Source organism: Modestobacter marinus, assembly GCF_019799945.1.
In the GTDB taxonomy this organism is placed as follows: domain Bacteria; phylum Actinomycetota; class Actinomycetes; order Mycobacteriales; family Geodermatophilaceae; genus Modestobacter; species Modestobacter marinus_B.
The window spans coordinates 1-56,975 of record NZ_JABGCH010000011.1; the positions used below are offsets into that span (position 1 = coordinate 1).

General features: G+C 74.6%; 56 protein-coding genes and 1 riboswitch (1 of these 57 running past the window's edge). Of the genes, 19 read left to right on the top strand and 37 right to left on the bottom strand.

Going from position 1 to position 56,975, the window contains the following annotated elements:
• Positions 1-85: 85 nt before the first annotated feature.
• The 5 genes from HK417_RS11665 to HK417_RS11685 form a co-directional block, all read right to left on the bottom strand.
• A complete protein-coding gene (locus tag HK417_RS11665; RefSeq protein WP_222266571.1) occupies positions 86-1,732 on the bottom strand; it encodes a methyl-accepting chemotaxis protein in 1,647 nt (548 codons plus the stop codon).
• A 210-nt stretch (positions 1,733-1,942) separates the two neighbouring features.
• Positions 1,943-2,686, bottom strand: coding sequence for a trehalose-phosphatase (gene otsB / locus HK417_RS11670; protein ID WP_222266573.1), 744 nt, complete (start codon positions 2,684-2,686; stop codon positions 1,943-1,945).
• A complete protein-coding gene (locus HK417_RS11675) occupies positions 2,686-4,077 on the bottom strand; it encodes an alpha,alpha-trehalose-phosphate synthase (UDP-forming) (protein ID WP_308123525.1) in 1,392 nt (463 codons plus the stop codon). The genes otsB and HK417_RS11675 overlap by 1 nt, the downstream gene beginning before the upstream one ends.
• 130 nt (positions 4,078-4,207) lie before the next feature.
• A complete protein-coding gene (locus tag HK417_RS11680; protein ID WP_222266577.1) occupies positions 4,208-4,963 on the bottom strand; it encodes an iron ABC transporter ATP-binding protein in 756 nt (251 codons plus the stop codon).
• Complete coding sequence (locus HK417_RS11685) at positions 4,960-5,517, bottom strand: iron chelate uptake ABC transporter family permease subunit (protein ID WP_222266579.1); 558 nt, start codon at positions 5,515-5,517, stop codon at positions 4,960-4,962. Before HK417_RS11685 ends, HK417_RS11680 begins: the two co-directional genes overlap by 4 nt.
• On the opposite strand from HK417_RS11685, the gene HK417_RS11690 reads away from it, so the two are divergent.
• From HK417_RS11690 to HK417_RS11700, 3 genes are all read left to right on the top strand, one after another.
• Complete coding sequence (locus HK417_RS11690; RefSeq protein ID WP_222266581.1) at positions 5,502-6,494, top strand: aldo/keto reductase; 993 nt, start codon at positions 5,502-5,504, stop codon at positions 6,492-6,494. The two genes, HK417_RS11685 and HK417_RS11690, sit on opposite strands and share 16 nt — an antisense overlap.
• A gap of 61 nt (positions 6,495-6,555) precedes the next feature.
• On the top strand, positions 6,556-6,921 hold the full coding sequence (locus HK417_RS11695; RefSeq protein WP_222266583.1) for a hypothetical protein: 366 nt from the start codon (positions 6,556-6,558) through the stop codon (positions 6,919-6,921).
• Positions 6,914-7,375 carry a hypothetical protein gene (locus tag HK417_RS11700; protein ID WP_308123526.1) on the top strand — a complete coding sequence of 154 codons (462 nt, stop codon included), beginning with the start codon at positions 6,914-6,916 and terminating at the stop codon, positions 7,373-7,375. The genes HK417_RS11695 and HK417_RS11700 overlap by 8 nt, the downstream gene beginning before the upstream one ends.
• Before the next feature lie 45 nt (positions 7,376-7,420).
• Here the strand turns inward: HK417_RS11700 and HK417_RS11705 are convergent, their stop codons facing one another.
• Positions 7,421-8,161, bottom strand: a complete 741-nt coding sequence (locus HK417_RS11705; RefSeq protein ID WP_222266585.1) for a hypothetical protein — start codon at positions 8,159-8,161, stop codon at positions 7,421-7,423.
• Between the two features lie 158 nt (positions 8,162-8,319).
• Between HK417_RS11705 and HK417_RS11710 the strand changes: the two genes are divergently transcribed.
• Entirely contained in the window at positions 8,320-10,650 is a 2,331-nt protein-coding gene (locus HK417_RS11710) for a SpoIIE family protein phosphatase (RefSeq protein WP_308123527.1), read from the top strand.
• Between the two features lie 11 nt (positions 10,651-10,661).
• On the opposite strand, the gene HK417_RS11715 is transcribed toward HK417_RS11710, so the two are convergent.
• The 9 genes from HK417_RS11715 to HK417_RS11755 form a co-directional block, all read right to left on the bottom strand.
• Positions 10,662-11,192, bottom strand: a complete 531-nt coding sequence (locus tag HK417_RS11715; RefSeq protein WP_308123528.1) for a flavin reductase family protein — start codon at positions 11,190-11,192, stop codon at positions 10,662-10,664.
• Positions 11,193-11,237: 45 nt separating this feature from the next.
• A complete protein-coding gene (locus tag HK417_RS11720; protein WP_222266587.1) occupies positions 11,238-12,176 on the bottom strand; it encodes a hydroxymethylglutaryl-CoA lyase in 939 nt (312 codons plus the stop codon).
• 120 nt (positions 12,177-12,296) lie between these two features.
• Positions 12,297-12,926 carry a TenA family protein gene (locus HK417_RS11725; protein WP_222266589.1) on the bottom strand — a complete coding sequence of 210 codons (630 nt, stop codon included), beginning with the start codon at positions 12,924-12,926 and terminating at the stop codon, positions 12,297-12,299.
• Positions 12,923-13,672 (bottom strand): glutamine amidotransferase, encoded by a 750-nt coding sequence (locus tag HK417_RS11730; RefSeq protein ID WP_222266591.1) that lies wholly within the window; start codon positions 13,670-13,672, stop codon positions 12,923-12,925. Before HK417_RS11730 ends, HK417_RS11725 begins: the two co-directional genes overlap by 4 nt.
• Positions 13,673-13,737: 65 nt before the next feature.
• Positions 13,738-14,775 (bottom strand): ABC transporter permease, encoded by a 1,038-nt coding sequence (locus HK417_RS11735; protein WP_222266593.1) that lies wholly within the window; start codon positions 14,773-14,775, stop codon positions 13,738-13,740.
• A complete protein-coding gene (locus HK417_RS11740) occupies positions 14,772-15,554 on the bottom strand; it encodes an ATP-binding cassette domain-containing protein (RefSeq protein ID WP_222266594.1) in 783 nt (260 codons plus the stop codon). Before HK417_RS11740 ends, HK417_RS11735 begins: the two co-directional genes overlap by 4 nt.
• 4 nt (positions 15,555-15,558) lie before the next feature.
• The gene (locus HK417_RS11745; RefSeq protein ID WP_222266596.1) at positions 15,559-16,584 is read right to left on the bottom strand and encodes a substrate-binding domain-containing protein; all 1,026 of its coding nucleotides are present in this window, start codon (positions 16,582-16,584) and stop codon (positions 15,559-15,561) included.
• A gap of 74 nt (positions 16,585-16,658) precedes the next feature.
• On the bottom strand, positions 16,659-17,603 hold the full coding sequence (locus tag HK417_RS11750) for a carbohydrate kinase family protein (protein ID WP_222266598.1): 945 nt from the start codon (positions 17,601-17,603) through the stop codon (positions 16,659-16,661).
• Positions 17,546-18,385, bottom strand: a complete 840-nt coding sequence (locus HK417_RS11755) for a BtpA/SgcQ family protein (protein WP_308123529.1) — start codon at positions 18,383-18,385, stop codon at positions 17,546-17,548. Before HK417_RS11755 ends, HK417_RS11750 begins: the two co-directional genes overlap by 58 nt.
• 198 nt (positions 18,386-18,583) lie before the next feature.
• Between HK417_RS11755 and HK417_RS11760 the strand changes: the two genes are divergently transcribed.
• Positions 18,584-19,588, top strand: coding sequence for a LacI family DNA-binding transcriptional regulator (locus HK417_RS11760; RefSeq protein WP_222266600.1), 1,005 nt, complete (start codon positions 18,584-18,586; stop codon positions 19,586-19,588).
• Positions 19,589-19,611: 23 nt separating this feature from the next.
• On the opposite strand, the gene HK417_RS11765 is transcribed toward HK417_RS11760, so the two are convergent.
• The 3 genes from HK417_RS11765 to HK417_RS11775 form a co-directional block, all read right to left on the bottom strand.
• Entirely contained in the window at positions 19,612-20,697 is a 1,086-nt protein-coding gene (locus tag HK417_RS11765) for a M20 family metallopeptidase (protein ID WP_308123530.1), read from the bottom strand.
• Entirely contained in the window at positions 20,694-20,927 is a 234-nt protein-coding gene (locus HK417_RS11770) for a hypothetical protein (protein ID WP_222266602.1), read from the bottom strand. Before HK417_RS11770 ends, HK417_RS11765 begins: the two co-directional genes overlap by 4 nt.
• Positions 20,928-21,068: 141 nt before the next feature.
• Complete coding sequence (locus HK417_RS11775) at positions 21,069-22,796, bottom strand: glycerol-3-phosphate dehydrogenase/oxidase (protein ID WP_222266604.1); 1,728 nt, start codon at positions 22,794-22,796, stop codon at positions 21,069-21,071.
• Positions 22,797-22,907: 111 nt separating this feature from the next.
• Between HK417_RS11775 and HK417_RS11780 the strand changes: the two genes are divergently transcribed.
• The 6 genes from HK417_RS11780 to HK417_RS11805 all read left to right on the top strand — a co-directional run bounded on the left by HK417_RS11780 (position 22,908) and on the right by HK417_RS11805 (position 28,709).
• Positions 22,908-23,669, top strand: coding sequence for an IclR family transcriptional regulator (locus tag HK417_RS11780; protein WP_222266605.1), 762 nt, complete (start codon positions 22,908-22,910; stop codon positions 23,667-23,669).
• The gene (gene glpK, locus HK417_RS11785; protein ID WP_222266607.1) at positions 23,666-25,180 is read left to right on the top strand and encodes a glycerol kinase GlpK; all 1,515 of its coding nucleotides are present in this window, start codon (positions 23,666-23,668) and stop codon (positions 25,178-25,180) included. Before HK417_RS11780 ends, glpK (HK417_RS11785) begins: the two co-directional genes overlap by 4 nt.
• A gap of 146 nt (positions 25,181-25,326) precedes the next feature.
• A complete protein-coding gene (locus HK417_RS11790) occupies positions 25,327-26,064 on the top strand; it encodes an MIP/aquaporin family protein (RefSeq protein WP_222266609.1) in 738 nt (245 codons plus the stop codon).
• 101 nt (positions 26,065-26,165) lie between these two features.
• Entirely contained in the window at positions 26,166-27,683 is a 1,518-nt protein-coding gene (gene glpK / locus HK417_RS11795) for a glycerol kinase GlpK (RefSeq protein WP_222266612.1), read from the top strand.
• Positions 27,684-27,781: 98 nt separating this feature from the next.
• Positions 27,782-28,126 carry a PadR family transcriptional regulator gene (locus HK417_RS11800; RefSeq protein ID WP_222266614.1) on the top strand — a complete coding sequence of 115 codons (345 nt, stop codon included), beginning with the start codon at positions 27,782-27,784 and terminating at the stop codon, positions 28,124-28,126.
• Positions 28,127-28,136: 10 nt separating this feature from the next.
• Entirely contained in the window at positions 28,137-28,709 is a 573-nt protein-coding gene (locus HK417_RS11805) for an HAAS signaling domain-containing protein (protein WP_222266616.1), read from the top strand.
• A gap of 248 nt (positions 28,710-28,957) precedes the next feature.
• On the opposite strand, the gene pgm is transcribed toward HK417_RS11805, so the two are convergent.
• Positions 28,958-30,592, bottom strand: a complete 1,635-nt coding sequence (gene pgm, locus HK417_RS11810; RefSeq protein WP_222266618.1) for a phosphoglucomutase (alpha-D-glucose-1,6-bisphosphate-dependent) — start codon at positions 30,590-30,592, stop codon at positions 28,958-28,960.
• Between the two features lie 114 nt (positions 30,593-30,706).
• Here pgm and HK417_RS11815 point away from each other — a divergent pair, with 114 nt between their 5' ends.
• A complete protein-coding gene (locus tag HK417_RS11815; RefSeq protein ID WP_222266620.1) occupies positions 30,707-33,994 on the top strand; it encodes a DEAD/DEAH box helicase in 3,288 nt (1,095 codons plus the stop codon).
• A gap of 19 nt (positions 33,995-34,013) precedes the next feature.
• Here HK417_RS11815 and HK417_RS11820 read toward each other — a convergent pair whose 3' ends face one another.
• The 5 genes from HK417_RS11820 to HK417_RS11840 form a co-directional block, all read right to left on the bottom strand.
• Positions 34,014-34,433 (bottom strand): VOC family protein, encoded by a 420-nt coding sequence (locus HK417_RS11820; RefSeq protein WP_222266622.1) that lies wholly within the window; start codon positions 34,431-34,433, stop codon positions 34,014-34,016.
• The gene (locus tag HK417_RS11825) at positions 34,430-35,284 is read right to left on the bottom strand and encodes an AraC family transcriptional regulator (protein WP_222266623.1); all 855 of its coding nucleotides are present in this window, start codon (positions 35,282-35,284) and stop codon (positions 34,430-34,432) included. The genes HK417_RS11820 and HK417_RS11825 overlap by 4 nt, the downstream gene beginning before the upstream one ends.
• Positions 35,285-35,348: 64 nt before the next feature.
• A complete protein-coding gene (locus tag HK417_RS11830; protein WP_222266625.1) occupies positions 35,349-35,825 on the bottom strand; it encodes a DUF4190 domain-containing protein in 477 nt (158 codons plus the stop codon).
• A gap of 15 nt (positions 35,826-35,840) precedes the next feature.
• On the bottom strand, positions 35,841-37,577 hold the full coding sequence (gene bluB, locus HK417_RS11835) for a 5,6-dimethylbenzimidazole synthase (RefSeq protein WP_222266627.1): 1,737 nt from the start codon (positions 37,575-37,577) through the stop codon (positions 35,841-35,843).
• Between the two features lie 13 nt (positions 37,578-37,590).
• Positions 37,591-38,433 carry an alpha/beta fold hydrolase gene (locus HK417_RS11840; protein ID WP_222266629.1) on the bottom strand — a complete coding sequence of 281 codons (843 nt, stop codon included), beginning with the start codon at positions 38,431-38,433 and terminating at the stop codon, positions 37,591-37,593.
• A 260-nt stretch (positions 38,434-38,693) separates the two neighbouring features.
• Here HK417_RS11840 and HK417_RS11845 point away from each other — a divergent pair, with 260 nt between their 5' ends.
• Positions 38,694-40,379: a helicase gene (locus HK417_RS11845; protein WP_308123531.1), complete on the top strand. Its 1,686-nt coding sequence runs from the start codon at positions 38,694-38,696 to the stop codon at positions 40,377-40,379.
• A gap of 55 nt (positions 40,380-40,434) precedes the next feature.
• Here the strand turns inward: HK417_RS11845 and HK417_RS11850 are convergent, their stop codons facing one another.
• The 3 genes from HK417_RS11850 to HK417_RS11860 all read right to left on the bottom strand — a co-directional run bounded on the left by HK417_RS11850 (position 40,435) and on the right by HK417_RS11860 (position 43,377).
• Positions 40,435-42,000: an HNH endonuclease signature motif containing protein gene (locus tag HK417_RS11850; RefSeq protein WP_222266633.1), complete on the bottom strand. Its 1,566-nt coding sequence runs from the start codon at positions 41,998-42,000 to the stop codon at positions 40,435-40,437.
• A 78-nt stretch (positions 42,001-42,078) separates the two neighbouring features.
• Positions 42,079-42,771 (bottom strand): GNAT family N-acetyltransferase, encoded by a 693-nt coding sequence (locus tag HK417_RS11855; protein ID WP_261326431.1) that lies wholly within the window; start codon positions 42,769-42,771, stop codon positions 42,079-42,081.
• 51 nt (positions 42,772-42,822) lie between these two features.
• A complete protein-coding gene (locus HK417_RS11860) occupies positions 42,823-43,377 on the bottom strand; it encodes a hypothetical protein (protein ID WP_222266635.1) in 555 nt (184 codons plus the stop codon).
• A gap of 173 nt (positions 43,378-43,550) precedes the next feature.
• Positions 43,551-43,644, top strand: a riboswitch (TPP riboswitch).
• Here HK417_RS11860 and thiM point away from each other — a divergent pair.
• The 3 genes from thiM (at position 43,637) to thiD (ending at position 45,970) form a co-directional block, all read left to right on the top strand.
• A complete protein-coding gene (gene thiM / locus HK417_RS11865; protein WP_222266637.1) occupies positions 43,637-44,434 on the top strand; it encodes a hydroxyethylthiazole kinase in 798 nt (265 codons plus the stop codon). It overlaps the preceding riboswitch by 8 nt.
• Positions 44,435-44,444: 10 nt before the next feature.
• Positions 44,445-45,110, top strand: coding sequence for a thiamine phosphate synthase (thiE, locus tag HK417_RS11870; protein WP_222266639.1), 666 nt, complete (start codon positions 44,445-44,447; stop codon positions 45,108-45,110).
• A complete protein-coding gene (thiD, locus tag HK417_RS11875) occupies positions 45,107-45,970 on the top strand; it encodes a bifunctional hydroxymethylpyrimidine kinase/phosphomethylpyrimidine kinase (RefSeq protein WP_222266641.1) in 864 nt (287 codons plus the stop codon). The genes thiE and thiD overlap by 4 nt, the downstream gene beginning before the upstream one ends.
• A 4-nt stretch (positions 45,971-45,974) precedes the next feature.
• On the opposite strand, the gene HK417_RS11880 is transcribed toward thiD, so the two are convergent.
• Both HK417_RS11880 and HK417_RS11885 read right to left on the bottom strand, forming a co-directional pair.
• Positions 45,975-46,913, bottom strand: a complete 939-nt coding sequence (locus HK417_RS11880; protein WP_222266643.1) for a tetratricopeptide repeat protein — start codon at positions 46,911-46,913, stop codon at positions 45,975-45,977.
• The gene (locus tag HK417_RS11885; protein WP_222266645.1) at positions 46,910-48,286 is read right to left on the bottom strand and encodes a DNA polymerase IV; all 1,377 of its coding nucleotides are present in this window, start codon (positions 48,284-48,286) and stop codon (positions 46,910-46,912) included. The genes HK417_RS11880 and HK417_RS11885 overlap by 4 nt, the downstream gene beginning before the upstream one ends.
• A gap of 68 nt (positions 48,287-48,354) precedes the next feature.
• Between HK417_RS11885 and HK417_RS11890 the strand changes: the two genes are divergently transcribed.
• Together HK417_RS11890 and HK417_RS11895 are read left to right on the top strand one after the other, a co-directional pair.
• Entirely contained in the window at positions 48,355-48,813 is a 459-nt protein-coding gene (locus HK417_RS11890; protein WP_222266647.1) for a cupin domain-containing protein, read from the top strand.
• Between the two features lie 7 nt (positions 48,814-48,820).
• Positions 48,821-49,348 carry a DUF488 domain-containing protein gene (locus HK417_RS11895; RefSeq protein WP_222266649.1) on the top strand — a complete coding sequence of 176 codons (528 nt, stop codon included), beginning with the start codon at positions 48,821-48,823 and terminating at the stop codon, positions 49,346-49,348.
• 7 nt (positions 49,349-49,355) lie between these two features.
• On the opposite strand, the gene HK417_RS11900 is transcribed toward HK417_RS11895, so the two are convergent.
• From HK417_RS11900 to rpsF, 8 genes are all read right to left on the bottom strand, one after another.
• Positions 49,356-50,231, bottom strand: a complete 876-nt coding sequence (locus HK417_RS11900) for a GmrSD restriction endonuclease domain-containing protein (RefSeq protein ID WP_308123532.1) — start codon at positions 50,229-50,231, stop codon at positions 49,356-49,358.
• 97 nt (positions 50,232-50,328) lie between these two features.
• Positions 50,329-50,994: a hypothetical protein gene (locus HK417_RS11905; protein ID WP_222266651.1), complete on the bottom strand. Its 666-nt coding sequence runs from the start codon at positions 50,992-50,994 to the stop codon at positions 50,329-50,331.
• A 176-nt stretch (positions 50,995-51,170) separates the two neighbouring features.
• Positions 51,171-51,578 carry a DUF7715 family protein gene (locus HK417_RS11910; protein WP_222266653.1) on the bottom strand — a complete coding sequence of 136 codons (408 nt, stop codon included), beginning with the start codon at positions 51,576-51,578 and terminating at the stop codon, positions 51,171-51,173.
• Positions 51,579-51,609: 31 nt separating this feature from the next.
• On the bottom strand, positions 51,610-54,156 hold the full coding sequence (gene dnaB, locus HK417_RS11915) for a replicative DNA helicase (RefSeq protein ID WP_222266655.1): 2,547 nt from the start codon (positions 54,154-54,156) through the stop codon (positions 51,610-51,612).
• 528 nt (positions 54,157-54,684) lie between these two features.
• Positions 54,685-55,128, bottom strand: coding sequence for a 50S ribosomal protein L9 (gene rplI / locus HK417_RS11920; protein ID WP_222266657.1), 444 nt, complete (start codon positions 55,126-55,128; stop codon positions 54,685-54,687).
• Between the two features lie 11 nt (positions 55,129-55,139).
• Positions 55,140-55,376, bottom strand: a complete 237-nt coding sequence (rpsR, locus tag HK417_RS11925; RefSeq protein ID WP_089305905.1) for a 30S ribosomal protein S18 — start codon at positions 55,374-55,376, stop codon at positions 55,140-55,142.
• Between the two features lie 29 nt (positions 55,377-55,405).
• Positions 55,406-55,897: a single-stranded DNA-binding protein gene (locus tag HK417_RS11930; protein WP_222266659.1), complete on the bottom strand. Its 492-nt coding sequence runs from the start codon at positions 55,895-55,897 to the stop codon at positions 55,406-55,408.
• Positions 55,898-55,899: 2 nt separating this feature from the next.
• On the bottom strand, positions 55,900-56,187 hold the full coding sequence (gene rpsF / locus HK417_RS11935; protein ID WP_222266661.1) for a 30S ribosomal protein S6: 288 nt from the start codon (positions 56,185-56,187) through the stop codon (positions 55,900-55,902).
• A 170-nt stretch (positions 56,188-56,357) separates the two neighbouring features.
• On the opposite strand from rpsF, the gene HK417_RS11940 reads away from it, so the two are divergent.
• Positions 56,358-56,975, top strand: partial view of a deoxyribonuclease IV gene (locus tag HK417_RS11940; protein WP_222266663.1) — the 5' portion only. Its footprint extends 213 nt past the window's final position; 618 of the gene's 831 nt are visible here — the first part of the coding sequence; its start codon is at positions 56,358-56,360; its stop codon lies beyond the right edge, outside the window.

Consider the following 56,975-nt stretch of genomic DNA (forward strand, 5'->3'; position numbering starts at 1 on the left):
GCGAGCCTGCGAGTGGCGGGGGCAGGTGGCCCCCTTGCAGGGTCCCGCCGCGAGCCTGCGAGTGGCGGGGGGCAAGGGGGTCCTTCTAGTAGCTGAAGCGGCCCACCGTGGTGCGCAGGTCCGAGGCCATCTTCGACAGCTCGTCCACCGCGGCCCGGGTCTGCCCCAGCGCCTGCGTCGTGGAGCTCGCCGCGCCGGAGACGCCGGTGATGGTGCGGGCGATCTCGGTCGACCCGCCGGCGGCCTCCTGCACCGACCGGGACATCTCGTTCGTCGTCGCGGTCTGCTCCTCCACCGCCGAGGCGATGGTCAGCTGGAAGTCGTTGATCGAGGAGATCGTCTCGCTGATCCCGGTGATCGCCGCCGCCACGCTCCCCGCATCCCCCTGGATCGCCTCCACCCGCCGGGCGATGTCCTCGGTCGCCTTCGCCGTCTCCTGGGCCAGCTCCTTCACCTCGTTCGCGACCACCGCGAAACCCTTGCCCGCCTCACCGGCGCGGGCCGCCTCGATGGTGGCGTTGAGCGCCAGCAGGTTGGTCTGCTCGGCGATGCTGGTGATCACCTTCACCACGTTGCCGATCTCCTGCGAGGACATCCCCAGCTTGGTGATCGTCTCCGTCGTCGCCTGCGCCTCGGCCACCGCCTGCGCCGCCACCCGCGCCGCCTCGTTCGCGTTCTGGCTGATCTCCCGGATCGAGGCGCCCATCTGCTCCGCACCCGCCGCCACCGTGCCCACGTTCCGGGACACCTCCTCCGCCGCCGACGTCACCACCCCGGACTGCGCGGAGGTCTCCTCCGCCGACGCCGAGATCTGCGCCGACGACGCCGACAACTCCTCCGAGCTCGCCGCCACCGCGTCCGCGGAGCCGGCGACGGTGGTCATCAGACCGCGCAGGTTGTGCACGGCGGTGTCCAGCGAGGCGCCCATCAGGCCCAGCTCGTCGCGGGTGCGCAGCCCGCTGGACCGGGTCAGGTCGCCCTCGGCCAGCGCGTCGGTGACCGCCCGGACCCGTCCCAGACCACGGGCGATGCCCCGCGCGACGAGCACGCCGACGCCCAGCGCGACGGCGAGGCCGGCGATCAGCACGGTGAGCGAGAGGGTCAGCTGCGACCGGTACCGGTCCTGCGCGGCCGCGGCGGCCGCGCTCGCGTCCGCGTCCTCCAGGTCGGCGACCTGGTGGAGCAGGTCCTCCACCTCCTGCGCCAGCGGCGAGGCCTGGGCCGCGTTGGCCTCCATGAAGGCCGGGTGCTGCTTCGCCACCGCGAGCGGACCCACCACCGTCTGCGCCACCGTCACGTACTGGTCGAACGTCGTCGCGGCCTGGTCCACCAGTTCCCGCTCCTCGGCGTCCGGGTCCGCCGCGAGGTAGGCGTCCATGGACTCGTGGAACGGCTCCTGGAGCTGGGACATGCCGTCGAGCAGCTGCTGGGCCTGGACCGGGTCCGTGGTCAGGGCGACGTCCCGGATCTGCTTCCGGGCCTCGGCGACGACGACGACGATGTCGGCGGCCGCGCTGATCCTGGCGATGCTGCCCGAGTACAGGTCCTGGGTCGCCTCGGCGGAGCTGCTCAGCGCGGTGAGGCTCGACACCCCGATGCCCGCGGCGACCACGCCGGCCAGGCCGACCGCCGTGACGATCTTCGTGCTCACCCGGCGGTCGCCCCACCAGGAGGCCTTCCCTCCGGGACCGCGGTCGTCGGGGGAGAGGGCGGCGCGCGGACGGTCGGCCATGGGAGGCTCCTGGAGGTCGGGCGGGTAGAGGTGGCAGGTGCTGCCGGCGCGCGTTCGACGTCGAGCCGCTGGCTCCCCTACGGGTGCCTGCCCCAGCGCAGCACCGGGTTCATCGGCACGCCCGCGCACCACTACAGCCGGCCCGCGGCCCCTGCCCGCGAAAGCCCGGCGGGGCGCCCGGGAAGGCGCTTCGGAGCCGTGTCGACAGGCTCAGCCGGCGAGCGCGGCCACCAGACGCTCGAGCACCGCGCGGACGCCGGCGAGGTCGGGCACCCGGTGCGCGGCGTCCGTCGGCCCCGCGCCGACCTTGACGCCCAGCCCGTCGGCGTCCAGCGCGCGGAACGCGTCCTCGTCGGTCACGTCGTCGCCGAGGTACAGCACGCCGCGGGCGCCGAGCTCGCGGGCGAGCCGGGTGAGCGCCGTCCCCTTGTCGGCGTCGGTGACGGCGAGCTCGAGGACGTCCTTCCCCGGCTTGGCCGTGTGGTGCGGCCCGCCGGCGGCGGCGGCGCGTTCCAGCAGCGCCCGGCCGGCGGCCGGGTCGGCGACGGTGCGGACGTGCACGGCGACGGCGGCCGGCTTGACCTCCAGCCGGGCGCCGGGCACCGCGTCGACCAGCGGGGACAGGACCGCGACGAGCTCGTCGCGGGCGGCCTGCAGCTCGCCGGTCAGCGGCCCGTCGAACTCCGCCCCGTGGCTGCCGATCCACCGGAAGGGCCCGGTGAAGCCGCTGGTCTGCTGCAGGTCGGCGACGCCCCGCCCGCTGACCACCGCCACGGTGACGCCGTCGACCACGGCCAGCCGGGCGAGCAGCTCGGGAACGCCGGACTCGGGGACGGCGGCCGCCGGGTCGTCGACCAGCCGGGCGAGGACGCCGTCGTAGTCGCTGGCCAGCAGCAGCGGACGCCGGGTCGCCAGGTCGTCCAGGGCGCGGGTGAGCCCGGGGTCCAGGGTCATCAGGCCTGAGCCCGCAGCGAGTCGAAGAAGGAGTTGGCCCAGTGGTCCAGGTCGTGCCGGGCCACGTGCCGCCGCATCGCGCGCATCCGCTTGGTCGCCTCGGCCGGGTCCATCCGGAGGGCCCGGAGGAGCTGGTTCTTCACCCCGGCGATGTCGTGCGGGTTGACCAGCAGCGCCTGCTTGAGCTCCGCCGCGGCACCGGCGAACTCACTGAGCACCAGCACCCCGCCCAGGTCCCCGCGCGCGGCGACGTACTCCTTGGCGACCAGGTTCATCCCGTCCCGGTAGGGCGTCACGAGCATGACGTCGGCCGCCCGGTACATGGCGGCGAGCTCCTCGCGGGGCATCGACTGGTTGAAATAGCGGACGGCGGACCCGGCGATCGAGCCGTACAGCCCGTTGATGTGCCCGACCTGCTGCTCGATGGTCTCCCGCATCGTCACGTAGTGCTCGACCCGCTCCCGGCTGGGCGTGGCCACCTGCACGAAGGTCGTCTTCGGCGCCTCGATCGCGCCGTCCTCCAGCAGCTCCTGGAACGCCGCCAGCCGGACGGCGATCCCCTTGGTGTAGTCCAGCCGGTCGACGCCGAGCACGATCTTCTCCGGGCTGCCCAGCTCGGCCCGGATCTCCTTCGCCCGGGCGAGGACCTCCGGGGAGCTGGCCAGCTCGTCGAAGGACCGCACGTCGATGGAGATCGGGAAGGCCTTGGCCACCACCGTGCGGCCCTCGTAGGAGATGGTGTTGCCCTTGGTCGGCAGGTCGTGCAGGCGGCGGGCCAGGGTGACGAAGTTGCTGGCCGCGGTGGGCAGCTGGAATCCGATGAGGTCGGCGCCGAGCAGGCCCTCCACGATCGCCGAGCGCCACGGGAGCTGGGTGAACAGCTCGAAGGGCGGGAAGGGGATGTGCAGGAAGAACCCGATGGTGAGGTCGGGACGGCGCTGGCGGAGCAGCGCCGGCACCAGCTGCAGCTGGTAGTCGTGCACCCAGACGATCGCGCCCTCGCCGGCCACCTCGGCGGCCCGCTCGGCGAACCGTCGGTTGACCTGCACGTAGGAGTCCCACCAGGCCCGGTGGTACTCGGGCTTCTCGACGACGTCGTGGTACAGCGGCCACAGCGAGGCGTTAGAGAACCCCTCGTAGTAGCGGTCGACCTCGTCCTCGGACAGCGGGACGGGGACCAGGTGCATGCCGCCGGAGTCGAAGGGCGCGGGGGCCTCACCGGCCGAGCCGGACCAGCCGACCCACGCCCCGCCCTGGCCGGCCACGAACGGCTCGAGCGCGGTGACCAGCCCGCCCGGGCTGCGCTGCCACCGCGTCGTCCCGTCGGGGTCGGTGACCTGGTCGACCGGCAGCCGGTTGGCCACTACCACGACGGGGCTCTCGGCTGCCACTCGTTGCTCCCCGCGCTCGGCTGGCATTCCGTCGCCGACCCTACGCAACCCGGCGCCCGGGTGGCTCGTCCACCGCCCTCCGCCGGACCCCGCCTCAGCGCCGGCGGTTCCACGTGGAACGAGGTGCCGGTCAGTAGTAGACGGCGAGGCGGCCGCGTGGTCCGTCCACGACCTCGACCTCGGAGTCGAAGACCCTGGTGAGGACGTCGTCCGTCATCATCTCGTCCGACGTGCCGACCGCCACGACCTGACCGTCCTTCAGGGCGCAGATCCGGTCCGCGTAGTGCCCGGCGAAGTTGATGTCGTGCAGGACGATCACGATGGTCCTGCCCAGCTCGGTCGCGGCCCGGGCGAGGTGCTGCATCATCTGCACCGAGTGCCGCATGTCCAGGTTGTTCAGCGGCTCGTCGAGGAGGACGTAGGCCGTGTCCTGGGCGGGGACCATCGCGACGTAGGCCCGCTGGCGCTGTCCCCCGGAGAGCTGGTCGAGGTAGCGGTCCTCGAGGTCCCGGAGGTCCAGGAAGTCGATCGCCCGGCTGATGAGCTCCTCGTCCGCCGTGGTGAGCCGGCCCCTGGAGTAGGGGAACCGGCCGAAGCCCACGAGCTGGCGCACGGTGAGGCGCGTGACGAAGTGGTTCTCCTGGCGGAGGATCGAGACGATCTTCGCGAGGTCCTTGGAGTCGGTGCGCGCGACGTCGTAGCCGGCGACCTCGATCGTCCCTTCGTCCATCCCGAGCAGCCGCCCGATCATGGTGAGGAGCGTGGACTTCCCGGCCCCGTTGGGACCGACGAGGGCGGTGATCCCACCGACGGGGATGGTGAGGTCGAGCGGTCCGATCGCGACCTCGTCGCTGTACTTCTTGACCACCCCGGTGGCTGTGATCACAGGCGTCCCTTTCGGAGGATGTGGATCAGGAAGAACCCGCCCCCGCCGACCTCGATGATGATCCCGACCGATCCCTCCGCGTAGAACAGGTGGCGGAGGACGAAGTAGGCGCCGGAGAGCACCACGAACCCGGTCAGCCAGGCGACCGGGAAGACGTACCGGTGGTCGTGGGTGTCGGCGAGCTGGTAGGAGAGCATCGCCACGAGGAAGCCGAGGAAGGTCAGCGGGCCGACCAGTGCGGTGGAGACGGCCATGAGCACCGAGACCAGCAGCAGGACCTTCATCGTCTCGCGACGGTGGTCGAGTCCGAGGTTCACCGCCGCCTCACGGCCGAGGGCGAGGACGTCGAGCCGCCGGGCGTCCAGCCACAGACACCCACCGGCCAGCGCGACCAGCGGGACCGCGAGGGGCAGGTGGCCGGCGTCCGCGTTGGAGACGTTGCCCAGGAGGCGGGCGTGTGATCCGGCCCACCGCCCGCGCCGGCGCGGTTCCGGCCGCGATCCGGTTGCGCGCCGCCGGTCGGGGGCACGGGCAGGCCATGCAGACCCGCACACTCCGCGACCTGACCGTCTCCGCCCAGGGCCTGGGCTGCATGGGGATGAGCGAGTTCTACGGCACCGGCGACCAGGCGGAGGCCGAGCGCACCGTCCAGCGGGCGCTCGACCTGGGCGTCACGTTCCTCGACACCGCCGACATGTACGGCCCGTTCACCAACGAGCGGCTGGTCGGCCAGGCCCTCGCCGGCCGCCGGGACGAGGTCGTGCTCGCCACCAAGTTCGGCAACGAGCGCGGCGAGGACGGGTCCTTCCGTGGCATCAACGGTCGACCCGAGTACGTCCACCGGGCCTGCGACGCCTCGCTGCAGCGGCTCGGCGTCGACGTCATCGACCTCTACTACCAGCACCGGGTCGACACCGCGGTGCCGATCGAGGACACCTGGGGCGCGCTCCGGGAGCTGGTCGAGGCCGGCAAGATCCGGCACGCCGGCATCTCCGAGGCGGCGCCGGAGACGATCCGCCGGGCGGACGCCGTCCAGCCGGTGACCGCCGTGCAGACCGAGTACTCGCTGTGGAGCCGCGACCCCGAGGACGACGGCGTGCTGGCGACCTGCGCCGAGCTCGGGATCGGGTTCGTCGCCTACTCGCCGATCGGCCGCGGATTCCTGTCCGGGCGGATCCGCAGCGTCGACGACCTGGCCCCCGACGACTTCCGGCGGCACAACCCGCGCTTCCAGGGCGAGGCCCTCGTGCGCAACCTGGAGTTGGTCGACCGGGTGCGTGCGCTCGCCGAGGCCAAGGGCGTCACCGCCACGCAGCTGGCGCTGGCCTGGGTGATGGCCAGGTCCGGCGCGGACGGTGGCCCGACGATCGTGCCCATCCCGGGGACCAAGCGGGTGCGGTACCTGGAGGAGAACGCCGCGGCCGCGGACGTCGAGCTGACCGCCGAGGACCTGCGTGCCCTGGACGAGGCGGTCCCTTCCGGCGCCGCCGCCGGGGACCGCTACCCCGACATGTCCACCGTCCACCGCTGAGCCGCCCCACCCCCGGCAGGCAGGATGGGCGGGTGCACTCCCGTTCCTCCTGCCGCCTCCGGTGAGCACCCCCCTGGTGGTGGCGGCGACCGTCGTCGCCCTCGTCCTCGCCGCGCTGGGCGGGGTGAGCACCGGCCTGCGCCGGCGCATCGGCGCCGCGCACGTGGCCGGGGCGGCGCTGCTCGAGGCGCTGCTGCTCGTCCAGGCCGCCGTCGTCGTGGTGGGCATGGCCGGCGGCCATCGGCCGGCCGAGCTGGCCACCTTCCTGTCCTACCTGGTCAGCGTGGTGCTGCTCCCGGTGGCCGGGCTGCTGTGGGCGCGCAGCGAGCCGACCCGGTGGGCGGGGACGGTGCTCGGGGTCGCCGCGCTCGCCGTCACCGTCATGCTGTGGCGGCTGCTGGACCTGTGGGCGGTGACCCGTGGCTGAGCGACCGGGCCAGGAGCCGGCCGGCGCGCTGGGCGGTCCGGCCGCCGAGCCGGCGGGCGGGACGGTGGACACCTCCCGCGGCCCGGGCCGCGTGCTGGTGGCCGTGTACGGGGTGTTCGCGCTGGCCGCGGGCGCGCGGGCCGCGGTGCAGCTGGCCACGCAGTTCGACGAGGCCCCGCTGGCCTACCTGCTGTCCGCGCTGGCCGCCGCGGTGTACCTGGTGGCGACCGTGGCGTTGTCCCGCAGCGGGCGGCGTACTGCGCTGGTCGCCTGCACGGTGGAGCTGGTCGGCGTCCTCGTCGTCGGCACGCTCTCGCTGCTCGACCCGGCCGCCTTCCCGGACGAGACGGTCTGGTCGAACTACGGCCAGGGGTACGTCTTCATCCCGCTCGGGCTGCCGGTGCTCGGGCTGCTGTGGCTGCGCCACCAGGCGGAGGCCGACCGGCCCCGCTGACCCCCGGGGCCGGGGATCAGCGGGGCCGGGGATTAGCGGGGCGGGTCAGAACTCGCCGCCGAAGTCCCCACCGCCGAAGTCCCCGCCGCCGAAGTCGCCCCCGCCGTCGTCGTAACCGCCGCCGTCGCCGCCGTCCCCGGCGCCGTCCTGGTAGCCCTCGGCGTAGGCCTCCTCGTCGCCGCCGCCGAACAGGCCGCCGTCCCCGAGGCCGGTGTCGAACAGCGCGTCGGCCACAGCGGTGCCGACAACGACACCGGCGACCGTGCCGAGCAGGCTGCCGCCGATCATGCTGCCCATCCCCATGCCGCCGCCCATGCCGTAGCCGCCCCGGCCGTAGCCACCGGGGCCGTAGCCGCCGCCCTGGCCGTGACCGCCGCCGTACCCCGGGCCGCTGAAGGTGCGCTCCAGGAAGCCCGGCTGGCGGAACTCGGCCCGGGTCGCGGCGCGCGCCAGGGTCTGCGGGTCGTCGCCGCGGGGGCGCTCACCCGGCGGGACCGCCGAGGAGAGCTGCTCGAGGACCTGCCGGCGCTGATCGGGGGTGAGCTTGGCGAAGGCCTCGGCGTGCGCCGCCTCGACCTGGTCCGGGGGAGCGGTGCGCAGCAGGTAGCGGTAGCGCTCGATCGCCTGCTCGTCCGCCGAGCGGGCCGGCTGCCGTCCGTACCCCTGCTCCGGGTACTGCTGCCCGTACCCCTGCTGGGGGTACTGCTGCGCGTACTGGCCGCCGTGTCCGGGGCCGTACGGGGAACGACGCTCACCGCGACCGAACAGCCTGTCCAGGAGTCCCATGGCACGTCCTCTCCCGGGAGCCCGTGCTCCCGTCTCCGCCGCCCAGCACGACGAGTGGCACCGGCCGGGCGTTCCCGGCCTACCCCGGGTCGCCCGGCCGGAACCCGGGCGTCACCCTGTCGGTGGTGGGCAACCGAGTGCCTCGCTAATGTCCTGGCGTGCGGCAGGATCTCGGGACCTCGGCGGCCTCCGGCACCACCACGGTGCCACTGGGGGCCGCCGCGATGGTGGCCGCGGTCGGCGCACCCGTGACCGCGGAGGACAGCGACCAGCAGGCGTCGATCGTCGGGGCGGCCGAGGCGGCCGTCTCGGCGACCAGCACGCAGCGCGCAGCGCAGGCCGCGCTGCCCGCGGTGCTCGCCGACGTGCCGGTCGCCGTCCTGGTCATCGACTGGTCCTCGGGCACCGTCACCTACGCCAACACGGCGGCGATCGAGCTGGCGGGCAACGTCGGGCTGCCCGTGCCGGTCGACACCTGGGGAGCGGCGGCCGGGCTCACCGACCTGACCGGCGCCCCGCTCGCCAGCACCGGCAACCCGCTGTCCCACCTGGGCCAGGGGCGCCCGGTGACGGGCGAGGTCGTGCGCCTGTCCGCCCGGCGCAGCTCCGACGGCGCCCGCGCGACGGCGGCGGCGGACGACGCCGACCGGCTGTTGTGGGTCACCGGCTTCCCGCTGTCCGACACCACCAGCGAGCAGCAGCTGGCGCTGGTGGTCTTCCTCCAGCTGGAGGAGGGCGACGCGCTCGCCGACCCCGAGGCGCAGCTCCAGGCGCTGCGCGAGCGCGCGGTCGTGGCCACCGACATCGCCTTCACGATCACCGACCCCCGGCAGCCCGACGACCCGCTGGTCTGGGTCAACCCGTCCTTCAGCCGGATGACCGGCTACTCCTACGAGGAGAGCGTCGGGCGGAACTGCCGCTTCCTGCAGGGGCCGGCGACCGTCCAGGAGACCGTGGCGCAGCTGCGCGAGTCGCTGCAGGCCCGGCAGCCGGTCACCACCACGCTGCTCAACTACCGCAAGGACGGCACGGCGTTCTGGAACCACCTGTCGGTCACGCCGGTGTTCGACGGCGCGGGGGAGCTGGTCGGTTTCGTCGGCGTGCAGACCGACGTCACCGAGCGGGTGCGCGTCGAGGACGACCGGGCGACGGCGTTCGCCGCGGAGCGGGCGGCCCGCCGGGAGGCCGAGGCCGCGCACGCCGCCGCTGACCGGGCCCGGGTGGCCGCCGAGCGGGCGCAGAGCCGGCTCGCGCTGATGGCGGAGGCGACCGGCACCCTCATCGCCACCCTGGACCCCGACGACCTCATCCACCGGCTGGCGTCGCTGTGCGTGCCCCTGCTCGCCGACTGGGTGTTCCTGCTCCTCGTGGACGACCACGGCGGCGTCCTGCACACCGCCGCCCGCCACCGGGACGGGTTCGAGGTCGAGCTGACCGAGCTGGCCGCGCTGCACGCGACCAACCTGCCGCCGGAGTCACCGAGCCGGCGCACCCTGGCCACCGGCGAGCCGGTGCTGGTCGAGGAGATCACACCCGAGTGGGTGGACCGGGTGCTCGTGACACCCGAGACCCGCCGCCTCTTCCACCGGCTCGGCGGGACGTCGGCGATCGTCGTGCCGCTGGTCGCGCGGCGGCGGACGCTCGGGGTGATGTCGCTGATCGCCAGCAGCGCGGACCGGCGGTTCGGGCCCGAGGACGTCGACCTGGCCCGCGACCTCTCCCGGCGGGCGGCCCTGGCGATGGACAACGTGCGGCTGTACCAGCAGGAGCACTCCGTCGCCGAGACGCTGCAGCGGTCGCTGCTGCCGGTGCTGCCGGAGATCCCCGGTCTCAGCGTCGCCGGGCACTACGTCAGCGCGTCCAGCGCCGCGGACGTCGGGGGCGACTTCTACGACCTGCTGCAGCTGCCCGACGGGTCGGTGGGCATCGCGATCGGCGACGTCGTCGGCCACGACGTGGCCGCGGCCGCCGCCATGGGTCACCTGCGCGGCCTGCTGCGCGCCGTGGTCTGGGACGCCGGGGACGCCGACCCCGGCGAGCTGCTCGGCCGGGTGGACCGGCTGGTGCAGGGCCTCCACGTGGCCCCGCTGGCGACGATGGCCTACGCGCGGGCCGTCCGACCGGTGGCCGAAGGCGACCCGTGGCGGCTGACCCTGGCCAACGCCGGCCACCCGCCGCTGGCCCTGCGCTCACCGGACGGAACGGTCCGGCTGCTCGACGGGATCACCGGGATGTTGCTGGGCGTCGACGAGACCGCGCACCGGGCCTCGACGACGGTGGACGTCGTCCCCGGGTCGACGCTCGTGGCCTTCACCGACGGGCTGATCGAGCGGCCCGGCCTGGACCTCGACGCCGGGATCGCCGAGCTCGTCGACCGGCTGGCCGCGGCGCCGGCCGACGCGTCCCCGGCCGAGCTGTGCCTGTACGCCGTCGGCCCGGCCCCGGACCGCCGGGACGACGTCGCCGTGCTCGCCGTACGGTTCTGCTAGACACCCGCCGTTCAGGCCAGGGGGTCGCCCTCCAGCAGGGCCGACTGCAGGCCGTAGTTGCCGCGGTGGAACAGCAGCGGGGTGCGCCGGGCGTCCGCGCCGAGGTCCAGCACCCGGGCCACCACGATGGTGTGGTCACCCCCGTCGTACTCGGCCCACAGCTCGCTGTCGATCCAGGCGACCACCCCGTCGAGCATGGGGGAGCCGTGCGGGCTCGGCGCCCACGCGACGCCGGCGAACTTGTCGGTGCCGGAGCGGGCGAACTGCGCGGAGAGGTCGCTCTGCTCCTCGGCCAGGACGTTGACGCAGAAGCGCCCGGCGTCCCGCAGCTGCGGCCAGGTCCGGGAGCTGCGCGCCGGAGCGAACGCGACCAGGGGAGGGTCCAGGGACAGCGAGCTGAACGACTGGCAGGTGAAGCCGATCGGCCCGGCCGGCCCCGTCGCGGTCACCACGGTCACCCCGGAGACGAAGTTGCCCAGCACGCTGCGCATGACCTCCGGGTCCACCACGGGAGGGGGGACGTGCGCCTCGTCTGCCGTCACGACCCCGATCCCATCACGGACCGGCCGGACCGGCCGCGGCCGCCCTCAGGCCGGGACGACGGCACCGCGGGGCACGTTAGGCCCCCCGGCCCGGTACAGCGAGCTGGGCAGCGGGTGGCCGACGGCCCGCTCGGTGACCGCCGCCGCGCCCAGCAGCGCATCCAGGTCGATGCCGGTCGCGACCTCCGCGTCGGCCAGCCAGTAGACGAGCTCCTCGGTGGCGATGTTGCCGCTGGCGCCGGGGGCGAACGGGCAGCCGCCGAGACCGCCGACCGAGGCGTCCAGCTCGGTCACCCCGGCCTGCACGGCGGCCAGCGCGTTGGCCTGCCCGGTGCCGCGGGTGTCGTGGAAGTGGGCGCCCAGGGGCGTGCCGGGGCAGGCGCGGCGGACCGCGTCGAACAGCCGGAGCACGCGCACCGGCGTCGTCGTCCCGATCGTGTCGCCGAGGCACAGCGCGTCGGCGCCGGCGGTCACCGCGGCCCGGGTGACGTCCACGGTGCGGACGACGGGGGTGCGGCCCTCGAACGGGCAGTCCCAGGCGGTCGCGACGATGACCTCCAGCGAGCCGCCCGCGCCGTGTGCCAGCTCCGCGATCTCGCCGACCGCGGCGACCGCGGCCGCGGTGGGACGCCCGGCGTTGGCCCGGCTGTGCGAGTCGGAGGCGGAGACCACGTACTCCAGGTGCGCGATGCCGGCGTCGATGGCCCGCACCGCGCCTCGGGTGTTGGCGACCAGGGCGGAGAAGTGCACCCCGCCGAACCGGTGCAGCTCGGCGGCGACCTGGTCGGCGTCGGCGAGCGCCGGCACGGCCCTCGGCGAGACGAACGAGGTCACCTCGATCCGCCGGACGCCGGTGGCCACCAGTGCCTCGAGCATCGCGAGCTTGCCGGCCAGCGGGACCGGGTCCTCCAGTTGCAGGCCGTCGCGCATGCCGACCTCCCGCACGTCCACCGCGGTGGGCAGCACCAGGTCGAAGTCGTTCACGCAGGCCTCCTCGGACGTCGTCGTCCCGGTCATTCTGCGCCTGGTCCCGTCCGGCGCCGGTTCCACGTGGAACCACCCGGGCGGTCATGGTGGCCGACATGGCCCCCGGGGGAGGGCGGGTCAGGCGTGGACGGCGTCGTGGAAGGCGATCTCGGCCTCCAGCACAGCGCTGAACCAGCGGTCCAGCGCCTCGTCGGGCACCGCGACCGGGTCGAGCGCGTCGACGTCCGCCCGCAGCGCCGCGACCTGGCCGAGGAACGTCTCCTCGGCGTGCAGGTCGATCCAGGCCTGCAGGTCCGGGTGCCGCCCGGCCGGGACGGCGGCCGCCGCGGTGCACCAGCGGGCGTACATCGTCTCGGCCGCGAGCATCCCGGTGAGCGCCGCGGGCCGTCCGGCGTCGCCCACCTGGCCCAGCACGACGTCGGAGAGCACGGCCGCCCGCGCGAGCACCGCCGCCCCGTCCGGCACCGGCCAGCGGTGCCGGAGCCCGGCGAAGTAGTCCCGCTGCTCGGTGACCAGGTTGGTCAGCGACCGCGCCGAGGGCAGCAGCTCCGCCCAGGTGGGCGACTCCCAGACCACCCGGCCGAGCACCCGGGAGGCGGTCAGCACGAACGCCTCCTCCACCAGCAGGTACCGGGCGAAGTCGGCGTCGCTCAGGCTGCCGTCGGTGGCCTCGCAGACGAACCGGATGCCGCACGCCCGGTCGAGCAGCGCGGCGTGCCGCTCGAGCAGGGCGGCGGACCGGCTCACCCGCGGACCAGCCAGCGGACCAGCCCGTCGAACAGGTCGGTGTAGCCCTTCCACTCCTCGCAGAAAGCCGGCGGCGCCCAGTGCGGCGAGCAGTCGGAGGTGAACACCCCGGCCCGGCCGCTGCCGAACGGCGCCACCGCGACCAGCGGGTCGTCGCCGACCCGGGCCGGCACCTCGGCGCCGTCCTTGGCCACGACCCGGTTGTAGCCCAGCAGCAGCGGCCAGTCCGCGCCGGCGCCGCCGAGCGCCGGGTGCTCCGGGTCGTCGACGGTGGGGACGATGCCGGCCGGCTGCTCGACCCGGTCGTCCTCGGCGAGCATGGTGACCGGCAGGACCTCGGCCAGCACCGTCTGCCGGAACGCCGCCCGCGCCTGGAACCCGCTGAAGGACAGGTACCCGCCGATCATCAGCAGCGCGCCTCCGTCGGCCACCCAGTGACGCAGGGCGGCGAGCCGGTCCTGCCCGGGCACCGAGCCCTCGAAGACGCCGGGGGCCAGCTGGATGGAGTTGGCACCGATGTCGGAGAGGACCACCAGGTCGTACCGGCCCAGGGCGGCGGCGTCCCCCGGGAAGTCGGTCGGCACCCGGTGCGCGGGGAGGTGCACCACCTCGTGTCCGCGGGAGGTCAGGGCGTCGCGCAGCGGGCCGACGCCCTCCACGTAGGAGTGCACGGAGAACTCGTCGACGCCCTTCACGTGCGTCGAGGTGGTCATCCAGCTCTCACCGGCGATCAGGATCCGGGCCATGGTCAGGTGTCCTTCCATAGGGGGGCGCGCGGCGAGCGCACGGGGGTGGTCGGTCGGGGGAGCGGTCACCGGGCGCCCGTCAGCTTCCGCAGCACGGAGCCGAGGTCCGCGCCGCGCAGGTTCACCCAGATGACGACCACGAGCACGGTGCCGGTGATGATCGGCGTCAGGTACGGGCTGACGCTCATCAGGGTCAGCCCGTTGGCGATGACCCCGGTCAGGACGGCACCGATGAGCGTGCCGACGATCGTGCCGCGGCCGCCGAGCAGGCTGGTGCCGCCCAGGACGACGGCGGCGATCACGGTGAGCTCGAAGCCCTGCGCGGAGTTCGCCGACCCCGAGCCGAGCCGGGCGGCGATGAGGATGCCGGCCACGCCCGCCGCGAGGCCGGAGAAGCCGAGGGCGGCCATCTTCACCAGCCGCACGTTGACCCCGGCCCGGCGCACCGACTCCTCCGCCGAGCCGATGCCGATGACGTACTGGCCGAAGCGGGTGTGGTGCAGCAGCACCACACCGAGGACGGCGAAGGCCAGCGCGATCCAGGCGCTGCTGGACAGCCCCAGCCACCGGGCCGTGCCGAGCCGGGCGAACGCCGTCCACGACTCGATCGGCACCGAGAACCCCTCGGTGGTGAACAGGGCGAGCCCGCGCACCACCGAGAGCGTGGCCAGCGTGACGATGAAGGCCGGGATGCGCTGGTAGGCGGTGAACCAGCCGTTGACCAGCCCCCAGCCCAGGCCCATGGCCAGCCCGGCGAGGAACACCAGCGAGGAGTCCCAGCCGGCGACCAGCAGCTGCGCGCAGGTCGCCGAGACGAACGCGACGATCGACCCCACCGACAGGTCGATCTGCCCGGCGGTGATCACGAACGTCATCGCGACGCCGACGATGAGCGCCGGCGCGACCTGGGTCGCCAGGTTGGACACGTTGCCCAAGGTCAGGAAGTTGTCGGTGGCCAGCGCGAAGAAGACGAACACGAGCAGGGTCACCGCGGCCATGACCAGCGTGGCCTTGTTGGTGCGCTCCCACCAGGTGCGCTGCTGGGCGAGCCGGGCCACGGCCGGGGCCGGGCTGCCGGTGGCGCGTGCGGTGGTCGCGGTCACGCCGTCGCCTCCTGCTCGGTCTGCGGGGTGTCGGCCGGGTCGGCGGCCACGCCGGTGCGGGTGATCAGGCCGACGAGCGACTCGATGTCGAGCTCGCCGATCGGCACGTCGTCCACGCTCTGCCCCTCGTACATGACGGTGATCCGCTCGCAGACCCGGAACAGGTCCTGCAGCCGGTGGGTGATGAGGACGACGCCCACCCCCTGGGCCGCCACCGCGGTGATCAGCCGCAGCACCGACTCGACCTCGGCGACGGCCAGCGCCGCCGTCGGCTCGTCGAGGATGAGCACGTCGGGGGCGAAGGAGACCGCCCGGGCGATCGCCACCGTCTGCCGCTGACCACCGGAGAGCGTGCCGATCTCCTGGTGCGTGCTGGAGACCTTGACGTGCAGGTCGGCGAGGATCTGCGCCGCCTGCTCGTGCATCCGGCGGCGGTCGATGAACGGGCCGCGCCGGGGCTCGCGGCCCAGGAACAGGTTGCTCGCGACGTCGAGCGTGTCGCACAGCGCCAGGTCCTGGTAGACGATGCCGATCTTCTCCGCCTGGGCCTCGGCAGGGTTGCTGAACCGGATCGGGCGGCCCTTGACCCGGATCTCGCCGTCGTCGTGCTGGACCGCGCCGGCCAGCACCTTCATCAGCGTGGACTTGCCGGCGCCGTTGTCACCGACGAGGCCGAGGACCTCCCCGCGTCGCAGGGTGAGGTCGACGCCCCGCAGCGACCGCACCGGCCCGTAGGACTTGGTGATGCCGGTCAGCTCGACGAGGAGGTCCTCGGACATCGCCTCAGCCCTCCAGGTAGAAGGTGTAGTCGTCGACGTTGTCCGGGGTCACGATCTCCGTGGGCACCGGCTGGTCCTTCTCGACCGGGTTGCCGCAGGCCAGGTCGATCGCCGAGGCCATCGCGTGGTAGCCGAACTCGAAGGTCTGCTGCTGCACCACTCCGGTGATCCAGCCGTCCCGCAGGCCCTCGACGGCCGGCTCGGACAGGTCCCAGCCGACGACCTTGATCCGGTCCTGGGCGCCCTGGCTGCGCACGGCGGCGGCCACGCCGATCAGCGCCGGCTCCCCGGTCGCGTAGACGTACGGGAGGTCGGGGTTGCCGGTGAGCAGGTTCTCGGCCGCGGACTGGGCGGTCTCCTGGACGTTCTTGCCGTCGACGATGGTCCCCACGGTCATCCCGCCGGCGGTGACGGCGTACTGGAAGCCCTGCTGGCGCTCGAGCTGGATGGTGGAGTTGAGCGCGCCGACGATGCCGACCTCGCCCTCGCCGCCGGACTGCTCCAGCAGCGCCTCGCCGAGCTGCGCGCCACCCTCGGCGTTCGCCGTGCCGACCTGGGCGTCGATCGTCGGCTCGTCGACGATCGCGTCGACGGCGACCACCGGGATGCCGGCCGCGTCGGCGGCCTGCACCGAGGGCTTGATGCCCTCGGTGTCGATGGCGTCGACGATGACCGCGTCCACCCCGTTGGCGACGAGGGTGTCGATGGCGTTGGCCTGGGTCACCGAGTCGTCGTTGCCGCTGATGATCTGCAGTTCGACGCCCTGCTCGTCGGCCATCGCCTGGGCGGCCTGGTTGATCTGGTTGAAGAACAGCGCCTGCAGGTTGATCGTGACCAGGCCGATCTGCAGCGGGCCGTCGGTGGGCTCGCAGCCGGCCGGCTGCACCGAGGACTCGGGCAGCGAGCCGCCGGCCGCGGGGCTGCTCGCGGCGGCTGAGCCACCGGAGGACGACGACTCGGGCGGGGCGCTGTCGCAGGCGGCGAGGGCCAGCAGGCTCATGCCTGCCACGAGGGCGAGGGGACGCTTCACGGTTACTCCTACAGGACCGGGTCGGGACGGGACGGCGGTGCGGTCGTGCGGGTGGTGCGTCGGTGGGCGGGACGTCAGGGGGACGGCGTCGCGGCGGGCTGCCCCAGCGCGGCGTCGACGAGGGCGGGCGAGGGCGCCCCGCGGGCGCCGGGGACGGTGCAGGAGAGGCTGGCGGCCGCGCCGGCCCGGACCGCCGCCCGGGCCGGGGGGAGACCGGCGTCCAGCCCGGCGAGGTAGGTGCCGGTGAAGCAGTCCCCGGCACCGGTGTCGTCGACGACGTCGACCTCCAGCGCGGGCTCGGTGACGAGCCGGCCGTCGGCGCCGTGCAGGGTCCAGCCGGCCGGCCCGTCGGTCACCACGAGCGTGGTGCGCCGGCCGGTGGCCAGCTCCTGCCAGCTCGCCGCCGGGACGTCCAGCAGCTGCGCCAGCCGGGCCCGCCCGACGACGACGTGGTCGGCCCGGCCGATCGCGGTCAGGGCGTCCGCCCGGTCGTCGCAGCCGTCGAGGTCCACCGCGAGCGTCACCCCGGGGCGGGCCGCGCCGGCGAGCGCCGCGGCCCGGTAGCCGTCGAGGCAGAGGTACCCGCCACCCGCCGCGGCGAGCCGGTCGGCCACGGCGGTGACGTGGGCGGCGTCCAGGGCGTCGTCCTGGCTGACCACCGACCGCCGTCCCTCGCCGTCGACGAGCACGATCGCGGTGGACAGGAACGCCGTGCGCGCCGTCCACCCGACGTCCGCGCCGTCGGCGGCGAGCTCGGCGAGGAACCGGTCGGACAGCGGATCGGCACCCACCACCCCGGCGAACGCGACGTCCGCGCCGGCGCGGGCCGCAGCGGATGCGGCGTTCGCGGCCATGCCGCCGGACAGGTGCTCCACCGCGGTGGCGTGCACCCGCTCGTCCGGGCGGGGGAAGCGGGGCACGCGCCCGACGACGTCGAGGTTGGCGTACCCGCAGAAGACGATCACCGACCGGCCGCCAGGGCGACGGCGCGCACCTTCTCCGGCGCGGCGCGACCCCACCAGCGGCCGTTCTCCTTCGCCGCCGAGGCCACGATCGCCCCGTCGCACTCACGCAGCAGCGGCCCAACGTTCTGCGGGTCGATCCCGCTGCCGATGATCACGGGGAGCTGCGTGTGGTCGCGGATGCCGACGACCTCCTCGACCGAGGTGGCGTGACCGGTGCGGGAACCGGTGGCGATGAGGACGTCGGCGTCGAAGAACTCGGCGTCCTCGGTCTGCTCGGCCAGTGTCCGGTCGGCGACGATCGCGTGGGCGCCGTGTTTCACGTGGACGTCGGCGAAGACCTTCACCGGCCCGGCCCCGATCGCGTGCCGGTAGCGGGTGGTGGTCGCCGCCTGACCCTCGATGACCCCCTCGTTGGCGACGTAGGCGTTGACCCACTGGTTGACCCGGACCCACCCGGCGCCGGCGGCCCAGGCGGAGGCGACGGAGCACTGGCCGGCGTTCGACAGCACGCTGACACCCACCGAGGGGCCGAGCTCGGCCACCACCGCGGCAGTGATGACGCCCATCGCCGCGGCCACCTCGTAGCCGTGCTGCCCGGGCTTGAGGAAGGGCAGGTCCCAGTGGTTCTCGACGATCACCGAGTCGAAGCCGTTGTCGACGTAGGTCCGGGCCTCCTCGACGGCGAACCGGCAGAGCTCGGCCACCGGCTGGCCGCGGTAGGACGGGCTCCCGGGGAGCGGGGGCAGGTGCACCGCACCGACCAGCACCTTCTCCGAGGCGAACAGCTCGGCGATCGCCGAGGGCTTGCGGGGGTAGACCCCGAGCGGTCCGGTCACGTCCACGACTCCGATGTAATCGATTGCCCAACCAGGGGAACGCTAGCGCCCCGGGCCCTGGTGCAGTCAAGAGGCAATCGTTTACATTCAGATTGCGGCTGGTCGGTCCCGCGTTACCGTGCTGACACGTGCACTCTGCGGGGTCGCCGCGGCCGCGTCGGGCAGGATGACGCCGTACCGCGACGGACGGGAGGGCGCGTGCAGAGGGTGACGATCCGCGACGTCGCCGAGCGGGCGCAGGTCTCGACCGCGACCGTCTCCCGCGCCCTGTCCGGGGCCAAGCCGGTCAGCCCGGCGGTCCGCGAGCAGGTGCAGCGCGCCGCCGACGAGCTCGGCTACGCGGGCAACGGCATCGCCAGCGCCCTGCGGCGCAGCCGCACCGACACCGTGGGCATGCTGGTGCCCAGCATCGCCAACCCGTTCTTCACCGGCCTGGTCGAGCACGTCGAGCACACACTGCAGCAGGCCGGCCGGCAGCTCTTCCTGTGCTCGTCACGCTCCGACCCGGAGCTGGAGGCGCAGCGGCTGCGCAGCCTGGTCGCCCGGCAGGTCGACGGCATCATCATCAGCCCGGTGCACGGCAGCCTGAGCACCCCCGCCGTCCAGCGCGCCGCCCGGGAGCTGCCCCTCGTGCAGGTCGACCGGTACGTCTCCGGCGTCGACAGCGACTGGATCGGGGTGGACGACGACGCGGCCCTGGACCTGGTGATGACCCACCTCGCCGAGCGCGGCGTGCGCAGCGCCGCCTTCGTGAGCTCGCAGCTGACCAACTCCTCCACCGAGCTACGGCTCGCCGGGTTCCGCCGGCACGCCGCGCGGCTGGACGTCGCGGTGCCCGCGGGGCACGTCCTGCTCGGCGAGTACTCCATCGAGTGGGGACGGCAGGCCGCCGCCGGCCTGATCGCCGCCGGGAGGCTGCCGGACGCGGTGGTGTGCGCCGACGACCTCATCGCGCTGGGCGTGCTGCAGGCGTGCGCCGCGGCCGGCGTCGCCGTGCCCGGCGACGTGCTGGTCACCGGGTTCGACGACATCCCCTACTCGGCGCTGTCCGCCCCGCCGCTGACCACCGTCCACCAGCCCCAGGCCGAGATCGCGGCCGAGGCGGTGCGGCTGCTCTCCCGCGTGCTGGGCGACGAGCCCACGGCGCACGACCGGGTGGCGCTGCGCCCGTCGCTGATCGTGCGGGCGAGCACCGGCGGCTGATCGCGTTCCACGTGGAACGCCGCTCAGCGGCCCCAGCGGGTGAGCACGTCCCCGAAGGCGGTGACCGCCTGGTGCACTTCGGCCAGCTCGACGTACTCGTCGACGGCGTGCATGACCGCCGGGGTGCCCGGCCCCCACACGACGATCGGGGCCCGGCCGGTGACGCCGGTGAGCACCGACGCGTCGGTGAAGTAGGTCGCCGGCGTCCGCTCCACCGCCGCGGGCAGGCCGGTGACCCACGGGTCGTCGGCGGGCGTGCGCACGGGCGGCAGGTCGACCAGCACGTCGATGCCGGCCACCTCGGGCTGCTGCTCCCACCAGGTGCGCAGCTGCTGGCCCGTGCCGACGGTGCGCTGGTCGACCACCAGCTCGGCCCGGTCGGGGACGACGTTGGGCACGGTGCCGCTGCGCAGCACGCCGGGGTTCCAGGTCTCCCGGCCCAGGAACGGCTCGGTGCCCAGTGGCAGGTGCTCACCGGCCCGGCTCAGCACCGCGACGAGGTCCAGGAGCGCGTTGTGGCCGCGCTCGGGGGTGCTGCCGTGCGCGGCGACGCCCTCGGCCCGGACCCGGAGCCAGAGCGCCCCCTTGTGACCGAGCACCACGCGGTTGCCGGTCGCCTCGGGGACGACGACCGCGCCCACGGCCAGCTCGGCGACCGCGCCGACCGCGGCCGCGGCACCGCGGGAGCCGGTCTCCTCGTCGCTGGTGAGCAGCAGGGCCACCGGGGTCCCCGGGTCCGCGGCGGCCACCGCGGCGGCGGACGCGACCACCCCGGCCTTCATGTCCGACCCGCCGCGGCCCCAGATCCGCCCGCCGTCCAGCTCGGCGCTGAACGGGTCGCGCTGCCAGCTGCCCGGATCGGCAGCCGGGACCGTGTCGACGTGGCAGGCCAGCAGCAGCCGCGGCCGGTCCGGCGCGGCGGGGGAGGTGAGCAGCGTCCACGGCTGGTCCCGATCGGTGCCGTCCCGCCGCTGGAGGTGCGGTGCGGCGGCGAGGACCGCGTCGGCGATCGTGCCGAGCACCGCCCGCTGCGCGGCGGCGTCCCCGGAGACCGTCGGGGTGCGGACGAGCTCGCGGAGCAGGTCGACGGCGTCCACGGCGCGACTCACGAGGAGTACTGGCAGGCCTGGCACAGGCCCGTGTCGTCGGGGACGTCCTCGACGGCGACGATCTCGACCCACTGGCCGCACAGCCCCGGGACCTGCTCGCTCGCCTCGCGCGCGGCCCGGCCCGGGCCCTCCGCGACAGCGTGCAGCGGCCCGGTCCACCGCGCGGCCGGCGGGACCTGCTGGGGATCCGGAGCCACGCCGTTCAGCGCGCGCCCGACGAGGTTCGGCATGCGCCCAGCCTGCCCCCTCACCGCCCGGCGCACCCACCGGGGGCGGGCGCCGGCGTCCGACCGCAGCAACGCCTGTCCCCGCACACCGACCCTCGTGCGGGGGGACAGGCGTTGATCACGTCACCTGATCGACGCTCGCTTTCAGTGCAGGGCTCGGCCCACTGCCACGGCTCGGGTGTCGGGGGCGGCGGCCCGGACGGCGTCCGCGGCCTGGTCGTCGGCCGCCTCCTGCGAGCGGCGCTCGGCGTCGACCCGGGCGCGGTAGCTGTCCACCTCGTTGGTGATCCGCCCCTCGTCCCAGCCCAGGACCCCGGCCACCGCGCGGGCGACCGGCTCCGCCGAGTCGACCCCGCGGTGCGGGGTCTCGATGGAGATCCGGGTGCGGCGGGCAAGCAGGTCGTCCAGGTGCTGGGCACCCTCGTGCGCCGCGCCGTACACGAGCTCGACCATGAGGTACTCCTCGGCGCCGGGGACCGGCTCGAGCAGCGTCGGGTCGTCGGCCGCCAGCGAGAGGACCTCCGGGGTGAGCGACCCGTACCGGTTGAGCAGGTGCTCGGCGCGGAAGTGCGGGATGCCCCACCGCTCGGAGAGCGCGTCCAGGGAGTTGAGCATCGCCGCGTAGCCCTCGGCCCCGACCAGCGGGATGTTCTTGGTGACGCTGGGCGGGACCGGCCGGGTCACGTCGTCAGCGACGGCGTCCACCGCGTCGGCGGCCATCGGCCGGTAGGTCGTGTACTTGCCGCCGGCCACGGCGATGACGCCGGGCATCGGCCGGGCCACCGCGTGCTCGCGGGACAGCTGGCTGGTCAGCTCGGACTCGCCGGACAGCAGCGGGCGCAGGCCGGCGTACACACCGGTGATGTCGTCGTGCGTGAGCGGCACCGCCAGGACGGCGTTGACGTGCTCCAGGATGTAGTCGATGTCGGCCCGAGACGCCGCGGGGTGCGCCTTGTCCAGCGTCCAGTCGGTGTCCGTCGTCCCGACGATCCAGTGGCTGCCCCAGGGGATGACGAACAGCACGGACTTCTCGGTGCGCAGGATCAGCCCGGTCTCGCCGTTGATCCGGTCGCGCGGGACGACGATGTGCACGCCCTTGCTGGCGCGCACGTGGAACCGGCCACGGCCGCCGACCAGGGTCTGGATGTCGTCGGTCCACACGCCGGTCGCGTTGACCACGACCTCGGCGCGGACGTCCACCTCCTGCCCGGTCTCGACGTCCCGGACGCGGACGCCGGTGACCCGGCCGCCGGCGTGGTGGAAGGCCACGACCTCGGCGGAGTTGAGCACGGTCGCGCCGTACACGGCGGCGGTGCGGGCGACGCTGAGAGTGTGCCGCGCGTCGTCGCCCTGCGCGTCGAAGTAGCGGATGGCGCCGACCAGCGCGTCGGGCTTGAGCGCCGGGAAGAGCTTGCGGGCACCGGTGCGGGTGAGCTGCTTGTGCATCGGCATCGGGGCCGACAGCGCGCCCATCCGGGCCAGTCCGTCGTACAGGGTGATCCCGGCGGTCACGTACGGCCGCTCCCAGTGCTTGGTGAGCGGATAGAGGAAGGGCACCGGCTTGACCAGGTGCGGCGCGAGCCGGGTGACGCTGAGGTCGCGCTCGTGCAGCGCCTCGCGGACCAGGTTGAACTCGAAGGACTCCAGGTAGCGGAGCCCACCGTGGAAGAGCTTCGACGAGCGGGACGACGTGCCACTGGCGAAGTCGCGGGCCTCGACCAGCGCGGTGCGCAGGCCGCGGGTGGCGGCGTCCAGCGCGACACCCGCGCCGGTCACCCCCGCTCCGACGACCAGGACCTCGAACTGGGTCGCCGCGAGCTCAGCCCAGGCCCGGGCACGCTGCTCGGGGCCGAGCGGGGGGACTGCGGTCATTCGGACACCTCCGACGGGACGGGCTCGGGATCCACGTTAGGCGGGGCGGTTCTCCACCGTCGACGTCTCGTGTTCGACATCGTCGGACGGATCTGGCCTACCGTGCCCGCCATGCCGGGCAGTGTGCAGTCTCTGGAGCGCGCTGCGGCGATCCTGCGCGCGATCGCCGGATCCGGCGGCCAGATGGGCGTCACCGAGCTGGCCGGTGCGGTGGGGTTGGCCAAGACCACCGCCCACGGGCTGCTGCGCACCTTGCTCTCGCTGGGGTTCGTGGAGCAGGACGCCGACTCCGGGCGGTACCTGCTGGGCACCGGGCTGCTGGACCTCGGGTCCCACTACCTCGACGCCAACGAGCTGCGCTCCCGCGCCTCGAACTGGTGCGACTCGCTGGCCGCCCGCAGCGGCTGCTCGGTGCGGCTGGGCACCCTGGCCGGGTTCCAGGTGGTCGTCGTCCACCACGTCTTCCGGCCGGACGACTCCGCCCAGGAGCTGGAGGTCGGTGCGGCGCTGCCGGCCCACGCCACCGTCCTGGGCAAGGTGCTGCTGGCCTTCCGGCCGGCTGCCAGCCGGCCGCCGGCGGACCCCCGGCTGGAGCGGTCGACCGCCGCGACGATCGTCGACCCCGCCGCGTTGACCGCCGAGCTCAAGGGGGTGCGCGGGCGCGGCTGGGCGGTCCAGCGCGAGGAGCGCGTCCCCGGCGAGGGCGGGTTGGCGGCGCCGGTGCACGGCGCCGGCGGCCTGGTGGTCGCCGCGCTGGGGGTGACCGCTCCGGTGCCGGAGGTGTTCGGGAGCGCCGGCGCGGTCCGCCCGGCGCTGCTGGAGATGGTGCTGGAGGCGGCCGCGGCGGTCTCCCGGGAGCTGGTGCGGTCGTGACCGAGCGCTACGTCCTGGCCGTCGACCAGGGAACCACCTCGACCCGCGCGATCGTCTTCGACCGGGGCGGCCGGCTGGTCGCCGTCCGCCAGCGCGAGCACCGGCAGTTCTTCCCCCGGCCGGGCTGGGTCGAGCACGACCCGGAGGAGATCTGGGCGAACACCCAGCTCACCGCGGCCCAGGTGCTGCGCGACGTGGCCGGGCGCCCGGGGCGCGTGGTCGCGCTGGGGATCGCCAACCAGCGGGAGACGACGGTCGTCTGGGAGCGGGCCACCGGCCGGCCGGTGCTGCGGGCACTGGTCTGGCAGGACACCCGCACCGGCCCGCTGGTGGAGGAGCTGTCCGCCCGGCCGGACGCCGCGATCGTGCGGGAGCGCGCCGGCATGGAGATCGCCGGCTACTTCGCCGGCCCGCGGCTGCGCTGGGTGCTCGACGCCGTCCCGCGCGCGCGGGAGCGCGCCGAACGCGGCGAGCTGCTCTTCGGCACGATGGAGAGCTGGCTGATCTGGAACCTCACCGGCGGGCCGGACGGCGGCGTCCACGTCACCGACGTCACCAACGCCAGCCGCACGCTGCTGATGGACGTGCGCACCTGCGCGTGGGACCCCGACCTGCTGGACTTCTTCGGGGTGCCCGGCGCGATGCTGCCGGAGATCCGGCCCTCGATCGGGGTGCTGGGGACGGCAACCGCCCTGCCGGTGCCGGTGCCGATCGGCGGCGCCCTGGGCGACCAGCAGGCCGCGCTCTTCGGGCAGACCTGCTTCTCCCCCGGCGAGGCCAAGTGCACCTACGGGACCGGGAGCTTCCTGCTGCAGAACACCGGCACCGAGCTGGTCCACTCGGCGCACGGGTTGATCAGCACGGTCGCCTACCAGCTGGCGGGGGAGCCGGCGCACTACGCGCTGGAGGGCTCGATCGCGGTCACCGGCGCCCTGGTGCAGTGGCTGCGGGACGGCCTGGGGCTGATCGGCTCGGCGCCGGAGGTGGAGACCCTCGCCCGCACGGTCGACGACAACGGCGGGTGCTACATCGTGCCGGCCTTCTCCGGGCTGCTCGCCCCGCACTGGCAGGGGGAGGCCCGCGGGCTGGTCGCCGGGCTGACGTCGTACGTGACCAAGGGACACCTGGCCCGGGCGGTGCTGGAGGCCACCGGGTGGCAGACCCGGGACGTCGTCCGGGCGATGGACGCCGACTCGGGGCTGCCCCTGTCCGCGCTGCGCGTCGACGGCGGCATGACCACCAACAACCTGCTCATGCAGTTCCTCGCCGACGTCCTCGACACCCCCGTCGTGCGCCCGATGGTCGGCGAGACGGTGAGCCTGGGTGCCGGGTACGCCGCCGGGCTGGCCGTGGGCATGTGGTCGGACACCGAGGCGCTGCGCGGGAACTGGCACCGCTCGGCCCAGTGGTCACCACGCCCGCAGCGGGCCGCCGAGCTCGACGCCGAGTACGCCGCCTGGGAGCGCGCCGTCCGGCTGAGCATCGCCTGGGGCGACCGGCACTTCCGCTGAGTGACGCCCCGCGTCCGTCCGACATCGTCGTACAGCGACCGTTGCCCGGTGTTGATCACTGTGATTACGGTCACCCGGCCAGTCGCCGTCTCCTGCCCCCCGGCCGGGCGGCGGCACCGCATCACCGACGACGAGGAGAGCCGCGCGTGGACACGACCAGTCTGTGGACCGTCTTCGGCAGTGAAGTGCTCGGTACCGGCGTCCTGCTGCTGCTGGGCGTCGGCGTGGTCGCCAACGTCGCGTTGCCCAGGACCTACGGCAACGGCGGTGGCTGGATCGTCATCATCTTCGGCTGGGGACTCGCCGTCTTCGCCGGCGTCTACGCCGCCGCGTCCTCCGGGGCGCACCTGAACCCGGCCGTGACCCTCGGACTGCTGGCCAGCGGTACGGACCAGTACGCGCCCGGGGTGGACGTCACCGTCGCGAGCACGCTCGTCTACCTGATCGCCGAGCTCATCGGGGCGTTCCTGGGCGCCGTCGTGGCGTTCCTGGCCTACCGCGCGCACTACAACGACCCCGACGCCGCCGGCACCCAGCTGGGCACCTTCTCCACCGGCCCGGCGATCAAGAGCACGGGGGACAACCTGGTCACCGAGGCCATCGGCACGTTCGTGCTCGTCTACATCATCCTCCGGTTCGGGGACACCCCGAGCGAGATCGGGCCGCTGGCCGTGGCGCTGCTGGTCGTCGGCATCGGCGCCTCGCTGGGCGGTCCGACCGGCTACGCCATCAACCCGGCCCGCGACCTGGGCCCGCGCATCGCGCACGCCGTGCTGCCCATCCGCGGCAAGGGCGACAGCAACTGGGGCTACTCCTGGGTGCCCGTCGTCGGTCCGATCGTCGGCGGCGTGGCCGCCGGCCTGTTCTCGCACGTCTCGATCTGACCCCTCTTCCACCCGGGGCCCGAGGCGAGCAGCCTTCCCCCCACGCGGGCCCCGGACCCCATCCGACCCGTAGCAGGACACGACCGAGCAAGGAGGCTCCCGTGGCTCAGTACGTCGCCGCGATCGACCAGGGCACCACGAGCACCCGCTGCATGCTCTTCGACCACGACGGCGCCGTCGTGTCGGTGGGCCAGAAGGAACACGAGCAGATCTTCCCGCGCGCCGGCTGGGTCGAGCACGACCCGATGGAGATCTGGCGGAACACCCGTGAGGTGGTCGGCAACGCCATCGCCCGCAGCGACGCAGGCGTCTCGGACATCGTCGCCGTCGGCATCACCAACCAGCGCGAGACCACGGTCGTGTGGGACAAGAACACCGGGCAGCCGGTCTACAACGCGATCGTCTGGCAGGACACCCGCACCGCGGCGATCGTCGAGGAGCTCGGTGCGCTCGGCGGCGGCGCCGACCGCTACAAGGACAGGGTCGGCCTGCCGTTGGCCACCTACTTCGCCGGCCCGAAGGTCCGCTGGATCCTGGACAACGTGGACGGCGCCCGGGACGCCGCCGAGCGCGGTGACCTGCTCATGGGCACCATCGACGCCTGGCTGATCTGGAACATGACCGGCGGGACGGACGGCGGCCTGCACCTCACCGACGTCTCCAACGCCTCCCGCACCATGCTGATGGACTACCGCACGCTGGCCTGGGACCCGGGGATCGCCGAGGAGATGGGCGTCCCGATGTCCATGCTGCCGGAGATCCGGTCCAACTCCGAGGTCTACGGCCAGGGCCGCGCCGCCGGCTTCCTCGCCGGGGTGCCGATCGCGGGCTCGCTGGGCGACCAGCAGGCGGCCACCTTCGGCCAGGTCTGCTTCACCAAGGGCATGGCCAAGAACACCTACGGCACCGGCAACTTCATGCTGCTCAACACCGGCGAGGAGGCCGTCCCGTCGAAGAACGGGCTGCTCACCACGCTGTGCTACCAGCTCGGCGACGCCAAGCCGGTCTACGCCCTCGAGGGCTCGATCGCGGTCACCGGCTCGCTCGTGCAGTGGGTGCGGGACAACCTCGGCATGATCAAGAGCGCGCCGGAGATCGAGGACCTGGCCCGCTCGGTCGACGACAACGGCGGCTCGTACTTCGTGCCGGCGTTCTCCGGGCTCTTCGCGCCGCACTGGCGGTCCGACGCCCGCGGCACCGTCGTCGGGCTCACCCGCTTCGTCAACAAGGGACACCTGGCCCGCGCCGTGCTGGAGGCGACCGCGTACCAGACCCGCGAGGTGCTCGACGCGATGAACGCCGACTCGGGGGTCGACCTCACCGAGCTCCGGGTGGACGGCGGCATGGTGGGCAACGAACTGCTCATGCAGTTCCAGGCCGACATCCTCGACGTGCCGGTGATCCGGCCGAAGATCGCCGAGACCACTGCCCTGGGCGCGGCGTACGCGGCGGGCCTCGCGGTCGGCTTCTGGAACGGCCTGGACGAGCTGACCGCCAAGTGGGCCGAGGACAAGCGCTGGGAGCCGCAGATGGCCGAGGACCAGCGGGAGCGCTACTACCGCAACTGGCAGAAGGCGGTCACCAAGTCGCTGGACTGGGTAGACGAGGACGTCAGCTGAGGACGCTCCTGGACGGCCCCGTCCCTCCGGGTGAGGGCTGGGGGGCACGCCGCGCAGCTAGCTTGCCAGCCTGACTAGTCAGCCGTACTGTCTACCGCGTGGTGGAGGAACGGTGGCCTGGCGAGTGGATGCGCGGCGTGCTGTCGTTGTGCGTCCTGCGCGTGGTGGCCGACGGCCCGACCTACGGCTACGCGATCGCCGGCCGGCTCGCCGACGCGGGGCTGGGCGCGGTCAAGGGCGGCACGCTGTACCCGATCCTCGCCCGGCTCGAGGCGGACGGGCTGGTGACGTCGTCCTGGGAGGCCGGTGAGGCCGGTCCGGGCCGCAAGTTCTTCACCCTCACCGGCGCCGGGGCGACCGCTCTCGGCGAGCGCACGGAGCAGTGGCACGCCTTCACGCAGCGGGCGGCCGCCCTGCTGTCGTCCCCGCACGTCCCCGCCTGAGGAGGCTCCTGTGGAGTACCGGCTGACCACCACCGACCAGGCCTGGTGCGACGACCTGCTGCTCGCGCTGCGGGTGCGCGACGTCCCGGGTGCCCGGATCGGCGAGGTCCTCGCCGAGGTGCAGAGCCACCTCGCCGAGACCGGCGAGGAGCCCCGCGACGCGTTCGGGGCGCCCAGGGAGTACGCCGACCAGGTCGCCGCCGCGCTCGGGGTCTCGGCGCCCGACGGGGTCTGGCGGCAGCTGGTCCGCGGGCTGTCCTGGCGCGACCTCGCCGGTGCCGCCGTCATCGGGGTGGCCACGTACCTGCTCGCCGACGGCCTGTGGTCGCTGGGCGCAGGGGAGTCCGCGGTGTTCGGCCTGCCGTCCTGGCTGGTCGCGCTGGCCGCCCTCCTGGTGCTCGGCGTCGCCACCGCCCGCATCGTGACCGCCGCCCGCAGCGGCCGGGACGACGACGCGGTCATCGACCCGCGCACCGGAGCGGACATGGTGGGGTTCCCGCGGTCGGCGGTCGCCCTCCTGGTCGGGGTCCCGCTGCTGTCCCTGGCCGCGATGCTGGTCGGCGGGTACCTCGTCGGCTGGTGACCATGCGGTCGGCCGCTGAGCGTGCGGCAGAGTGGCACAGACGTGACGCCGTCCCGCTCAACACCGGGCCGTCCGCACCCGAGACGAGCGCTGTGCCGGAGAGAGTCGTCGCGCTCGCGGAGCGGGTGGAGCAGCAGTCCTCGTCGCGGCTGTGCGACCTGGACGGCATCGCCCGGATGACCCGGATGCTCGCCCTCGACGCACTGGACCCGCCACAGGGCGGAAGTGGCCACTTCCGCCCTGGGGCGTCAGCCGGCGAGTGCGGCGGACACGACGGCCCGGGCCTCCTCCTGGACCTCGGTCAGGTGGTCGGGGCCGCGGAAGGACTCGGCGTAGATCTTGTAGACGTCCTCGGTGCCCGAGGGCCGCGCGGCGAACCAGGCGTTCTCCGTGGTGACCTTCAGCCCACCGATGGAGGCGTCGTTCCCCGGGGCCCGGGTGAGCTTCGCGGTGATCGGCTCACCGGCGAGCTCGGTGGCGGTGACCGCCTCCGGGGAGAGCTTGCCGAGCCTCGCCTTCTCCTCCCGGGTCGCGGCGGCGTCGACCCGCGCGTACGTGGACTCGCCGAAGCGTTCCGTCAGTGACGCATGCAGCTGCGACGGGGAGCTGCCGGTGACCGCCTGGATCTCGGAGGCCAGCAGGGCGAGCAGGATGCCGTCCTTGTCCGTCGTCCACACGCTGCCGTTCCGGCGCAGGAACGACGCACCGGCCGACTCCTCGCCGCCGAACCCGATCGAGCCGTCGAGCAGGCCGGGCACGAACCACTTGAACCCGACCGGCACCTCCACCAGCCGGCGGCCGAGGTCGGCGACCACCCGGTCGATGAGGGACGACGACACCAGCGTCTTGCCCACCGCCGTCCCCGCCCCCCACTCCGGGCGGTGCGAGAACAGGTAGGAGATCGCCACGGCGAGGAAGTGGTTGGGGTTCATCAGACCGCCGTCGGGGGTGACGATGCCGTGCCTGTCGGCGTCGGCGTCGTTGCCCGTGGCGATCTGGAAGTCGGCGCGCTTGTCGATCAGCGAGGCCATCGCCGCCGGGGACGAGCAGTCCATCCGGATCTTGCCGTCCCAGTCCAGCGTCATGAACCGCCAGGTCGGGTCGACCAGCGGGTTGACCACCGTGAGGTCCAGCCCGTGCCGCTCGGCGATCTCGCCCCAGTAGGCGACGCTCGCCCCGCCCAGCGGATCCGCGCCGATGCGCACCCCGGCGTCCTTGACCGCGGCCAGGTCCAGGACGCTCGGCAGGTCGTCGACGTAGGTGCCGAGGAAGTCGTAGGGCTGCGCGGCCGCGCGGGCGCGGGCGAACGGGATCCGCTGCACGCCCTCCAGGCCGGCGCGGAGCAGCTCGTTCGCCCGGCGGGCGATCCAGCCGGTGGCGTCGGTGTCGGCCGGGCCGCCGTCGGGCGGGTTGTACTTGAAGCCGCCGTCCCGCGGCGGGTTGTGCGACGGGGTGACGACGATGCCGTCGGCGAGACCGCTGGTCTTCCCGCGGTTGGCGGTGAGGATGGCGTGGCTGACCGCAGGCGTGGGCGTGTACCCGTCGGCGGCGTCGACCAGCACGGTGACCTCGTGGGCGGCCAGCACCTCCAGCGCGCTGGCCCAGGCCGGCTCGCTGAGGCCGTGCGTGTCGCGGCCGATGAACAGCGGACCGTCGTAGCCCTGCTGCGCCCGGTACTCGCAGATCGCCTGGGTGGTGGCGAGGATGTGCGGCTCGTTGAAGGCGCCGTCCAGCGCTGAGCCACGGTGGCCCGAGGTCCCGAACGCCACCTGCTGCGCGACGTCCTCCGGGTCGGGCGCGACGGTGTAGTAGGCGGTGACCAGGTGCGCGACGTCGACCAGGTCACTGGGTTGCGCGGGCTGTCCGGCACGGTCAGGGCTCATGACCCGATCCTGGCCCGTCCAGGGCCCGGACGGCGACTCGATGTCCCCCGCTGGTGGTCGTCCCACCGGAGTCGCGTCCCCGGTCCGGTCGGTGGGCGGCCGTAACCTGGCCGGGTGCTCGGCGCCTGGCAGGAGATGGTCACCGACGCGGCCCTGCAGGACGCCGTCGGCCCGGAGGTCCTCGACCGCGCCCGGGCCTACGTGGCGCGCAGCGTGCTCGACGTCCGGCTGGCCGACGACGCCCGCCGACTGACCGGGCTGGTGCAGGGTGGCGCGCCGACGCCGTACCGGACGACCGTCGTCCGCACCGACGGCGGCCGGGTCGGCTGGGCCGGCGCCTGCACCTGCCCGGTGGGCGACGACTGCAAGCACGCCGTGGCGGTCCTGCTGTCCCTGCGGCCGGCCCTCCAGGACGCCCGGTCGGCCGCGGGGCGCACCGCCCCGCGCACGTGGGAGCAGGAGCTCGAGGAGCTCGTGGGCGCCGCCGCTCCGGCGGCCTCTGCGGCGGTGCCGATCGGGCTGCAGTTCGAGCTGGTCGACCCCGGGCCCGGGCGCGGCCGCGCCTCGGTCGGCGCGCCGGGCAGCCGGCAGCGCCTCGTCCGGCTGCAGCCGGTGATGCCCGGCAAGCGGGGCCACTGGGTGCGCACCGGCGTCTCCTGGCGGCAGCTGCAGTACGACAGCGTCCGGGCCGGCTGGGACCCGGCGCACCTGGCGGCGCTGCGCGCCCTCCACGCCACCCACCAGGCGGCGCGCAACCAGTACTACTCCTACGCCCCGACCGACGTGTACCTGCACGAGTTCGGTCCCGGGCTGTGGCGGCTGCTGGCCGAGGCGGTCGCCGACGGCGTCCCGCTGCTGACGGCCGACCGGCCGCACCGGCCGGTGCGGCTGCTCGCCGACACCGCGGACGTGGCCGTCGACCTGCGCCGGGACGGCGACCACACCGAGCTGTCCGCCGTGCTGCGGGTTGACGGCAGCGCGATCGACCCCAGGCGGCTGTCGTTCCTCGGCGTCCCCCCGCACGGGGTCACCGTGGACGGGCCCCGCCGGGACGAGGCGGCCGACGGCGCGCCCGGCCTGCTGCTCGCCCGGCTGGACCGGCCGACGCCGCCCGCGCTGGCCGGCCTGGTGATGCGGGGCGGCACGATCGGCATCCCGGCCGGTGACGTCGACCGGTTCCTCCGCGACTGGTACCCGGGGCTGCGGCAGACGCTGCCGGTCATCTCGGCCGACGGCTCCGTGGAGCTGCCCGACGTCCCGCCGCCGCGGCTCGCCGTCGAGGTCCGCTACCCCGGCGACGCGACGGTCTGCGTGACCTGGTCGGTCCGCTACGGCCCGGACCGGTCCTTCCCCCCGGCGGGTGCGGACGAGGTCGTCCCGGCTGGCTCCGGCCGGGACCCGGCGGCCGAGGAGAGGCTGGTGCAGGCGCTGCCCGGCCCGGTCGGCGGGCTGCCGGAGCTGTGGACGCCGGAGCGTCGGCTGGCGGCGGTCGCCGAGCTGACCGGGATGGAGGCGCTGGAGTTCACCACCGACGTGCTCCCCGCGCTGCGCGCCGACCCGGACGTCGAGGTCACCGTCGTGGGGACCCCGACCGCCTACCGGCAGACCCACTCCGCGCCGCAGATCAGCTTCACCGCCCGGGACAGCCGGGAGTCCGACTGGTTCGACCTCGGCGTCACCGTGACCATGGACGGCCAGCACGTGCCGTTCGCCACCCTGTTCCAGGCGCTGGCCGCCGGCCGCACCCGGCTGGTGCTGTTGTCCGGCACCTGGTTCTCCCTGCAGCGCCCGGAGTTCGAGCAGCTCCGGCTGCTGATCGAGGAGGCCCGGGCGCTCCAGGACGTGCCCGGCGACGGGGTGAAGGTCAGCCGGTACCAGGTGGCGCTCTGGGAGCAGCTGATGGGCCTGGGGGTGGTGGAGGAGCAGAGCGAGCGCTGGACCCGCGAGGTGCGGGGGCTGATGGACGCCGAGCACGCCGCACCCCCGCCGGTGCCGGCGGGGCTGGCCGCGCAGCTGCGGCCCTACCAGCACGAGGGATACGGCTGGCTGTCGTTCCTCTGGGACCACCGGCTGGGCGGGGTGCTCGCCGACGACATGGGGCTGGGCAAGACGCTGCAGACCCTCGCCCTGCTGGCCCGGGCGCACGAGGCCGGGGAACTGGACGCCGCGCCGGTGCTGGTGGTGGCCCCGACCAGCGTGGTGTCCACCTGGGCCCGGGAGGCGGCCCGCTTCACGCCGGGGCTGCGGGTGGTGACCGTGGAGGAGACCGAGCGGAAGCGGGGCACCCCGCTGGCGCGGCGGGTGGCCGGCGCGCACGTCGTCCTCACCTCGTACGCGCTGTTCCGGATCGACGCCGACGCGTGGACCGACCTGCCGTGGCGCGGGCTGGTGCTCGACGAGGCCCAGTTCGTGAAGAACCACCGGGCGCGCACCTACCAGTGCGCGCGGCGGCTCGAGGCGCCGGTCAAGCTGGCCCTGACCGGCACGCCGCTGGAGAACAGCGTGATGGACCTGTGGGCGCTGATGTCGATCGTGGCGCCCGGGCTCTTCCCCGATCCGCAACGGTTCACCGAGCAGTACCGGACGCCCATCGAGCGGGACGGCGACGCCGAACGGCTGGCCGTGCTGCGCCGGCGGATCCGCCCCCTGGTGCGCCGCCGGACCAAGGAGATGGTCGCCGCCGACCTGCCGCCCAAGCAGGAGCAGGTGCTCGAGGTGGTGCTCAACCCGCGGCACGAGAAGCTGTACCTGACCCACCTGCAGCGGGAGCGGAGCAAGGTGCTCGGGCTGGTCGAGGACATGCAGAAGAACCGGATGACGATCTTCCGGTCGCTGACCCTGCTGCGGCAGCTGAGCCTGGACCCCGCCCTGGTCGACCCGGCCTACTCCGACGTGCGGTCCAGCAAGGCGGACGCGTTCCTCGACCACCTGCGCGAGGTGGTCGCCGAGGGGCACCGGGTGCTGGTGTTCAGCCAGTTCACCCGGTTCCTGCGCGGCATCCGCGACCGGCTGACCGCCGAGGGCGTGGACTGGGTCTACCTGGACGGGCAGACGCGCGACCGGGACGCCCGGCTCGAGGAGTGGCGCACGGGCACCGCGCCGGTGTTCCTGATCAGCCTCAAGGCCGGCGGCTTCGGGCTGACGCTGACCGAGGCCGACTACGTCTTCGTGCTCGACCCCTGGTGGAACCCCGCGAGCGAGGCCCAGGCGGTCGACCGGGCGCACCGGATCGGCCAGGACAAGACCGTCATCGTCTACCGGCTGGTGGCGGTGGGCACCATCGAGGAGAAGGTGATGGAGCTCAAGGCCCGCAAGCAGGCCCTGTTCTCCCGCGTCGTCGACGACGGCGCGCTCGCCTCTGGTGCGCTGTCCGCCGACGACGTCCGGGGCCTGTTCGGCTAGGGCCCTGCCGGCGGAGCGCTCATCCCCGTCGCGGCTGCCCGCGGTAGGTGCCGACGCTCCACAGGTTGCCCTCCGGGTCGCGGACGGCGAACTCCCGGCCGTGACCGGCGTCGTGGAGCTCCTGCAGCACCTCGGCCCCGGCGGCCTGCGCCCGGGCGTACGCGGCGTCGACGTCGTCGGTGACCAGGTAGGTGGCCGCACTCCCGGGCTGCACCGGCCAGGCGCCGTCGTCCCAGACCGAGCCGAGCATGACGCCGCCGCCGAGTGGCCAGGACAGCTCGGCGTGGGCGACGACGTCGCCACTGCCGTCGGGCTGGTCGCCGTACACGGCGGTCTCCTCGAAGCCGAACGCGTCGACGAGGAAGCGGATGAGGGCGCGGGCGTCCCGGGCGCGGAAGGCGGGCCAGACGGTGGGCAGCGGAGCGTCGGGGGTCGTCATGCCGGTGATCGTGCCGCGACCGGCCCGGCGCTGTCTTGGACGAATCGGACCTCGGCGGCCAGCCAGCGGCTGGGGGACAGGCCGCTGAACGCCCGCCACTCCCGGGTCAGGTGCGCCTGGTCGGCGAAGCCGGCGGCGACGGCCAGCCCGGCGAGGTTCGGGCAGCGGTCGGCGCCGACCCGGGCGGCCAGCGCGCGGCGGGCCCGGTCGAAACGGACGACGCGGGCGGCCTCCTTGGGCGACAGGCCGGTCTCCGTGCGGAACCGCGCGCCCAGGTGCCGCTCCGACCAGCCGACCCGGGCGGCGATCTCGGCGACCCGCAGCCGGCCGCCCGAGGCGGTGGTCAGCCGCCACGCCTCGGCCACCTCGGGCGGTGGCGCACCGGCGTCCCGCACGCCGCGCAGCAGCACCCGGTCCAGCGCCGCGAACCGCTCCGGCCACGTGCGCGCCGCGCGGAACCGGTCGGTCAGCTCCGCGCCGGCCCGGCCGAGCACGTCGGCGGGCGGGCAGTCGAGCGCGGCGAGCTCACCGGCCGGCAGCCCGAGCAGCCGGCGGGCGCCGAGCGGGGTGAGTGCCAGCTGGACGCCGGCCTGCCGCCCCGGGTGGCTGATCAGCGCGGGCGTGGTGTGCAGGCCGCCGAGCAGCGCGTCGAAGTCCCCCGGGGACTGGCGCGGATCGGGGTGGGCGGCCATCCGCAGCGGCTCGTCGAGGGTGACGACGAGCGTCAGGTGCGGCGAGGGGAGCCCGCGGTGCACGCCCGCCGGCAGCCCCTCCTGGTGGTAGCCGACCGCGGCGGCGACCAGCCCGCGCAGCGCGGGGTGCGGCCGGTGTGGGAACCACTCCTCACGCATCCGACCAGCATGGACACCCGGTCGCCGGGTGGCCAGGTGGTCAGGCGGTCACGCGGTCAGGCGGTCAGGCGGTGGCGATCGCCGCCACGAGCCCGAGGACCAGGAAGCCGATGCCGACCCAGCCGAGCACGATGCCGGCGGTCGCCATGCCCCCGCCGGCGTCGCCGCGCTCCCGGATCTGCCGCTTGGCGATGTAGCCGAAGACCAGGGCCAGCACGCTGCCGATCCAGTAGACCCAGACGATGCCCAGCACCATCGACGCGATGGCCAGCCCGTTGGTGCGCTGCGGCGGCGGGTACGGGTACCCGTACGGCTGGCCGTACGGCCCCGGGTACGGGGCACCCTGCGGCGGCGGACCTGCCGGCTGACCCCCGTAGGGCGCCGGGTTCCACCCGCCGCTGCCCTGCGCTTCTCCGTAGTACTGCTGGCCGTCCCCGGAGGTCATCTGCTCGTCCCCGTCGTCCCCGGCAGGCCGACCGTCCGACCCACCTCGCTGCGGCGAGCGTACGAGCCGCGGCGGCGCGGTGATCAGCGGACTCACCCCCGTGGGGTGAGGTCAGCGGTCGACGCGGGCGGCGGTGCGGCGGACGGCGAGCCCCTGACGCAGCAGCCCGGCCGCGAGCGCCGCGCCGACCCCCTCGCCGGCGCGCAGCCGCAGGTCCAGCAGCGGCTCGCAGCCCAGGGCCTGCAGGACCACCTCGTGTCCCCGCTCCCGGCTGCGCTGCCCGGCGACCAGCGCGGACTGCACGGCCGGCTCCAGCAGGACGGCGACCAGCGCCGCGACCGAGGTGGCGAACCCGTCGACCACCACCACGGCCCCGGCCTCGGCGGCCCCCAGCGTCACCCCGGCGAGCACCGCGAGCTCCGGGCCGCCGAGTTCGGCCAGCGCGGCCATCGGGGCCAGGCCGGTGCCCGCGCGGGCCAGCGCGGCGCCGACCGCGGTGAGCTTGCGGTCGAGCATCGCCGAGTCCGCCCCCGACCCGAGACCGACGACCTCCCGTGGTTCCACGTGCAACAGCGCGCAGGCCAGCGCGGCCGCGACGGTGGTGTTGGCGGCGCCGACCTCGCCGAGCGCGACCAGCCCACCGCGGCCGTGCTCCTGCCCCAGCTCCCGACCGGCGGCGACCAGCCGCTCGGTGTCCGCCGGGGTCATCGCGGCGGCGGCCACCAGATCGCCCCGCGGACCCGCCGGGCGGACGGCGACCGCGCCGGGCACCGCCGGTCCGGTGACCCCGGCGTCCACCACGACGACGCGCGACAGCCCGGCCTCCCGGGCCGCGGTGGCCCCGACCGCGGTCCCGGCGACGGCGGCCTCCACGACGTCGCGGGTGGTGCTGGCCGGATAGGCCGACACCCCGTGTGCCGCGAGCGGGTGGTCGGCGGCGGCGAGCACCAGGACGCCGCCGGGCAGGTCCGCGTGCCCCAGCGCGACCACCCGGTCGACGGCCCGGTCGAGCACGCCCAGCGAGCCGGGCGGGGTGAGCAGCCGGTCGCCGGCGTCCCGGGCGGCGACCACCGCGGGCTGGTCGGGGGCGCGCAGCCGGGACGGCGGAGGTGCCGGCTCCTCGCCGTTCTCGGCCGGCCACCGGTCGGTGAGGACGACGTCGGCCAACGGCTGCCGGCGCGACCAGCCCGCCCGCTCCAGCCCGGGGTCGGGCGGCCGCTCGTCGGGCCAGCCCAGGCAGAGCCAGCCCAGGGTGACCACGCCGTCCGGCAGGGCCAGCAGGCCGGCCAGGTCCTCGGGCCGGAACAGCGTCACCCAGCCCAGGCCCAGGCCCTCGGCGCGGGCGGCGAGCCAGAGGTTCTGCACCGCCGCGGCGCAGCTCCACAGGTCGGCGTCGGGGAACGTGGCCCGGCCGAGCACCCCGGCCGCCGGCGTCCGCCGGTCGCAGCACACGACGACACCCAGCGGCGCGTCCCGCACGCCCTCCAGCTGCAGGTCGAGCAGCCGGCGGCCGGCGTCCGGGTCCAGCTGCGCCGCCTGGCGCAGCCGCTCGCGGTCGGTGAGCACGGCGGCCCGGTCGCGGAGGCCGGCGTCCCGGACGACGACGAAGCGCCACGGCTGGCTGTGGCCCACCGACGGCGCCTGGTGCGCGGCGGTGAGGACCCGGGTGAGGACGTCCTCGGGCACCGCGTCGGGGCGGAAGCGGCGGATGTCCCGGCGGGCGCCGATGGTGCGGTAGAGCCCGGCGCGGTCGGGTCCGGGCAGCGCCCAGCCGGCGGGGTCCGCGGCGCGCTCGGTGGCGGAGGTCCGGTCCCCGATGACGGGGACGGGCCGGGGCCACGTCGTCACTGCTCGACCTGCGTCACTGCTCGACCTGCCGGAGGAACCGCCGGACCGTCTCGAGGAAGACCTCCGGCCGCTCCGAGTGCACCCAGTGGCCGGCGTTCTTGACCCGCACCAGCCGGGTGGTGGGGAACAGCGCGTCCATCCGGGGCCGGTCCTCGTCGAGCACGTAGGTGGAGTTGGCGCCGGCGATCCACAGCACCGGCCCGTCGTAGCTCGCGCCCGGCGGGGGAGCGGGGAACCGGCGCAGCTCACCGAGGTCGCGGGCCAGCGTCTCCAGGTTGAGCCGCCACTTCCAGCCGCCGCCGGCACCGATGCCGTCCCGGACCAGGCTCTGCAGGAGGAAGGACCGGACCATGGTGCTGGGTACGGCCCGCCGCAGGACCTGGTCGGCCTCCTCCCGGGTGCGCAGCGCGTCGAGGTCGACCGACTGCATCGCCTCGATGAAGGCGGCGAACGGGCTGGCCTCCTCGTCGGGGTCCTCGGTCCGGCCGCCCTTCTCCGGGTAGTCGGTGGGGGCGATGTCGACGACGACGAGGGCGCGTAGGAGCTCCGGCCAGCGCAGGGCGAGCAGCATGGCCACCTTGCCGCCCATCGAGTGCCCGACCAGCGTGACCGGGTCCCCGAGCAGCCCGATCTCCGCGGCGACGAACTGGGCCATGTCGCCGTAGTCGACCCGGTCGGTCCACGGGGAGTGCCCGTGGTTGGGCAGGTCCAGCAGCGTGACCCGGTGACCGTCCTCGGCGAGCTTCCGCGCGATCGTCGTCCAGTTCTTGCCCTGGCCGAAGAGTCCGTGCACGAACACCACCCGGGGCCCGGTCTCGCCGAGCGTGCGGGCCGCCAGTCGGATCGGGTCGGTCACCCCCCGATCCCATCAGATGAGGCCGACCCCATGTCACTGCACCGGTTCGTCGGTGGGCGCGGTTAGCGTCGACGCGCGCCTCCTGGGCGCCCGGTCCCGCTCCCCACGCCCTTCTTCGACCCCGCCCTCAGGAGACCTCTGTGCCCGGACGCCGTCGGCGATCCTCGTCCTCGACCCGTTCCGCCGCTCCAAGGCGACGCACGACCGCGGCGACGGCCACGCCCGCCACGAAGGCCGCTTCCGCGAAGAAGGCAGCCCCGGTGCGCGCGCCCGCGCGGACGACCCGGCCGCGCGCCGCCGTCCCCGACCTGCCGACCGCGGGCCCGGGAGAGCGGGTGTGGGTGCTCGCCGTCCCCTTCCGCGCGCCCGCGCCGGGAGCGACCTGGCACGCCGGTCTCTCCACCCACGTCTACGTGGGCCGCGCGCTCCCGCCCGAGCTGGCCCCCCACGACCCGCCGCCGTACTCGTTCGAGCGGTTCGTCGAGGACGAGCTCAACGACGCCCCGCGGCCCGTGCCGCCGACCCGCCCGATGACCCCGCGGCCGGAGCAGGTCACCGGGTCCGCGGTGATCGCTGCGCATGCCACTGCCGGCGGCCGGATGTTCCTGCTCGGCGACGACCCGGGGGTCGGCAAGACGGGCACCGCCGTCCTCGCCGTGCAGCAGATCGCCGAGCAGCGGCCGGTGCGGACCGTGCTCGTGGTCGCCGACCGGCCCGCGGCGATCACCGTGCCGCACTGGGTCCGCTCGATCGCGGCGTTCGGCGACGGCGGGCTGCGCTGGTGCGTCACCACCTGGGACCGGCTGGGCAAGGTGGCCGGGCTGATGAAGGTGACCGGGCAGCGGTTCGACGTCGTCGTCGCCGACGAGGCGCACATGGTCCGGCACACCACGACGCAGCGGTGGAAGCACTGGCGGACCGTCTCCGGAGCCGCGCGGGTCAGGGACGCCCCCTTCGTCCTGCTCGCGACGGCGACGCCGGCGCACAGCCCGCTGGAGCTGCCCTACCTCGCCCCGCACTTCGCCGCGGTGCACGGGGAGCCGCTCCGGGAGTGGTCGGACCTGCCGTCGCGGCTCGCGGCGCACGGGTTCCACGTGGAACGTGCGCGCTACGGATGGGCCTGGACCGAGGACGCCGACGAGCGCCGCGCGGACCTGGCCCGGCTGCGCAGTTGGCTGGCCGACACCGACCCGCCGGCGACGCTGCACCGACCGGCGCCGTGGGGCCCGGTGTCGGTGACCGGGACGCCGGTCGCCCTGACCCCGGCCGAGCGCGCGCAGTACGAGGCCGAGTGGTCGGAGTTCCGCGCCGAGATGCAGCTGGCGCGGCGGGGACGGGAGACCGCCCGCGGGCGGGCGGCCCTGCTGCGGTTCCGGCAGAAGGCGGGGCTCATCCGGGCCGAGGCGACGGTCGACTGGGTCCGCGCGCAGGTCGAGGCCGGGCGCCAGGTCGCCGTGTCGGTCGAGTTCGTGGAGACGGCGGCCGACCCGATCCGGGAGGCCCTGCTGGACGGCGGCATCGCGGTCGCCGGCATCTACGGCCGGGACCGCTTCGACGTGGAGGCCGAGCGGCTGCGGTTCCAGCGCGGCGAGGCGCCGGTCTGCGTGTTCACCGTGACCGCGTCGATCAGCCTGCACGCCGGAGAGCTGCTGCCCGACGGCCGCACCGCCTCGACCACCCCACGCGTCGGCCTGTTCCACCAGCCCCGGTTCTCCGGCATCGGCGCGCGGCAGGTGACCGGCCGGACCCACCGGGACCACCAGGCGTCCCCCTGGCGGGTCGCCTTCGCGCAGGACACGGTGGAGGAGGACGTCGCCCGGGTGATGGTCGAGCGCCTCGCCGTCACCGGTTCGACCGCCGGCGGCGACACCGCGGGCCTGCAGGAGATCGCAGAGCTGCTGGACGCCGACTGGCTGCCGGCCACCTCACTGACCGGGACCGACTGACCCGCTCCGGCTGGCCCACCCCGCGCAGCTCGTGACGACCCACCCGGCTCCCCGGTCAGGCGGACTGCCGGCGCAGGCGGTCCCGGTGCGCCAGGAGCACCCAGACGACGTGGCCGAGGTCCATCCGCTCCCCGCTGGCGGACAGGGAGTCGGGCAGGCCGGTGGCCGGGTCGGCCGGGAGGAGGGGGTGCAGGGCGTCGGTCACCGAGCGGCCTGACGACGCCCGGCGTGGGGTGGTCGGCAGTGGTGTGACGGTGCCGCCGGTCGCCGTGTGGGCCGAGCCCGGGGAGCTCGGGCGCCGGCCGCGGAGCTGGTCGATCGGGTGCACGCCCGCCAGCGACCCGTCGGTCGGCTCCCCGTCGAGACCGGCGGGGAAGGCCGCGTCGGCCGACCCCCAGATCCGCTGCCCTTCCGGCGTGAGCACGATCAGCTGACCGCCGCGCCGGGACATCACCAGCTCCCGGTCGTGCACCAGCCCGTGGTCGACGTCGCAGAGCAGCACCATGGTGGACACGTCGGTGCGCCCGCCGAACGCCCAGCGGCGCAGGTGGTGCGCGTGCAGCCGCTCGATCCGGTCCTCCGTGCAGCCGGGCCGCACACATCCGCCATCACGGGCGAGCAGGGCCCGTCGCTGCGCCTGGGTGGCCAGCCGGGCCCGGCGACCCAGGGCCAGCGGCTGCCCGTTGCGCTCGACGATCACCGTCAGCGCCGCCTCGCACGCCATCCGCCGGACGACCGAGGGGTGCAGGGCCGGACCACCCTCCAGATGGGCACGTCCGGCCGCGGCGTCGTCGGCCAGCACGTCGGCGTCGACGTGGACGACGACCTCCCGCCGCGGCGGGTCACCGGCCCGCCGGTCGGCCGCAGGTGCGGCTCCGGCGAGCTGCACCATGGCGCGGCAGCGGCGGGCGGTCATCCGTTCCCGCGGGAACGCGTGGGGGTCGGCGCACTCCGGCGGGAACGCGTCGGGGGCGCCGTCCCGGGTGTCGCCGGAGCCGGGTGCAGCGGCCCGTCGGGCAGCCGCGGCCCGCTTGGCGGCCGCACGCTCACGGCGGGCGTCCCGCTCGGCCAGCGACTCGATGGCGGCGAGCAGCGCGGCACCCTCCTCGGCGTCCACGCGGACCTGCAGGGTGAGCATGCCGTCGTCGCCCCACGACCACCGGAAGGCCCGCTTCTCGGTGACCACGTCGTCGTCCACCGCGTCCGACCGGCGCCAGGCCCGCACCACCCGCGCCAGCTGCGAGGCGGTGGTCTGCCCGGCCAGCTCGACCAGCTCCGTCTCGGTCGCGGCATCGGCCACCCGGGTCAGCTCGCGCACCTTGGAGTAGGACAGCCTGCCGTCGGCGAAGGCCGTCGCCGTGACGGGCAGGCCGGTCAGCGCCCGGGCCACCCGTACGTGCTCACGGGCCGCGCCGGGGCTCAGGCCGCACTGCCACGCCAGCCAATGGGCGCAGGACGTGATGCCGATACCGGCCCAGCCCTGCCGCCGGTCGAACTCCGCCACCAGCACCAGCCAGGCGGCGGTGGCTGCTGCCAGCCGCACCGCGCCCGAGGTGATCTCCTGCGCCAGTTCCGCCAGCGGTCGCTCCACCGTCGGCGCCGCACCTGTCCCGTCGTCCATGGGCCGACGCTAGGGACGGGGTACGACAGTTCCGGCAGGTCGCGAGGGGGACGGCGTTCCCGCGGGAACGTCACCGGGTCAGGAGGGGAGCCGGCGCATCGGCAGGTGCGGGATGCCGTCCTCCAGGTAGTCCGGGCCGGAGCGGCGGAAGCCGAACCGCTCGTACCAGCTCTCCAGGTACGCCTGGGCGCCGATGTCGATGGTCCGGCCGTCGCACAGCTCGATGCCGCGCCGGATCAGCTGGGCGGAGAGCCCCCGGCCACGGGCGGACACCGCCGTCGCCACCCGCCCGATCGACCGGTCCTCGCCGTTCTCGAGCACCCGGATCGTGGCGAGCACGCGGCCCTCGTCGTCGGCGAACCACAGGTGCACCGTCCCGGGCTCGGCGTCCCGCCCGTCGAGCTCGGGGTAGGGGCAGGCCTGCTCGACGACGAACACGTCGACCCGCAGCCGGAGCAGCCCGTAGAGCTCGGCGGGGGTCAGCTCCTCGAAGCGGGCGGTCTGCAGGACGGGGGTGTCGGTCACCCGCAGATGGTCCCTCGGGAGGGTGCCGGGCCGGTCGCCCGGGTGGGGCTGCGCGCCGTCGCCGTCCGGCTGCACCCGGGTCGCGGCAGGCGCCCCGCCGTCCTCGGTCACGCCCTTGCCCAGCCGGCGCAGCAGCGCCCCCACGTCCAGGCCGGTCAGATCCCCGGACAGCCGCAACCCCTGGGCGACGTTCGCCGCCACCGAGCGGCCGAGCGCCCCCCGGCCGTCGGCCGATATCACGGTCATCCTGTCCACCCCGGCCGGCGGGGCCGAGGCCGCCGATCGCGATGAGCGGGGTCACGAGGGCTCTCCGGGGGCGGGGAGGAGGGGCGGTTCGGGGGCGGTGGAGACGACCTCCACGGACGTCTCGGTGGGGGTGTCGACGACGTACACCGGGGTGCCGGCGGGCAGCGGGACGGCGCTGCGCGCGTGGTACTTCAGCTGCTGGCCGCCGACGGTGAGCCAGACCTCGCCCAGCCCGCCGGCCGGCACCCGGGACACCACGACCCCCTGGGCGCCGAGCAGGTGGTCGCGGGTCACCGTCGGCTCGGTCGGCATGTCACGCAGCGCGGTGGACAGCCGGACGGCACCGGCGGCCAGCGGCAGCGCGACGAGCAGCCCCCCGGCCAGCGCGAGGGAGAGGGCGACCGGGCGCGGGAGGTCGGGCAGCAGTGCGGTCACCGCCGCCCCGCCGAACCCGAGACCGCCCAGCAGCGCGGCGATCGCCGGGAGGGAGAACGGCCCGTCGGCGTGCGGGTGGCCGAGGTCGAGGTCCCCCAGCACCAGCGCGAGCACCAGCACGACGACGCCGGCGCCGCCCAGCACGAGGAACGCGACGGCGGTCGGTTCCACGTGTCCTCCAGTGCTGCCGTCCGGGTCGGGCGAGCGCACAGCGTCACAGCCGGGCCTGCGGATGATCAAGACGAGTGAGACCGGATGGGCCGCGATCACCCGAGCGGGTGAACGAGCGCCCGGCAGCGGGGCGAACGGGCCGACGACGTCCCCGTTCCGGCTGTTGTACGTTCGCGGCTGACACGGGGTGTCCCGCCCGGGACTGAGAGCACACCCGTCGAACCTGCCCCAGTTGACACTGGCGAAGGGATGTCACGGCGTGGAAGCCACCGACCTCCGCGCGGCCCACGCGGCGCTGCGCGAGACCGCACCCCTGGTGCACTGCCTCACCAACACCGTCGTCCAGACGATCACGGCGAACGCGCTGCTCGCGGTCGGCGCCGCGCCCGCGATGGTCGACGAGCCGGCCGAGGCCGGCGAGTTCGCCGCGGTGGCGTCGGCCGTGCTGGTGAACGTGGGCACCGTGCAGCAGCGCACGGCCGAGGCCATGCGGATCGCCGCCCGCGCCGCCGGCGACGCGGGCACCCCGTGGGTGCTCGACCCGGTCGCCGTCGGCGGGCTGACCTTCCGCACCGAGCTGGCCGCGGAGCTCGCCGGCCTGCGGCCCACCGTGGTGCGCGGCAACGCCTCCGAGGTGCTCGCGCTCGCCGGGGCCGGCAAGGGCGGCCGCGGGGTGGACAGCACCGCCACACCCGAGGACGCACTGGAGGCCGCGGGCGAACTGGCCCGGCGCACCGGCGGCGTGGTCGCGGTGAGCGGGCCGGTCGACGTCGTCACCGACGGCACCCGCGTGGTGCGGATCGGCGGCGGTTCCGCGCTGCTCACCCGCACCACCGGCGCCGGGTGTGCGCTGGGCGCGCTGGTCGCCGCGTACGTCGCCGCTACCGGTGACCCGCTCACGGGCACCGTCGCCGCGCACGCGCACGTCGCGCTGGCCGCGGAGATCGCCGCGGACCTCGCCGACGGGCCGGGCACGTTCCCCGCGCAGTGGCTGGACGCGCTCGACGCGCTGGACGACGACGCGCTGGCCCGCGCCGACCTGCGCACCGACGGCTGAGGACGACGGCGTGCGGCGCCCCCTCGACCCCACCCTCTACCTGGTCACCGACACCGCGCTGAGCGCGCCGCGCCCGGTCCCGGACGTGGTCGCCGCCGCGGTCGCCGGCGGGGTGACGTGCGTGCAGGTGCGGGACAAGACCGCGGGCCGCCGGGAGCTGCTGGCGCTGACCCGCGCGGTGCAGGCGGTCCTGGCGGCCACGCCGCACGTGGCGCTGGTCGTGAACGACGCCGTCGACGTCGCGCTGATCACCGGAGCCGACGGCGTGCACGTCGGCCAGGACGACCTGCCGCCGACCGAGGTGCGGGCGCTGCTGGGCCCGGACCCGTGGCTGGGCGTCTCGGTGAGCGGGGACGCCGACCTCGACGCCGTCCTCGCGCTGCCGCCGGGGACCGTCGACCTGGTCGGGCTGAGCCCGGTCTGGGGCACGCCGACCAAGCCGGACGCCGGCCCGGCCCTCGGGCTGGACGGCGTCCGCCGGCTGGCCGCGCGGGCGCGCGCGGGCGGGGTCAGGTCGGTCGCGATCGGGGGCATCCACGCGGAGAACGTCGCCGCCGTCGCCGCCACCGGGGTCGACGGGGTCTGCGTCGTCTCCGACGTCTGCGCGGCCACGGACCCGGAGACCTCGGCGCGGCTGCTGCGCGACCGGCTGCGCCCGGAGGTCGGTGCCCGATGAGCGCCGCGGTCGCGCTCACCGTGGCCGGCAGCGACCCCAGCGGTGGGGCCGGGATCCAGGCCGACCTGAAGACGTTCAGCGCGCTCGGCGCCTACGGGACGGCGGTGCTCACCGCGCTCACCGCGCAGAACACCCGCGGCGTCACCGGCGTGCACCCGGTGCCGGCGGAGTTCGTGGGGGAGCAGCTGCGCACGCTGTTCGCCGACGTGACGGTGCACGCCACCAAGCTGGGCATGCTCGGGACGGCGGAGGTGGTGCGCGAGGTCGCCGCGGTGCTGGCCGACCGGCCGGGCGGCCCGGTGGTGTGCGACCCGGTCATGGTCGCGACCAGCGGGGACCGGCTGATCTCGCAGGAGGCGGTGGACGCCGTCCGCACCGCGCTGCTGCCGGTCAGCGACCTGGTCACCCCGAACGCGCCGGAGGCCGCCGCGCTGCTCGACGTCGCGCCGGCCACCCGGGTCGACGAGCTGGTCGAGCAGGGGCGGGCGCTGCTGGCGCTCGGCCCGGCCGTGGTGCTGGTCAAGGGCGGCCACCTGGGCGGCGACGAGAGCGTGGACGTGCTGGTCACCGGGGGTGGGGTGGTGGAGACCCGCCGTCCCCGGGTGACGACGACGTCCACCCACGGCACCGGCTGCACCCTGTCCTCCGCGCTGGCCGCCCTGGCCGCCCGGCGTCTGCACGACGGGGACGGCGGGCACGGCCGGGACGGCGGGCACGCCGGGGACGGCTGCCTGGACTGGGCGCTGCTGGTCGAGCAGGCCCGCGACTACCTGCAGGAGGCCCTGGCGGCCGGCGGCGCGCTCGGGGTGGGCGCCGGGCACGGCCCGGTGCACCACTTCGCCCGCTGGTGGAGCGCCTGAGGACTCACTCCTCCTCGAGCACCTCCCGCAGGACGCGGGCGGCGAGCTCGTCACCGCCCTCGGCACCGAGCAGCAGCTGCTCGACCGCGCCGTCGACGTCGCCCTGCGCGAGCAGCAGCACGCCCAGGTTGTGGTGGCAGTGCAGGTCACCGGCGGCGATGCCGGCCCGGTACGCGGCGGCCGCGGCGACCTCGTGCTGGAACTCGTCGAGGAGCAGGTTGCCCAGCGGCAGCCAGGTGTCCTCCTCGTTGCGCAGCGCGCCGGCCTCGAGGGTGCTGCGGGCCTCCTCGACCCGGCCGGTGGCGCGCAGCAGGTGCGCGAGGTCGACCCGGGCCGGCGGATAGACCTCCGCGCCGGCCCGCAGCTCGTCCTCCAGCGCCGCATCGGTCGTGGCGTCCCAGCGCCAGCAGGCCAGGACGGCGCGGGCCTGGGCGTCCCCGCCCTCGGCGGCCCGGCGCATCCACGCCTGCGCGGCGGTGTCCTCGCCGTCCTCGTGCAGTGCCCAGGCCAGCTGGACCGCGGCGGCCAGGTCCCCGCGCTCGGCACCCAGCCGGAAGGCGGCCACGGCCTCGCCGCGGCGGCCCTGCTCCTCCAGCGCGCTGCCCAGCGGCCCCCAGCCGGCCGTGTCGCCGAGGGCGATCGCCCGGCGGGCGGCCCGCTCGGCCTCCGGCCAGCGGTGCAGGTCCAGCAGCACCAGCGCGAGGTTCAGCCAGGCGTCGACCTCACCGCCGGCGGCGGCCTGCTCGTGGGCCCGGACGGCGTCCTCCCAGCGGTGCAGCGCGCGCAGGCTGTTGCCCAGGTTGAACCAGGCCAGCGCGGAGCCCTGCTCGGCAGCCCGGCGGAACAGCGCTGCGGCGCCTGCGTGGTCGCCGGCGTCGGCGAGGTCGCAGCCGCGGTGCACGAGGTCGTCGATGGCGGCCTCCAGCGCGTCGTCCCCGGTCATGGGGCCGAGTCTGGGGTGACGGCGGTGCCCGCGTCGACCGGGTCTGCCCAGTCCGGGGGATCGCCGGGCCGCAGGTCAGGGTCGTCGGCGGCCAGGGTCCGCACCGGCCCGGGCGCCGTCCGCGGCCCCTCGAACCGCACGGTGACCCGGTTCAGCCCGCTGCCCCACACCCAGCCGGCCCCGAGCCCGGGGTGGACGACGTCCTGCCCGGGGTACCAGGCGGTGACGACGGGTCCGGGCGGCGGCTCCTCCTCGACCGGCTCGGGCTCGGCCGCGGCCGGCTCGGGCTGCGGGGTCACCGGCTCGGCGAACAGGTCGCCCTGCACGTAGCTGGACAGTCCGGAGACTCCAACCCCGAGCAGTCGCAGGCCGCCGCTGCGGTCGACGGCGCCGAGCAGCCGGTGGGCGACCTCCGCGATCTGCCGCGGGTCGTCGACGGGGTGCGGCAGGGTCTGCGACCGGGTCAGCGTGGTGAAGTCGAACCGGCGGACCTTGAGGGTGACCGTGCGGCCGGAGGTGCCTGAACGCCGCAGCCGGCTGCCGACCCGGATGGCGAGCGCCTCCACCTCCGCGGCCAGCCGGGCGGGGTCGGTGAGGTCGCGGGCGAAGGTCTCCTCGGCGCTGACCGACTTGGCCTCCCGGTCGGGTACCACCGGGCGGTCGTCGTCGGCCCGGGCCAGCCGGTAGAGCCCGGCGCCGTGCGCCTGGCCGACCAGGCTGGTCAGGTCGATCAGCGACAGCCGGTGCAGGTCGCCGACGGTCTTCACCCCGATGCTCGCCAGCCGTTCGGCGGTGGCCGGCCCGACGCCGCCGAGGCTGCGCACCGGCAGTGGGTGCAGGACGGCGAGCTCCTGCCCGGCCGGGACGACGGTGAGCCCGTCCGGCTTGTCCAGCTCCGAGCCGATCTTGGCCACCGCCTTGGAGGTGCCGATGCCCACCGAGCCGGTGACCCCGCCGGTGGCCGCGGCGATCCGGGACTTCAGGTCGCGGGCGAGGGCGGTGACCCCCGCGACGCTCAGGTCGTGGTCGCCGGCCGCGAGGTCGACGTACGCCTCGTCGATGGACACCGGCTCGACCAGCGGCGAGAGCTCGCGCAGCAGCGCCATCACCACGTCCGACGTCCGCTTGTAGGCGGCGAAGCGGGTGCCGAGGAAGGCGGTGCCGGGCGGGCAGACCCGCCGCGCCTCGGCGGTCGGCATCGCGCTGCGCGCGCCGTACGCGCGGGCCTCGTACGAGGCGGTGGAGACGACGCCACGGCCCCCGACGCCACCTACCACCACGGGGCGGCCGCGGAGGGAGGGTTTGTCGCGCTGCTCGACGGCGGCGAAGAAGGCGTCGAGGTCGAGGTGCAGGATGCTCGGCTCGCGCCGCACGCCGTCCCCACCTCCCCGCTCCCGGACCGGCCCACGATGATGCCCCGCCGCCTGGGTAGGACGGCGTCATGACCCACCTGCCCGATCCGGCGTCGTTCTCCCCGCACGACGCCCAGCGCTCCGCCGGCCGGACCCGGTTCGTCGCCACCGGCGCGCAGACCCGCGGCGACTTCGGCCTGTTCGAGGTGACCATGGAACCCGGGGGGAGCGGCCCGGGCCCGCACCTGCACCGCACCTTCAGCGAGTCCTTCCTCGTCCTGGAGGGGTCGCTGGCGGTGCTGGCGAACGGCGAGTGGACGACCGCGCACGCCGGGGACCTGGTCTACGTGCCGCGCTCCGGCGTCCACGGCTTCCGGTCCGCCGGCCCGGACGTCGGCGCCCGGTTCCTCATCCTCTTCACGCCGGGGATCCCGCGGGAGCTGTACTTCGAGGGCCTGGTCGAGCTGTTCGCCGACGAACGCTCGCCGTCGACCGAGGAGATCGACGCGTTCGCGCTCCAGCACGACCAGCTCAACCTGCGCGACTGAGCCCCCGGTGCCGCTGCTGACCGTGGGCCACGGGCCCGACCACCGCGACCGCCTCGGCGACCGGCTGACCGCGGCCGGCGTCCAGGAGCTGGTCGACGTGCGCCGCTTCCCCGGCAGCCGGAGCAACCCGGACGTCGCCCGGGACCAGCTGGCCGCGTGGCTGCCGGCCCGCGGGACGGCGTACCGGTGGGAGCCTCGGCTCGGCGGGCGGCGACGGCTGCCGGCGGGCGAGCCGGTCGTCGACGACTGGTGGACCGTCGCCCAGTTCGCGGCCTACGCCGCGCACACCCGGACGGCGGAGTTCACCGCGGCTCTGGACGAGCTGCTGGCGGCCGCGGACGAGCGCCGGGTGGCGGTGATGTGCAGCGAGTACGTGTGGTGGCGCTGCCACCGGCGGCTCGTCGCGGACGTGGTCGTCCTCGGGCGCGGGCTGCCGGTGGAGCACCTCATGCCCGACGGGCGGCTGAGCCCGCACCGGCCGTCGGCGGGCGCGGTGCTCGGGGCGGACGGCGTGGTGCGCTGGCCTGCGTCCTGAACCCTGTTCACTCGCAGGCGGTGCCGTCCCCGTCGCCGTCCATCGCGCCGGACCAGCCGGGGTCACCACGGTGCAGCGGGGCCGCTCCGGCGGCTCGCGCGGCGGCGCAGTCGGCGTAGGGCTGGGCGGTGGACGTCCCCGCGGGGGCGTCCACCGCTGCCGGCGGGGGCACCGGCTCGCCCGGGCAGGTGTCGAGGACGCGCTGCAGGGCGTCGTGCTCGGCGCGGGTCACCCAGAGCCCGTAGGCGGCCTTGACGGCGATCTGCCGGGCCGCGTAGCCGCAGCGGGCCGCCCGGTTCGGGGGCAGCCAGGTGGCGGCGTCCGCGTCGCCCTTCTGCCGGTTGGCGGAGTAGTCGACCGCCAGCAGGTTGAGCGGGTCGTTGGCGAAGGCGGTGCGGCGGGCCTCGTCCCAGGCGAAGGAGCCGGTCTGCCAGCTGTTGCCCAGCGCGACCACGTGGTCGATGTCGACGCTGCTGCCGTCGCCCTTGACGAACTCGATGGTCTGCGCGGTGTAGGGGTCGGCCAGGGTGCCGCGGACGACCACGCAGTCGTGCGTCCCGGCCTCGAACGTCTTCCTGCTGAGGTCACGGGCCAGCACGTCGTTGCGGGTGTCGCAGCCGTTCCGGTCGACGTCGGACCACGTCGGACCGAACTCGTCGCGGTCGTAGCCGGTCTGCGGTGCGCGGCCCTTGACGGTGAGGGTGGCGAGCACCTCGGCCGCCGCCCGGCCCGGCGCCGGCGCGCTCGCGGAGGCCCGCGTCGCGGCCTCGGAGACGGCGTCCACGGCAGGCGAGGCGGGGCCGGTCCCGGCCGGCTGGCAGGCGACGGTGGTCAGCACGGCCAGCGCGGCGAGCGCGAGGGACCGGGTCGGACGGTGTTCCACGTGGATCCCCCGGGGAGTCGGTACCCCTCGACGCTAGGCGCGCGGGTACCGCTCCCCGGGGACCTCGCCGGCCGTGTCGCCGGCCGGGGAAGCGGGCTCAGCCCTTGCCGTTGCCCTTCCCGTTGCCACCGCCGTTGCCGTTGTTGCCGGGAGCCGGGACGGCGGCAGCCGTCTCGGTGGAGACAGTGGTGTCAGCGGTGCCCCCGCCCTTGCCGGCGTTGCTGCGGGCCATCTCGGAGACCGCCCGACCGTGCTCACGGCCGGACTCGAAGCTCTGGTGGGCGACCTCGGAGACGGCCTGGCCGTGGTTGGCCGGGGCCGGCGGCGCCGGCTCCTCGACGACGGGCGCCTCCACCACGGGCTCCTCGACGGCGGGCTCCTCGACCACCGGCTCCTCGACCACCGGCTCCTCGACCACCGGCTCCTCGGCGGCGGGCTCCTCGACCACCGGCGCCTCCACCACGGGCTCCTCGACCACCGGCTCCTCGACCACCGGCTCCTCGACCACCGGCTCCTCGACCACCGGCTCCTCGGCGGCGGGCTCCTCGACGACCGGCGCCTCCACGACGGGCGCCTCGGCGGCGTCGTCGGTGGTCTCGGTGACGGTGACCTCCGTCGAGCTGTCCGACGCCGGCTCGATCGCCTGGGCGACGCCCACGGTGCCGCCACCGACGATCGCGAGGGCCACGGCGCCGGTCGCGACCTTGCCGGCGAGTCCGGCGGGGGCGAGCTTCGTGAGGAGGGCAGGGAACAGAGTGGGCACAGCGGGCTCCTGGTTCAGTGAGGACAACGTCCTGGGAGTCCTCGACGGGGCTCGCCCCGCCCTTGAGCAGGTCCACCCGTTCAGGCGACGACGGCGCACCCCGTCGGGGGACTACCGGCCCGGGCGGCGACGCTCCGTCGCGGCGCGGAACCGGTCGGCGGGCACCGTCGCTCAGGTCACCGGGGCCAGACGGCGGCGGTGCACGTGGTCCAGCCGCCGCCCGACGACCGTGCCGACCGGCCAGAACCCGGCGAAGTGCAGCACGTCGTGCACCGACTCCTCGAGGTGGTCGGCGAACACGTCGGCGCCAGCACGTCGGGCCCGAGACCGGCGGCCAGCAGGTGGGCCTCCACCGCCAGCTGGACGTCGGGCACCGTCAGCTCCAGGTCGCGCACCATGGCGCTGGTCGTGGCGCGCAACGAGTTGGTGCCGGTGAACGCCCGGCCGCAGCCACAGTCGCCGTCCGCCTCGCCGTCGTCGCAGCCGCACGACCAGCCCAGGACGACCAACTCGCCCTCGATCGCATGGCAGAAGTCACCGGGCCAGGTGCCCTGGGTCTCCCTCGTCGCCGTCAGCAGCTTCACGCCCGCAGCGTGACAGCGGGGTCCGACAGTTCTAGTTGGCCATGTCGACGAAGCGGCTGTAGTGACCCTGGAAGGCGACGGTGACGTTCGCCGTGGGGCCGTTGCGGTGCTTGACCAGCATGATGTCGGCCTCACCCGCCCGCGGGGACTCCTTCTCGTACATGTCCTCGCGGTGGATCATCATCACCATATCCGCGTCTTGTTCGATCGATCCGCTTTCGCGAAGGTCGGAGAGCATCGGCTTCTTGTCCTGACGCTGCTCGGAGCCACGGTTCAGCTGGCTCATCGCGATGACCGGGACCTCGAGCTCCTTGGCCAGCAGCTTGAGCGCACGGGAGAACTCCGAGACCTCCTGCTGGCGGCTCTCGACCCGCTTGCCCGAGGTCATCAGCTGCAGGTAGTCGATGACCACGAGCTTGAGGTCGTTGCGCTGCTTGAGCCGCCGGGCCTTGGCGCGGATCTCCATCATCGTCATGTTCGGTGAGTCGTCGATGTAGAGCGGGGCGTCGGCGATCTCGCCCATCCGCCGGGCCAGCTTCGACCAGTCCTCGTCCGACAGCGTTCCGGCGCGCATGTGGTGCAGCGGCACCTTCGCCTCCGCCGACAGCAGACGCATGGTGATCTCGTGCTTGCTCATCTCCAGCGAGAAGATGGCGGCCGGCTGCTGGTGGTGCACCGAGGCGTTGCGGGCGATGTCCAGACCGAGGGTCGAGTTGTGCGTCGGGATGAAGCTGCGTCCGGCCAGGAACAGGTGGTCCGCGGCGTCCACCTGGATGCAGCGGACCGGCACGCTGGCGATCGGTCGGACCTCGGTGATGAACCGGACGCCCCGGGCCGTGGACGTGCGGGCGCCCCGCTCCTTGTGGAGCAGCTTCTTCCGCTCGAGGCGGAAGACCTCGTCGTCCGTGGTGAAGGTCAGCACGTAGCAGGTGGACGATGCCTCGGACCGGCCCGCGACGCGCTTGCGGCTCATCCGGACCCGGTGCCCGAGGCTGGCGATCAGCTCGTGGGTGTCCTCCGCGAGCCGCTGGTTGGTGACGGCGAACTGGACGACGCCGTTCGGGGCCACGGTCCCGTCCGTGTCGAGCAGGCCGGCCAGCAGTGCCCGGCGCTGCGCCACCGACGCCCGCAGGTACGTCGCGGGGATGTGCTTGTCGCCCAGGACGCCCAGCGAGCGGAGGAGTCCCTGCACCGTGCCGTGGTCGGCCCGGCACGCCTGGCACTGGACCAGACCGGCCGAGGGTCCACCGCAGTCCGGGCACTGCGCGGTCTTCGAGGCGAACAGCTCTCCGCACATCGGGCACGCGCGTGCAGCCACGGCCTCCCCGGCCGGGAGCCGCATGGCGTACCGCTGGTGGGCCGAGGTGCGCTCGACGACCAACCCGTCCGCTTCCATGAACGCAGCGATCTCGGGGTCGGCACTGGTGAAGTGCGCCGAGGCCGATGTGCCGTCACCCAGCCAGACACCCAGCGCGTACGGCGGCAGAGGGAGCTCGGCCTGGGGCAGCTCCAAGGGCCGGGCGTTGGTGACCGAGTGGTTGAGCCAGGCGTCCTCGGTGGCGCACCGGAGGGTGCGGGCCAGCTCCTCGGTCGTGCGCACGGCGGCCGAGGTGCGCTGGTCGCGGTACCCGTGGTGGCCGGACCGGGCTGCCTGGGCGGACCTGCGGCTGGCCCCGTCGTCGGTCAGCCACTGGTGCTGTGCGTCCGCCACGATGACCGAGCCGTCGGAGAAGTGCACCTCGTAGCACGGCCGGTCGGTCATGACCTCCGTGGCGGCGACCACGCTGGTGGGTCGCCCGTCCGAGCCGATGACCTGGTCACCGACGGCGACCTCGCCCATCGTGGTCCAGCCGGTGGGAGTGGCGATCGGGGTGTCGAGAGCCAGCGCTTTGCCCACACCGGGGCGGGCGGCGATGACGATCATCTGACCGGCCTGCAGGCCGTTGGTGAGCTCGTCGAGGTCGCGGATGCCGGTGGGCACACCACGGGCGGTGCCGCCGCGGGAGGCGATGGCGTCCAGCTCGTCCATCGTCGGCTGCAGGATGTCCTCGAGGCGGGAGTAGTCCTCGCTCATCCGCTTCTCGGTGACGTCGTAGATGGCCTGCTGTGCCCGGTCGACGATGTCGTCGACGTCGCCCTTGCCGTCCGCCGCGCCGTAGCCGAGCTGGACCACCCGGGTGCCGGCCTCGACCAGCCGACGCAGCACGGCCTGCTCGGCCACGATCGCGGCGTAGTAGCCGGCGTTCGCCGCCGTCGGCGTGGAGGCGATCAGCGTGTGCAGGTAGACCGCGCCGCCCATCTTCGACAGCTGGTCGGTGCGGTTCAGCTCGGCGGCGACGGTGATCGCGTCGGCCGGCTCGCCGCGGCCGTAGAGGTCGAGGATGCAGTCGTAGACGATCTGGTGCGCGGGCCGGTAGAAGTCCGGGCCCTGCAGGACCTCCACGACGTCGGCGATCGCGTCCTTGGACATCAGCATGCCGCCCAGCACCGACTGCTCGGCAGCGACGTCCTGAGGGGGCTGGCGGTCGTACTCGGGCGCCGTCGTCCTCGGCCTGCTGATGTCGTCGACGACGGCCACGCTCGGTCCCCCGTTCCCGGCCCGCTGCAGGACCTGTCGCTGTGCTCGCTGCGCTGTTCACTTCTTTGCTACCGCCGGGCACTGACGATTCCGTGCCCGGCGGCGCTGGGGAGGACGGTAGGAACCGGGGAGGGGGTGCGTCCAACACCGCTGTGCACGCCGATCTGCACAACTTGTGGACAAGTCGGTGGACGGAGCCGGTCACCGTGTGGAGACCGCGGGGGACGCGTCCCCGTCGTCCCCCGGCAACCCGCCCGCCACCTGCGCACCCGCCCTGCCCAGGGTGTGGACGGGAGAAAGTCGGCGGATTTCCTGGGGCCGACACGCCCGGGCCCGTCGCGTCCTCCCCGCAGGTCACAGCGACCCCATGTCGACACCGGAGGTCCACCCGTGGGGGCTGGCGGGGGAGCCCTGCCAGGAACGCCGTGAGGGGCGCCGGACCGGAGTCCGGCGCCCCTCACGGGCAGTGCACGGCCCCTGCAGGACCCCGCCGCGAGCGTGCGAGCGGTGGGGGCAGGGGGTCCCCTGTCAGCCGGCGACGACGTCCAGGGTGACCGGGACGGCGACCTCCGGGTGGACCCGCACCGTGACGGTGTGGGTGCCCAGGCTCTTGATCGTCGGCAGGTCGATCCGGCGACGGTCGAGCTCGGGCCCACCGGCGGCGGTCACGGCGGAGGCGACGTCCGCGGTGGTGATGCGACCGAACAGGCGGCCGCCCCCACCGGAGCGGGCCGGGAGCGTGACCTTCAGCTTCGTGAGCTGAGCGGCCTGCGCCTGCGCCTCCTCGAGCGACTTCACCTCACGGGCGGTACGCGCCCGGCGCAGGCTCTCGACCTGCTTCTCGGCACCACGGGTGGCGACGATGGCCAGCCCGCGGGGCAGGAGGTAGTTGCGGCCGTAGCCGCCCTTGACCTCGACGGTGTCACCGGTGGAACCGAGACCGGTCACCTCGTGGGTCAGGATCAGCTTCATCGTGCTCATGATCAGCGCGCCGTGGAGGTGTAGGGCAGCAGGGCCATCTCGCGGCTGTTCTTCACGGCCACGGCGACGTCCCGCTGGTGCTGGCTGCAGTTGCCGCTGACGCGGCGGGCACGGATCTTGCCGCGGTCGGAGATGAACTTCCGCAGCAGGGTCGTGTCCTTGTAGTCGATGTAGGTCGCCTTGTCCTTGCAGAACTGGCAGACCTTCTTCTTGGGCTTGCGAACCGGGGGCTTGGGCACTGGGGTCTCCAGAGATCAGTACGGGGGGATCAGAAGGGCGGTTCGTCGGAGGACGCCGGCGGGGTGGACCAGGGGTCGCTCGCCCCGCCGCCGGAGAAGCCGCCGCCACCGCCGCCGCCACCACCACCGAACCCACCGCCGCCGCCACCCTCGCTGCGCGCAGCGCGGGTGACCTTGGCCGTGGCGTACCGGAGGCTGGGGCCGACCTCGTCGACCTCGAGCTCGACGACGGTGCGCTTCTCGCCTTCCTTCGTCTCGAACGAGCGCTGCTTCAGGCGCCCGGAGACGATGACCCGCGAACCGCGGGTGAGCGACTCGGCGACGTTCTCCGCCGCCTGCCGCCAGACGTTGCACCGCAGGAACAGCGCCTCGCCGTCCTTCCACTCCTGCGACTGACGGTCGAAGGTGCGGGGCGTCGAGGCGACGGTGAAGTTCGCGACGGCGGCGCCGGACGGCGTGAACCGCAGCTCCGGGTCGGCCGTCAGGTTCCCGATGACGGTGATGACGGTCTCGCCGGCCATGGTCAGTGGACCTCTGGCCGCATCAGCTTGGTGCGCAGCACGGACTCGTTGAGGTTCAGCTGCCGGTCCAGCTCGGCCACGGCGGCCGGCTCGGACTGGATGTCGACGATGGCGTAGATGCCCTCGACGTTCTTCTTGATCTCGTAGGACAGCCGACGGCGGCCCCAGATCTCGGTCTTCACGGTGCCGCCGGCGTTGGTGACGACGGACAGGAACCGGTCCAGGCTGGGAGCGATGGTCCGCTCCTCGAGCTCAGGGTCGAGGATGATCATCAGTTCGTAGTGACGCACGGAGAACCCCACCTCCTCTGGTCTCAGCGGCTGCAGCACATCTGCAGCAGGAGGGTCGTACACGCGTCGCGCGCCCGATCTGCCGCGGTGGACCCGCGAGCAGGAGGACGCGCACTGGACAGGCTACCAGCGCGGTGGACACCTCCCGCGGGCTGACTATCGTCGCGCGGGTGGCGGGGCAACAGGGAACAGCGCAGCTGGTCGGCGTCCACGTCGGACGGGGCCTGACCGAGGACGACGAACTGGCCGACGGCGGCCCGCTGGCCCGCGCGGCGGAGATGGACGCCGACGCCGTCCAGGTGTTCCTCGCCGACCCGCAGGGCTGGAAGGCGCCCAAGCCGCGGCCGGACGCCGAGGCGCTGCTCGCCGGCGAGGTCGGCGTCTTCGTGCACGCGCCGTACATCATCAACGTGGCCTCGACGAACAACCGGATCCGCATCCCGAGCCGCAAGCTGCTCGGTCAGCACGCGCAGGCCGCGGCAGCGATCGGCGCGCGCGGGATGGTGGTGCACGGCGGCCACGTGCTCGCCAAGGACGACCCGGCCGCCGGGTTCGACAACTGGCGCAAGACCTTCGCCCGGCAGGCCGACGAGGGTGGCTTCGGCATCCCCGTCCTGATCGAGAACACCGCCGGCGGGGAGAACGCGATGGCCCGGGAGCTCGCCGCGCTCGGGCGGCTGTGGGAGGCGGTCGGCGAGTTCGGCGCCGGGTTCGTGCTCGACACCTGCCACGCCTGGGCGGCCGGCTGGGACCTCACCCGGGTGGTCGACGACGTCCGGGCGGTCACC

What these genes read in the sequence shown, in the direction of transcription:
- HK417_RS11665 (WP_222266571.1), bottom strand. Translation starts at nt 1,732, where the DNA reads ATGGCCGACCGTCCGCGCGCCGCCCTCTCCCCCGACGACCGCGGTCCC.
- otsB (WP_222266573.1), bottom strand. Translation starts at nt 2,686, where the DNA reads ATGACCCTGGACCCCGGGCTCACCCGCGCCCTGGACGACCTGGCGACC.
- HK417_RS11690 (WP_222266581.1), top strand. Translation starts at nt 5,502, where the DNA reads ATGCAGACCCGCACACTCCGCGACCTGACCGTCTCCGCCCAGGGCCTG.
- HK417_RS11705 (WP_222266585.1), bottom strand. Translation starts at nt 8,161, where the DNA reads ATGGGACTCCTGGACAGGCTGTTCGGTCGCGGTGAGCGTCGTTCCCCG.
- HK417_RS11730 (WP_222266591.1), bottom strand. Translation starts at nt 13,672, where the DNA reads ATGGCCCGGATCCTGATCGCCGGTGAGAGCTGGATGACCACCTCGACG.
- HK417_RS11740 (WP_222266594.1), bottom strand. Translation starts at nt 15,554, where the DNA reads ATGTCCGAGGACCTCCTCGTCGAGCTGACCGGCATCACCAAGTCCTAC.
- HK417_RS11770 (WP_222266602.1), bottom strand. Translation starts at nt 20,927, where the DNA reads ATGCCGAACCTCGTCGGGCGCGCGCTGAACGGCGTGGCTCCGGATCCC.
- HK417_RS11775 (WP_222266604.1), bottom strand. Translation starts at nt 22,796, where the DNA reads ATGACCGCAGTCCCCCCGCTCGGCCCCGAGCAGCGTGCCCGGGCCTGG.
- HK417_RS11780 (WP_222266605.1), top strand. Translation starts at nt 22,908, where the DNA reads ATGCCGGGCAGTGTGCAGTCTCTGGAGCGCGCTGCGGCGATCCTGCGC.
- pgm (WP_222266618.1), bottom strand. Translation starts at nt 30,592, where the DNA reads ATGAGCCCTGACCGTGCCGGACAGCCCGCGCAACCCAGTGACCTGGTC.
- HK417_RS11820 (WP_222266622.1), bottom strand. Translation starts at nt 34,433, where the DNA reads ATGACGACCCCCGACGCTCCGCTGCCCACCGTCTGGCCCGCCTTCCGC.
- HK417_RS11825 (WP_222266623.1), bottom strand. Translation starts at nt 35,284, where the DNA reads ATGCGTGAGGAGTGGTTCCCACACCGGCCGCACCCCGCGCTGCGCGGG.
- HK417_RS11850 (WP_222266633.1), bottom strand. Translation starts at nt 42,000, where the DNA reads ATGGACGACGGGACAGGTGCGGCGCCGACGGTGGAGCGACCGCTGGCG.
- HK417_RS11855 (WP_261326431.1), bottom strand. Translation starts at nt 42,771, where the DNA reads ATGACCGTGATATCGGCCGACGGCCGGGGGGCGCTCGGCCGCTCGGTG.
- thiD (WP_222266641.1), top strand. Translation starts at nt 45,107, where the DNA reads ATGAGCGCCGCGGTCGCGCTCACCGTGGCCGGCAGCGACCCCAGCGGT.
- HK417_RS11880 (WP_222266643.1), bottom strand. Translation starts at nt 46,913, where the DNA reads ATGACCGGGGACGACGCGCTGGAGGCCGCCATCGACGACCTCGTGCAC.
- HK417_RS11890 (WP_222266647.1), top strand. Translation starts at nt 48,355, where the DNA reads ATGACCCACCTGCCCGATCCGGCGTCGTTCTCCCCGCACGACGCCCAG.
- rplI (WP_222266657.1), bottom strand. Translation starts at nt 55,128, where the DNA reads ATGAAGCTGATCCTGACCCACGAGGTGACCGGTCTCGGTTCCACCGGT.
- HK417_RS11930 (WP_222266659.1), bottom strand. Translation starts at nt 55,897, where the DNA reads ATGGCCGGCGAGACCGTCATCACCGTCATCGGGAACCTGACGGCCGAC.